We start from the raw sequence: 40859 nt of genomic DNA, 5'->3' as shown, positions 1-40859 counted from the left end.
TCTGCGGAAATCATTTACGTCGCCGTGGATGAAAATCGCGAACCTGTTGTTATCGGTGGTTAGAGGGAAGATTTGGGATTATGAAACTGAGCAAACCTATTTCCTGCGTTTTAATCGTGCTGCTATCTGTTTTTTTGTTTCTGGTACTATTTTTAGTCATTTTGATTTACAGCGACCTGCATGTTACAAAATATGATTTATCAAAAATTCCTGGAATCAACCAAAAAATACTCAAAGGCGCTAAAGAGGAAATAAAAAACAAAACCCGCTATAATCGCGAAATGAACACGGAAGTTTTTCCGCTGCTCTATTCAAACGGAAGAAAAATGAATCATAGCGTTTATCCCAACGGCGATGTGAATCCCAACGAAGGCGTGTGCACAGATCTGGTAATTCGTGCTCTGCGAAATGGAGGATTTGATTTGCAGAAAGAGATTCATGAGGATGTGATCAAGAATAAAAATTATTATGGCATAAATCATCCGGACAAAAGTATTGACCATCGTCGTACCTGGGTTTTGCTCAAATATTTCAAAAAACATTTTCGTCAACTCCCCACGAAAGAGACTACGGACTATTCAAATTGGTTGCCTGGGGACATCGTCATTTGGGACACCGGAGTAGGCAAGCCAAGCCACATCGGTATTTTGTCTGACAAGCGCATAGGGAAATATGGCAGACCACTGGTAATTCACAACATGCCCTTTGTCCTGGGACTCTTTCCTGGCAGGGTCTGCGAGCAGGACGCATTGTTTGGATTAAGAAACATCGGCAGCAAATTACTTAAATTCAGACTTATCAAAAAACTATATTATCGGGTTCCGTTAATAAAAAAACTCATAAAAAAAGGTCACTGGGAAGTGCTTGGCCATTTTCGGTTAAGTGAAAAAAAGTAACTAATTTTAGTTCAAAGCTAAAAAACTATCTGAGAAAACCCGTATCTGACTATGGCAATCTCCAAAACTGATTTAATGGAGCTATACAAATGAAAAAGTCCATTTCTATCATCATGCTTTTGTCACTCTTCTCTTTCTTTTTTCAAATCCAGGCGCAAACAAAATCACATCCGGCTCAACTGCCAACAGCATTCGATTTGCGTAATGTTAATGGCGTCAATTACGTCTCTTCGGTGAAGAGTCAGACCGGCGGCACCTGCTGGACACACGGCACCATGGCTGCGATGGAAGGCAACTTACTCATGACAGGGAACTGGGCAGCAAATGGCGAATCCGGCGAACCCAATCTCGCGGAATATCATCTCGATTGGTGGAATGGTTTTAATCAACACAACAACGACGACATTTTTCCGCCGATGGGCTCGGGACTGGAAGTCCATTACGGCGGCGATTATCTCGTGGCTGCTGCCTATCTCAGTCGCGGCGAAGGTGCCGTTCGCGACATTGACGGCCAATCTTATGATGAACCGCCGGCGCGCTACAGTCCGCTCTACCACATCTATTATGCGCCTGAAATTGAATGGTACAACGCCGGCGAAAATTTGACCTACATCGACACACTGAAATCAAAAATAATGAAGTATGGCGTGATGGCAACCTGCATGTGCTACAAGAGTGAATTTTACTCTTCATTTTACAACGCGCACTATCAACCTGTATCTTCCACGGCAGAACCCAATCATTCCATCGCCATCGTCGGCTGGGATGACAACAGGCAGACGCAAGCGCCCACGCCCGGCGCCTGGCTTTGCAAAAATAGCTGGGGCGAAAACTGGGGCGATTCCGGCTATTTCTGGATTTCCTATTATGACAAATATTGCGGAAAACACGCTGAAATGGGCGCCGTTTCTTTCATCAATGTGGAGCCGCTGCCCTACGATCACATTTACTATCACGACTACCACGGCTGGCGCGACACTATGGTTGGCTGCAGCGAAGCGTTCAACGGTTTCATTGCCACAACAGACGAGTTTCTGCAAGCCGTGAGTTTTTACACCGCCAAGGACGGCGTTAACTACACAGTGAAAATTTTCAATCGCTTTGACGGCAGTCAATTGCTCGATGAATTAGCCGAAATTTCCGGCACTATCGCGCACATTGGATTGCACACAGTGGAACTCCCGGCAGTGGTTAAAATCAACGACGGCAATGATTTTTACATTTACCTCAATCTCTCTGCCGGCGGCATGGCTTATGACAGAACTTCGGAAATTCCTGTTTTACTCGGCGCCTCTTACACCGGCACCGTCGTCGAATCCAGCGCGAATCCCGGCGAAAGTTACTATCGCAGCGGAAGCTTCTGGCTCGATTTGTACAATTATACGGATCCGAACTGGGATGCTTCGCTCAATGCCCAAGGCAGCGCAAATTTTTGTATCAAAGGATTGGCGTTGGACACAACCACTGTTTTCAGTTTGGCGAACGCCACCGAACTGACAGATGATTCCATGGTCGTCGTTCCGCTGCTCGTGAAAAATTTAGTCGATGCCACCTCGATTACTCTGAAAATTGGTTACGATGAAAGCAAAATAAGTTACAGCGGCGCTACAAATGCCCTGCCGGAAATCATTTTTTCCGATGAAAGCAGCGACGGAGTAATCACGCTCAATTGGTCGGGCGCGACGGTGCTGAACATCAACGACGATAAGCTGCTGGATTTGAATTTCGTTTTTCACGCCAGTCCCTGCTCGCTCAGATTTATTGAATCCGAATGTCACGTGCAAAACGTTCTTGGCGCGGCGGTGCGGGCAAAATACGTCGACGGCGTTGTGGATATCGATTTCAGCGAACCCGTTGCCGATCTGCTGCACGAAACAGGAGATCTGAAAATGGCGATCTTCAACGAAGGCTCCGTCGGCGCGCTCAGCGAAAATCCGGACGGCCCGGGAATTTTGTGGAAAGAAAATAATGGCGCCTACTGCGGCGGCGTGATTTTTGGCTCGGCAGACAGAGGCAAAGCAAACGGCCTCTGGGGAAGTTTCCGGGATATTAACGCCAACCTGGTGCACGACATCAAAAACATCGCCAGCAATTTTGCCGATGGCTTTTCCTCCGACGCTAATTTTAACCAAAAGACGCACGCGTTGCTGAGCGATGCCGGTGCGCCGCAGCCGTACAATGTCAACATCATTCAGCAAACTTTTTCCAACGCCGGAGATAATTTTGTTTTCGTTCGCTACGGTTTCATTAACAACAATTCCGAAACATTGCACGACTTCTACGCTGGCATTTTCATCGATTGGGACATTGGTGACTATGCTGACAACAGAGGCGGCTACGCCATCGGGGAAAATTTAGTTTACGAATTTGGCGCCTCTGATCCCAACCATTTCGGCGTCGCAGCGCTCAGCGGATTGTCGGGCATGAAAGTCACTCCCGAACGAGGAATAAATGAGGAGATTCGCGGCTCTTCATTTCAGTGGATTTCCACGCTGGACCAGAATCCATACTCGGGTCAGGGCGATATCCGCAGTTGGACTGGCAGCAAAGTCGGCGACATCGCTCCGGGAGATACGGCATGGGTCACTTTTGCCATTTTGGCCGGCGATAATCTTTCACAAATCAAATCCAACGCTCGGGCAGCGCGAGACAAAGCCTTGTTGGTTGGCTGGACTGACGTCCTCACAGGAGTAGGGAATAAAAATGCAGAAAAACAACAGCCGACGGATTTCGTTGTCTGGCAAAATTACCCCAATCCATTCAATCCCTCAACGACAATCCGATTCTCTGTGCCCGAATTAAGCCGCGTCAGCGTGAAAGTGTACAACATGCTGGGGCAGGAAATTGCCACATTGATGAACAAAAACCAGACGCCCGGAGCGTACAAAATTTCCTGGGACGGAAAAGACGACTCCGGCAAGCAAGTAGCAGGCGGCATCTATTTTTACCGCGTTGAAGCCGGTGAATTTCACAAAACGATGAAGATGTTGGTGCTGCGATAGTTCCATTGCAGGTAGATCATCCAAAAAGTAGGGAATGCAAATTTGCATTCCCTGCATACGGACATTTTTGAAAACAACAATGCACCATAATGTGTAAAATTAAGGGTATTAATAAGCCGATGAATGTTTGGGAAGATATAGTAAAAAATGAAAATTTATAGCTTTGAGCTTGAATTTGAGAAAATAATTGTCTTAGTATATGTCTGAACTAGAAAAAAGCGTATAACAATGTAATGCACTTGAAAAAACACGTACTGGTTCTTTGAAAATTTCTTTATTCGTAGATGAGTGCTGGTATTTTTAATCCTCTATCCGTTTTTTTCAAGTGATTACCAGCCGTTCCGTGCGACACGAAATAGCTAAAACTCACATTATTCCTTTGTGCCTTTTCCCACATGCTTACTAATAAAATTAGTTATTCAAACTTTTAATCTCCCCTTTCCCCGCATTCTTCCACCCCCGAATCAAAAAATAGCTGCTCACTACAAACAATCCCAGCAGCAAAAGATGGTTAGCGTTAAAAGTGATGGGGCCTAACTTTGCCAAAACTTGCGGCGCTTCGTAGAAGCGAAACTGATCCACGATGAAGCGGTCGATGGAGTAGTACCAGAAAACCATCCACAGCGTGAAGCCGTTAAATTTCTTTTTCTTTTCCAGCCAGAGAACGAGAAAAAAACCGAGGAATCCCAGCGCTGAAGCAAAAAGCTGCGTGGGCCAGAGATGCGTATGCGGAAAGTAGGAACCGGCGACTCCTTCCGGCGGAAAGACAATGCCGATGGAACTGTCCGTGGGTTTGCCGTAGCAGCAGCCGTTCAAAAAACAGCCGCCGATGCGAACAATGCCCGCGCCGAGAAGGAAAACCGGCGCCATTGTGTCTCCGACGGAGATAAAATTTAGTTTTTTTGTCCGCGCATAGACAAAAGCTGATATCACCGCCAGTACAACGCCTCCGACCATGGACAGTCCGGCGATGCCGATAGTGCCGTTTTGCACCGGGTTAATTGTATCCCACCAGTGGCCGCGGAATTCATCCAAATGGTAAACGACATACCAAAGCCGGCTGCCGATGATTGCGGCGAGCATGATGACCACCGCCAGATCAAGAATGGCGTCGTTTTTTAGGTCAAACTTTTTTGCGCGTTTCATGGAAATCCAGACGCCAAGGGCGACGCTGAGCGCCATGGCAAGACCGTAACTTCTCAATTCAAAACTTCCAATTCGGAATAGCACCGGAAACATGTCGGAATTCCTTTCTGCTTGTGGATGTCAATGCGAAATTTAGCGCCCTGAAAAGATAGTTATGTTACTATTTTGCAACGAATATTGTTTCCATATTTCTGAGAATCTTTTCCGATTGTGGGATTCAAATGTTGTGTTTTAACTAATGGCCAAGCCATCAATTAAATTGAGGATAGATGTCTTTATCGTCTTCGCAAATCAAATTTTGCTTTAATTGCATTTTGGCCTAAAAATTTTTTTTAATTCGTTCCCATATTCTTTGCAATATTTTGTATTTTTTTGTTGCATTATTTTATTTTTTGATTATATTATCTAAAAATTCAGATCACTCAACTCTGCACTCAAGCAAACCACCCCAAAAAGGAGACTGACTATGAAAAAATATCTTCTACTCGTGTTTGTTATCTTCTTGGCGGTTACTTCTCTTTTTGCTCAACATTCTTATTACTATTCACGCCAAGATACACTGCCACCAATTAATCTCACGGCAAACACTGTAGATTTGCAATATCCGGTCAACATGTACAATGTCAAAGCCGTCGGCATGGGAAATACGCAAATTGCTCTCGGCAAAAATTTCAATGCCATGCTGTACAATCCGGCGTTTCTGGGGCGCAGCAAAAAGTCGTTCGAAATACTTGGCTTGGGCGGCAGTATGCCGCCTGCCACATACGAAGCGGCAAAATATCTCGCTGACAACATGGACGAATTTATCGAAGCGACGTCGCTGACGCAAGTGTACGACGGCATTGATGCATTTTTTGCCGAAGGCGCCACAGTGCAGCAACGGCTTGATGCAATCCATCAAATTCAGGACGGAATGAAATTTACTGTTGATTTAGTGGAAAAAGTAACCGGCCCGCCCGACGACCCACTGGTTCATGGCGTAAGCGTCATTCCGTCCATTCAAGCACAATACGGCAATTTTGGCTTTTCTCTTTACGGTTTCGGGTACTCTGGCTTTGTCGTACAGCTAAGTCCCACATTGGAATTTCTTTCCAACGTGACTATTCCCACCAATCCGAAGAACCCGATCCTCGCCGCTAAATCGTTAGCGCAAATTTTGGGCGCACTGACAACGGTGACGCTCGGACCAGGAGAAGGCTTTGCAAAAGAAGTTCACCCCATGGCGTTTTACATGTCCTACATCGACATCGTTAGCGCGCTGGGATACGGATTCCAGTGGAAAGATAACTGGCTTTTCGGTGCGAATCTCAAAGTCGTCAACCGCCGCTTTTCCACAGACCGCGTGCCAGTGATGAATTACGATCAGATTTTAGACGAAGCGCTGTCTGTTCTGGAAACCGAAATCTACGGCGTGACTGCCGATGTGGGCTGCGCTTATCAAACGCCGTTTGGCACTAATTTCGGACTTTCGTTGCAAAATATTTTTCCGATCAAATCTATCGAACAAACAATCCACACTGATTTTCGTACGCCAAAAATTTATTACGACAGAGACGCACAGGGACAAATCATCACGAATGCCGACGGCGACACGGCGCTGGTCAGCGCTTATCGCTACATCTCTGTTGACAGGCCTTTTAAATTAAAATCGCCATTTATCGCCAGCATCGGCGTCAGCCATCCCATCACAAAAAACTGGGACGTGGCGCTGGATTGGGTCGATTTGTTTGAAAATGACTCTCGCTACGATCATACCACCGAGCGCATCCGACTGGGCAGCGAGTATCGCATTAATTTCTGGAAACACGATTTTCAATTTGCCCTGCGCGGCGGCTATGCGGATGAAAATTTTTGCTTTGGTCTGGGATTGAATTTCGGCAAATATTTTCAAATTGACGGCGCTTACGCTTATGATCGGATAGTGGACACCTATTCTTATTTTGCGCAGGCAAAAATTGGCTGGTAAAGCGCTATTTTTCGCATAAATTTCCGATTAATTTTCAACAACAAAACGCGCCTGACCAATGAAATGTTAATCTGAATCCTACTTTAGATTCTCTTGATAAAATTTTGCAAACGCCGCTTTTATTTCATCCCGGACGCGGCGAAATACTTGTAAAACTTCTTCTTCCGCGCCGGTCGCTTCTGCCGGATCCTCAAATCCGACGTGGAGCCGATTTTTCACTTCTCCTAAAAAGACGGGGCAGGTTTCTTTGGCATGGTCGCAGACAGTAATCACATAATCAAATGAACGATTGAGATAGTGACTGACATTCTTCGGCTCATTTTGCGAAATATCCACGCCTTCTTCCTCCATCACCTTGATTGCAAAAGGATGTACCCGGCTCGCAGGCTCTGTACCGGCGGAAAAAACTTCAAGTTTCGGAGCCATTGCTTTCAAAAATCCTTCTGCCATCTGGCTGCGGCAGGAATTTCCGGTGCAGAGAATAAGTACACTGATCATAAAATCCCTTTCTGCTCTTTTGCGTGTCCTTTGCATAAATCAAACAGATTTGTCTTTTTCAATTTTTCAGCATCCTGATGAATGACATTCAAATTCTCTGTCCCGCGGCTGACCAGAAAGAAGAGCTCTCGACAACTTTCATTCATCTCTTTTTTATCTAAATGATAAATCACCCACTTGCCCTCTTTGACATCCTGAATGAATCCCCAATCCCGTAAAAGCGACAGGTGTTGGGAGACCGTCGATGTTAAAAGGCCAAGAACAAAAGTAATCTCACTGACAGCTAATTGCTTTTGCTCAAGCATTTTTAGTATGCGAATTCTGTTCGGGTCAGAAAGAGCTTTGAATTTTTTTACTACCGAGCGCATTACTTCCCTTCCATTTTGTTATTTAGGAAAATATGAAATTGACTTAAAAAATACAAGTGGAAAATTATGAATCTTTTGATCCAATTGGGAATGGCCTCCGGCTAATCCTGAGAGACATATCGTTCCGCAAATTAAATTGAATTAAATCCAATTTTCCCCTTGATTATTTGATTTTTTTTTATACATTAGAGATGCCAACAAATGAAACAACTCCGAACTTCCAGAGGAATTTCTATGCCAAAAACAACATCTGTTCTACCAAGTTTTTTCGATCTGCGGCAGCGCTTGCTCGCTAAAATTACCGGACTCCGCCTGAACGAACATACATTCATGGTCATTGTGGCGGTTTTCATCGGCATTTTAGGCGGATTTGGCGCGATTTTTTTTCGTTTTGCCATTCGTTTTTTTCAAAGCATCTTTTTTGGCTCATGGCAGTATTCTCTGGATTATGTTTTACAACTCCCCTGGTACATCAAATTAATCGCTCCGGCGCTCGGCGGTTTGATCGTCGGTCCTATTGTTTTCTATTTTGCGCGCGAAGCCAAAGGCCACGGCGTGCCTGAAGTCATGGAATCGATCGTGCTGCGCGGCGGAGCAATTCGGCCGCGGGTCATGATTGCAAAAGTGATCGCTTCAGCAATCTGCATCGGCTCCGGCGGCTCCGCGGGACGCGAGGGACCCATCGTACAAATTGGCTCTTCCATCGGCTCCTCCCTCGGTCAGATTCTCAAAGTCACTGGCTCGCGACTGCGAACATTTGTCGCTTGCGGCACTGCCGCCGGCATCGCCGGTACTTTCAATGCGCCCATCGCCGGCGCGCTGTTCGCCATGGAAATCATCCTCAGCGATTTCGGGATTTCGCAATTCAGCCCCATTGTTGTCTCATCGGTAGCCGCCACCGTTGTTTCGCGTCATTTTTTGGGAGATTTTTCCGCCTTTGATATTCCGCACTATCAATTGGTCAGTGTTTTCGAAATGATCCCCTACGTTATTTTAGGCGGTCTCGCCGCTCTGGTGGCGCTGGCGTTCATCAACATTCTTTACAAAAGCGAAGATGTTTTTGAAAAACTGCGCATTCCGCCGTTCCTCAAGCCGGCCATCGGCGGCCTCATCATCGGCGTCATCGCGCTTCGATTTCCCCATATTTTTGGCGTGGGATACGATACCATCAGTCTCGCGCTGAACGGCAAACTGCTCTGGACGTCGCTGCTATTGTTGGTGATTTTGAAAATTGTCGCCACTTCGATCACCATCGGCTCCGGAGGCTCCGGCGGAATTTTTGCCCCGTCACTTTTTTTGGGCGCCACCCTCGGCGGATTTGTCGGGTCGGTAGTCCATTCTCTGTTTCCGACGATGACCGCCAGTTCCGGCGCCTACTCCCTCGTCGGTATGGGAGCTGTCGCCGCCGGCGCCATGCACGCGCCGATCACTTCCATTCTCATCATTTTCGAGCTGACGAACGACTACCACATCATTCTCCCGCTTATGATCGCCTGCATCATCAGCGTCTTAATCACCACAAGGCTAAAAAAAGATTCCATTTACACGCTGAAATTATCGCGGCGCGGAATCAATCTTTTTCAGGGGCAGGAAATTAACGTGCTCCATTCGTTGCCGGTTTCCAAGGTGACAAAGCCTGATTTTGACACAGTGCTGCCCAATGCGCCTTGCCGTAAATTGATCGATTTGACCGTCAACAGCCCTCATGCTAATTTTTTCGTTGTGGACAATGACTCCCGCCTGTTGGGCGTCATCTCCATCCACGACATTCGCAAAATAATGAACGAGGGCGACGTGCTGGACTCGATTCTGGTGGCTTACGATTTATTGAATCCAATTACTCAATATTTCAGCCCTGACGACAAGCTTGATGTCATCATGAAAGCCTTTGGCGAGCTGAACGCCGACGAGCTGCCGATTGTGAATAATGAAAATGAAAAACGGCTCATCGGAACCGTGCACAAAAAAGATGTGATTGATGCTTACAATAAAGAAATTCTCAAGCGGGACATGGTCACTTCGGTGGCCGGGTATATTTCTTCCGTGCAAAAATTCAAGCAGATCGAACTCGCGGATGGGCACGTCATGCGTGAAATTGAGGTGCCGGGCGATTTTGTTAATAAAACTTTGAAAGAATTGAATCTGCGGACTCGCTTCGGCGTCGAGGTGATACTCATCAAACAAAATTACGACGCAGACCTGCATGAGAACAGAAAAATTATTACCCCCAATCCTGATTATCGCTTTCAATTTGGAGATACTATTTTGATCATGGGGCACAAAAACAAGGTGAGCATGTTTCAGGATATTTCACATATTGAGAAAATTTAGCCATGAAGTTTCGAGTCCGAAGTTCGGAGTTGGCAATTTGTTATCAAATTCCTCATTTAAAACTCGAAAATCCCCCAAAAAATTATAATTGAATCTATTCATTCCCAGCCGAGATACGATTAAAATGCAGCAAACTTGATCGAAATCCTGTTCTTTCAAAACCTGTGACTTCAAAAACGGCCTCAAAAAATTTCACGTTGTTCTTCACAAATTTGTGTTCTTGTTCAATCTTTTGCAAAAATGAATTATTTGTAAAAGACTGTACCACGGAAATGTGACCAATATCGTGAGTCGAGGAAAAAGTCATAATCACATTCCCCTTCGGACCGGGCAGTTTAGTTACCAGCGCATAATCTGTCACATGGCCAGTCTGTGATTCTCTCGGCGCATGGTAAGCAAATGTGGAATCCAGATGATTGTCATAATAATACAGCGTATTGGGGAAGACGCGATAGTGAAAATTTACCTGTTTCATGTAATTTCTCATAATTCGCAACGTCTTAAAACTGCCGACAAAAATGATGTTGTTATTTTGAAAATCTTCCCACTGAAGATGAGATGCCAGCTTCAGTTTGAATTTTTGATTCGTTAAAATGTACAAACGAAGAATTTTCTCCAAACACCAAACCGCATGTTTCCCAAGGAATGTCAGCTCAGCTTCATTGAAACGCTTGTTGTATTCAGGATTTTCAAAGATAAATTTCTGAAAATCCTCACGGGAATTGATACGCGGGTTTCTGATAAAAAAATGTGAAACGCTCACAGTGTCTTTATACAAAAAATAATCCCCGAAGACGAGCAAAGTTTGTTTATCGCTGTTGAAAAAATCGCCCCAAATTAAATCATTTTTTATCAATTCCCCATTGGTAACAGCCGCTTGCTTTTTTTGATGAGACAAATAAATGAGATTTATAATTATCAACAGTCCCACAATGAGAACATTAGCAATGATAAATTGTAATAGCCGACGTTTGCGTTTTGCCGGTTCTCTGGTCGCAAATTCCAGAAGATAATGTCCCTTTGGTATGGTAATTTTTATTTTGTCATCTTTTCCCTCATTAAGATAATACGAATCTAATTTCTTTCGCAAATTGTGCATATAGACGCGGACTTTAGCGTCTCTTTCTGTATTCAAATCTTTGCTTTTGAAAAATTCAGCGGCAATCGTTGACTCCTTGGGAGGCGCGCCAGTAAGAGAATACTCGTACAGGTACTGAAGAAGTTCTTTATAAGTAGGGGAATCTTTGAACTCTTCACTTTGAAGGATCCTGTCGATAGATGCTTTTTTTTTCATTTTGCTTATCATCGACTTTTTCTGGTAGGGGTTATCAAATAAAAGTTACAGATTTGATATAATATAAGTCAAATTGATTTAAAATGCAAGGAGAATGTTAATAACGCGTTGTTAACGGTAATTACCTTGCAATAAAAATTATATGTGTTATATTAAACCAAATGATCAAAGAAATATTTATTTTTCTGTTCTTCCCCAAAAAACATTTACGCCAGAACCATTCACAGATGTAAATTATGAATACCCTGACTTGCAAAATCTTTCTCTTTAGTTCTGATAAAGCAAAAAATTTCTAATTGCCTGTTTTTTTGCAAATACATTCAATTTTTAGAGGAGACTAAAATGCAATCCAAGCTTTTTGTGAAATTGGCTATTCTAATTTTTTTCATCTGGAATGCAGTTTCGCAAGCCGGAATCACCGGAAAAATTTCTGGTCAAGTAGTTGATGCGGAAAGTGGCAATCCATTACCAGGCGTCAATATTATGATTGAAGGGACAACTCTGGGCGCAGCGACAGACATTCAGGGTAATTACTACGTCATCAACGTGCCACCCGGAATATACTCAGTCAAAGCTTCAATGATTGGCTATGAAACAATGACGCAAACGAACGTTCAAGTGAGTTCAGATATTACGACGAGAGTCAGTTTCCGTTTAAAACAAACTATCCTTGAAGGACAGGAAGTCACGATCGTCGCGGAGCGGCCCCCGATTCAGAAAGACCTCACATCCAGCCTGCAAACTTTCGGGGATCACGATATTCAAAGTGCGCCCATTGATAATCTGCCCCAACTATTGGAAATTCAAGCTGGCGTCTCGCCCATCGAGCTCACCGAACGCGCCGGCGTCATTCGCGATGCTCCGGGAGATGGCTTGCACATCCGCGGCGGCAGAGAAAATGAGACCGTCTTTTTAGTAGATGGTGTCAGAGTAGACAATCCGATCTGGGGCGGCGCCGGTTATGCACAAAATTCATCCGGTACAACAATAAATGAAATTTCGACTATTTTAGGTACGTTCAATGCTGAATATGGCGGAAAAATGTCCGGTGTGATTAATCTTGTGACTAAAGAAGGAAAAGAAAATTACAGCGGGAGAGTCAGCGGATACACAGATAATTTTGGCATTAAAGCGTACGATAGAAATACTTTTCAGGGAGAATACTCCTTCAGCGGCCCTATGCCCTTTTACAAAAACCTGACATTTTATAGCAATGCTCAGATTCGCTCCACCGACGGTCGTTTTTACGCTTATATCATTCCAGGCTGGACCGATAGCAAAGGGAAATTGCCGCTTGAAGATGAAAACGGAAACCCCCTGGGCAAAAAAGTGTCCGCTGATTGGAAAGATGAATGGCATACTCTACAAAAATTGACCTGGAAAGTCACGCCCGCTTTAAAAATAATGACTGATTTTGTCATGTCCAGCGTGAGAAAAGTGAAATACTATCATGCTTACAAATATCTTCCCTATGGCATGCCCTGGAGCGACACGAAAGAACTAGACCTAACGCTGAAAATTACTCATCAATTAAACCCCAAAACTTTTTATGATTTAACAGCTTCGTACCAACGAATTGATTATTGGATGGGTGTAGACAAGACGCGCGAACAACGAATAGTGATGGGCTCCAGATTAAGCGAACCGACTTATGGTTTCTATTATTCTGGCGCCAGAAATGATTTCTGGGCAGATACGACGAATACCTATCAGTTGAATTTCAACATCACCAGCCAGGTCACCCCTCTTCATTTGTTAAAAGGCGGAATCAATTTGAGATATATGGATCTGTTTCACCGGTTGGATTTAGCATGGGACACGCCGGTCGATCAAATTGTAAAAGGTGCTAATGAGCAAGGCGAACTGATCAAGGAGACGTTTGAATCCCACAAAGCATATTCGGACAGTCGTCCCATTGAATGGGCTGCTTTTTTACAGGATAAAATGGAATTTGAAAGTCTGGGAATGATTTTGAACCTGGGTTTTCGCTGGGAAAGATGGAGCATCGGCGAACGCTACATGGAAGATCCGGAGCGCCCCATGGAAACACCGCTGCGGCCGACAAATCCGAAAAATAGATTCAGCCCGAGATTGGGCATTTCCTTTCCTATCTCCGAAAAAGCGGCTTTCCATTTTGCCTATGGTCATTTCTACCAATTTCCCAGCTATGTGGATTTGCTCTCCGGGATCAATGAAAAAGGTCAATATCCCGATCGGCCCAATCTTCAGGATGTCGGCCTTGCCATTTTTAATCCCAACATTAGGCCAGAGAAATCAGTAACTTACGAAGCAGGTGTGCAGACACAACTCATGGAAAATGTTTCATTAAACGTAACCGCCTACTATCGCGAATTAGCCGATCTTGTTGGGGTTACCTGGATTCAAACTGCCGGTTATGTCTATTTTGACAATGTTGACTTTGGTAATTCGAAAGGGCTTGAGCTCACTTTAGACAAAAGATTTAGCAATTCTTTCTCTGCGCGAATAAATTACACGTTGTCTCAAACTCTCATAAGTACATCGAGTCCCCTGACGGCAGCTCAAACAGTATCGACGGCTCCCATTGCGTACCGGAGCTTTCTGGCGAATTGGGACAGAACGCACGATCTTTCCGCATTGGTGTTAGTGAGTAAGCCTCGAAATTGGGCAATCAGTTTGAAAAGCGCTATTAAATCTGGCAGACCCTACACAGTTATGGCTGAACAAAAGAATACCGAGCGTATGCCCTGGTACATGAACTTTGATTTGAGAATGAACAAATATTTTAGATTTTTTGATCTCAAAGAGACAATCTTTTTAAAAATTTACAATTTACTTAACCGCCGAAATATCAATTATGTCTATTCAGTGACCGGGAAGTGGAATGATGACGGCGATCCGGGTACGCCATACGCGCATGACGCTAATCCCCGTTACATATCAGATAGAAGGAGAGTTCAAATCGGATTTAGAATTGAATTCTAAAATTAAGACCATAAGAATTTCGTAATTTTTCATTTTTAATTGCTGTAATTCAGAAAATTCAAATTTGAATACAAGCTCTTGAGGAGTTTACCATGTCAAAAAAAATTGTAATCTTCTTTTTAATTCTGATTTTCACTTTTAGCTCGATCCAATTTTTGCAAGGACAGCAAAGATTGGAATGGGAAAGATGGGGCAATTTTGGAGCAGGTAAATTAGTCACCAAAATGTCCAATACCAACAATATTGGTTCAGGGCGATTGAAATATCCGGAATTAGCAAAATTTCCTGCTTTTGAATATCCTTACAATCCGGACCCAAATGGCAGGCATATTTACTACGCTGTCGGAATTTCGTTTCATGTCGGGGGATTTTGTTCGGATCGGGGCCCCGTTTGGGACCATGATCCCAATAGATTATTAAACCCTTTAGTGGAAAGCGGAGACCAGGCAAGTTATCGTTTTTACAAGGGATTCCATTTTGACGGACTTCCGGATTACAGCGCGCCTTCGAGCACAGATCCCATCGCTGTAAGCGACGATAGCACGAGTTGGCCTTCCGACGGTTGGCCCGCTACCTATCCGACTACTGATCCTGTGCTTCAGCGAGTGAATCCCAATTATCCGACTGTTTACAATCAGGGAATCGCCACGCCAATCCCTCTTTTATTAGACACACTAACCGGTTTTCCTGGCGCTGGTCCGAATAAATATTCTGCGCCTGGTCTGTATTACCCAGGGCAGGTTGTCGCAGACCAGGAAGCATTCACAGCCTCGTTTGCCAAAAACAGGGATGATGATCAGGCTACTGGCCATTTGATGGTCTATACAATTCTACGCAGCTTGAGTTGGAAGGGAGATTTAGCTGAAGATTTTCTTTATTGGACTTTCACGGTCACCAATATTGGCACTGAACCCATTGACAGCACGTACCTGGGCATGTTTGCCGATTTCGATTTTCCGTGGGCAAGTTTTCAAGAATATCACACCTACGATAAAGTCGACGCGTTTGCATTTGATACGTACGATATTGATGAAGAAACCGGCGAAGAGCTAAAAATTGGTTATGGTTGGGACGGAGACGGCGATATTACCGGCGCAACATTTGGAAATTGGCCTTATGAAAAAGCCAAATTGACGGACGAAACGCCGGTAGATAAAGTTGCTCTTGCCGGGGTCATCTTTTTGCAGACGCCAAAAGATACGTTGACAGGAAAAGAATTGGGTATAACGAGTTGGGATGCATTTGGAGCGACAATCAAAGGAGAGGTTCAAGGAATCGGGAATAGCCTCGCAAGATTTTATTGGTTGAATGTCGTAAATACCGGACAGTATGGTCAGGGCACAGATCCCGACGACGCGGATGGCGACCATATTGATAATTGGACATGGGAACATCCTTTTCCCGTGGGATCCGAAACTTTATACGACAATGGTCATCGCTGTGCCATGACAATCAATACCGGACCTTTTCGTCTGGAGCCGGGAGAAACGGACACGCTCATCTGCGCCACGGTCATGGGCGAAAGTCGAGCTGATTTATTCAAAAATGCAAAGACAGCAAGAAAAATCTTCAAGAATGGCTGGGTTGTCCCGAAACCACCCTTTCCGCCAAATGTTTTGGTAAAAGTGGAGAGCGGTAAAATTACTTTGCGCTGGGGGACGATCAGCGAGAACGATTCGCTGAACCAGATATTTGGCAGACAAAAATTTGAAGGGTACAAAATTTTCCGCAGCGACGATGGCGGTAAAAGCTGGGGCGCTGTTCCCATTACTGATGAAAATGGCACCACCATTGATTACGTACCATTAGCGCAGTACGATGTTCCCAACGGGATTACCGGCGCTTCTCCGGTGCTGCCAACTTTCAATCGCGGAAATGACAATGGTTTTGATCTGATTCTGGCGGAACAAGACTCTGTGCGCGAAATTTTCGTCAAAGAATTGGGGAAAAATATTACTGACACTCTAAAATATGTTTTTGTGGACGAATCTGTTCTTAACGGTTTTTCTTACACTTATGCCGTTGTCGCCTACGGCGCGGGTGACGACACGCCGGACGGACTTCAGCCGTTGCAAAATGCCCGAACTTCGGGAGTCAACGTCGTAAATGTGACGCCTCACGCTCCCGAAGCTTCAACGAAAAATGATCTCGAGTTAATTAAAGTTGTGCCCAATCCCTATCGCGTGATTAATCCTCAGGAAACCGCGGTCAGAGAGAGAATGCTGAAGTTTACTCATCTGCCGGAAACTTGCACCATTCGAATCTTTAATATGGCAGGAGAACTCATCGTGACACTTTACCATGGCTCAACTTCGCCGATCGCCTCCGAGGAACAATGGAACCTTCGCAGCGACGAAAACCGTGAAGTGGCTCCTGGTTTGTACTTTTTCCACATTGAATCTGAACTTGGCGACAAAACAGGTAAATTCGTTGTCATTAAGTAAATTAAAAACAATATGATCAACTGGTTCAAAAAATTGAGTAATCAAATTTGCAATGGTAGCGTTTCTCGATAAAAATTTGAGCGTTTAAAATAAAAGGGGATAAAGATGAAGCCCAAAATTATAATCACTGTTTTACTAATTACGGTCGCTTCAGTTAATTTGTCAATTGCTCAGACTTCTTCGCTCAATCAAACGGGCACTTCGATGGCGAATTTTTTGAAAATCGGCGTGGGCGGCAGAGCTCTGGGCATGGGAAGCGCCTACGTCGCATTAGCGAATGACGTCACAGCGACCTACTGGAACCCCGGCGGACTGGGATTTTTAACGAACAACCAACTTTATTTTCAGACAACCAATTGGCTTTTGGATACCAAACTATTCTATCTTGCCACTTCATATCGTCTGCCCCAAATTGGCAATTTTGGCTTTCACATTTACACTTTTTCATCCGGGCAAATGGCAGAAACAACAATCTGGGAGCCAGAAGGAACCGGCAGACAATTTGACGCTTCTAATTTTGCCGCGGGACTCACTTTTTCAAGACAACTTACCAATCGTTTTTCTGCTGGTTTGACAATAAAATATATTTCTGAGCGGCTGGATCGGGAAACCGCGCGTACTGTCGCTATCGACATTGGGAGTATTTTTATCACTGATTTTTTCAATAATATGCGGCTTGGATTTGCGCTTTCCAATCTGGGCGGACGGATGCAATTGCACGGAACCGATCTCATCGTTCAACACCTGGAAGATCCCAGCATTAAATATTCCCGTGCTGAACTTTTGACCGACCCCTGGGACATTCCATTGTTATTCCGTTTTGGGGTGGCAACTGACATCGTCAACGCTGATAATTTTCGCCTGACATTTTCTTCCGAATTAATGGACTCCCGCGATTTCATCCATCGCATCGCTACCGGCGGAGAAATTTGCATTAAAAAAATGTTAACGCTTCGCTCCGGCTATCGCTTTAATGACAGTCAGGCCGGTTTGTCGGTGGGCGCTGGTTTTGATTTTCAATTACTACGAAAATTTGCCATGAAATTGGATTATGCTTATAATGATTATCAAATTTTAAATAATGTACAGACCTTTTCGATCATCCTAACATTCTGAGGGAGAGGCCATGAAGTTAAAAATTTTAGCTAATACATTTGTACTCTCGCTTTTAGTGATAATTATCTGGAGTTGCTTCCCGGAAAGAGAACCAACAAAACCGGATTTTGAAGCTCCTGATGTCAGAAGACCTGCGGTGGCATACCATGATCCGCTTTCAAATGCCAAAAATATTCCCCGAGATGCCAAAATTACTATCTGGTTTGACGAACTTATGAACACCGCGTCTGTGGAAAAAAATTTCAGGCTTTGGCCCAAAGTGAGTTTCGATTCGCTTCAAACAATTACTATCGACAAAAATAATCCGCAAATAATCTATGTCTCACGAAAAACTCAGGGAATTTTTAAAAGCGAAGATGGCGGAGAATCATGGACCTGGTTGACGCCACTCAGCATGAAAATGAATCTGAGTCAAATTATCATTTCTCCGGGCAATTCCAATTTACTGTACGCGGTAAGCCATGACAGTGGTTTGTATCGCAGCAACGATAGTGGTTTGAATTGGGAAAAAATAGCGCTGCCCGCTGAAAATCCGCTTGCGTTGGCGATTGATCCGACAAATGGAAATGTGCTATTTGTTGCGACCGAAAAAGACGGCATTTATAAATCTACCGACAGCGGCCAAAATTGGGAAGCGAAAAATGATGGCGTTCGCGTCAGCAGGCCGCCGCAAGATATTGCCATTAATCCGCTGAATCCCCAAATAATCTATCTGGCTACCAAAGGAGATTTTATTCTGAAATCGTATAATGGCGGAGAGAAATGGACGCGCATCCGCAAGGGATTTTTTACCTATTATTTCAATAAAATCGCCGTTCATCCTGCGGATACTTCCCGCGTATTTGCAGTTTCAGACGGCGGAGGAATTTATCGGAGCCATGATTCCGGAGACAATTGGGAATTAATCGTGGAAGGTCTTCCCAACCTTGACATTAATGCTTTTGCTTTTGATCCTCAGGACACCGGGAGAATTATCGTAAACACTGGTCAAGGATTTTACCACAGTAATGATGGCGGTACTTCCTGGACGCAATCCGAACAAATCCCGGCAGGTGTAAATGTGGTGGCATTGGCGATAAATCCACAGAATCCGGAACAACTTTTTGCTGCAACGAACAGCGGCGTCTTCAGAAGTCAGCAATTTGCCGGTGTCTGGGAGGAAAAAAATAATTTACCTTTAGATGCGCTTTATGTGAATGGAACTTTTCAGTTCGACGATTGGCAGGATTCCACTCTTGTCAGCGGCATGTTGGACGCAACGACATTGGACACGACGATTATTTTTCCGTACATTTATGAGCGTGCATTAGCTGCCTGGTACGCAAATGGAAAAAAGGGCGACCCGCCGGTAGATCCGAATCCCAAAGCCACCAAAATGACATTTTCTCCCGAAAAACTATTGCTGCCATCAACAGGATTTCAGGTAAAAATAATTGGCACATTTGAAAAAGACAAAGAAACATTACGGCCTTCTTTCGGCGCGGCGGATATTCATGGGAATTCCTTTGAAACCGATTATAATTTTATCTTTAAAACTGGGAAGCAATAGCAAAATATTAGTGAGGAGGTGATGTTGGCTTTTAAAAAAGAATGATATTCTTTCTCAAGTTACAAGGTTTTCCCATCGCTTGATTCGTAGCGGGGAATCTGCATCCATCGGTACCAAAAATCATTTTTAATCATTAAAATTTAGAAAAGGAGAGAAAGATGAAAAGCAAGCTCTTTGTTACAATTTTTTTTCTCATGATTTTCTCAGTGTCCGCTCTTTTCGGGCAATCAGTAATTCAGGTGCCTGCGGGAGACGACCAGATCGATAACGCGCTTTATACTGCCTCGCCAGGAGATACGCTGGAATTAATTACGGACGGCGGCATGTATCATGAGACTTTTGTCACAATAATCGACATGCCAATCACAATCCGCGCCGCAAAAGGATTAACGAATAAGCCCGTCTGGTACACCGATAACAGCAGCAAAATAATCGACATTCGCGACGATCTTACCCTGGACGGTATCATTTTCGATGGTTCTCTGGGAGATTCACTTACCGCAAAAGGCATTGACACGCCAGACAGTTCGCTGGTGAAATGGGGTTACAAACTGAAAATCAATAATTGCGAATTCGTCAATTTCAATGTTGGCGACGATGGCCATGCAATTTACGGTGATGCAAATACTCAAGCTGACACCGTTATTATTAGCAATTGTTATTTTGCACATATTCTGCAAGAAGCAGTGCGTTTTAAATCTCCGTCGGTAGCGCCGGGTTCGGTGAAGTATTTTCGGATTGAAAATACTACTCTCTGGGACATTGGAGATGAAGCAATTTATGTGCAGGCTCATGACCACGTTTCCGATGGCACGCCGGATCCGGTTTTTATTGCAAATCATATCACAATAGTAAAAGCGGGAAGCAAAAGCATCTATCCCAAAGAGATCGACGGCGCGATGATCAAAAATTCAATCGTGGCTTTCAGCGCCACAGATGAATACGCTTGCCGAATTTACGGTACCAATTCCAAAGTAGAACATTTTCTGTCATTTCAGTGTCCGAAGCATATCAGCAAAAAAGAGGGAGCCAGTTATGACTATGACCTGCTTTTAAGAGATCAAAATCCCTACTTTGCGGATGCCGAAGCCGGCAATTTTGCCGTTGCTGCCAATTCTCCGGCGGCACTTTTTGCTGATGACTCCACAGCGCTGGGCGATGCCAATAATGGCACCTGGGATGCCAGCGAAATTACAAAATGGGAACTGGTGAAAAATAAAGACTGGGAACGACTCATCGAGGATGCTCTCACTGAAAATGACACGCTCGTATTCGTCTCTGATGGCGGCGAATATTACAATCCCAAAGATGTCTCGATGAAAAAATTTCCGCTGGTTTTGATGGCAAAACCGGGGTTGGGAGAAAAACCCACGTTGACCGCAGCGTTTGGCAGCTCTCGAATCATGAAAATCTATGCGCCGATAACCATCAAAGGTCTTCGGTTTAGAGGCGATGGTATCGTTGACGGCGGAACTCCCTACGGACTTCGCTGGGATGCGGGAAGCGAGGAATTTGGCACCTGCATTATTGAAGATTGTGAGTTTGAAGGTTTCCGGCTGCGCGCTTTGCACATGGACAAGAAGAACCACACAGATACGCTGATTGTGAATAATTGCATTTTCCGAAATGTCGGAGAAACCGGCATCTACGGCAAAGACGCCGCCCGAAATATTGAATTTGCCAAAATCGCCAATTGCACATTCTATCGCGTGGGACAAAAAGGAATTTACCTGCGAAATGTGGGTGAATTAGAAGTTTCCCATTGTACTTTCTGCTGGAATGACAGCACAATTTCCGAACGCACAGGAAATGTGGGAGTTTACGCCCGAGACGATACGGTAGTCACGATTCGAGATAATATCTTCTACCAACAGGATGCATTCGGCGTTCGCGTTTTTGGACCCTCTCCCACTGTCGAGTACAATCTTTTCTGGGAATGCGACACGCTGATAAAATCAGAAGATCATCCGGAACTCACCTTTCCGATTTTCAACCTGGAAGATGATCCGTTGTTTAAGAGTATAGAGGATTCGACGCTGAATTTGGCCGTTGAAGTCAATGGACCTGCTGTCGGAATGGCATCTGACGAAAGCAACTTAGGCGATCCGCGCTGGGGAACCTGGGAACAAACCGGTGTGTCGGTGAATCAAACCACACCCAACTCATTCTATCTGTCCCAAAATTATCCCAATCCATTTAATCCGGGGACATCAATCTCTTACGGAATTTCCAAGCCAGCGCTGGTAAATTTAACGATTTACAATATTCTGGGACAGAAAGTCATTGCTCTGGTTAATCAATTTCAGATGCCGAATCGCTATATTGTCCACTGGGATGGAAAGGACAAAAATAACAAACCTGTGCCCGGCGGAATATATTTCTATCGTTTAAAAACTGACAACTTTTTAAGCGTTAAGAAAATGATTTTACTGCAGTAATTTTGTCCTCTTACAGCAGCGTACCAGGGAGAGAAGGAAAAATATTCCTCTCTCCCTGACTTTATAATCAGCGACATTTTTTTCAACGTCTCATTCAACGATTAAATCAGATAATAATATTAGCACAATAAAAAAAAACAAATAAATCTCTACAACGGGTAATTTTGCGGCACAAATTTAACTCATTCAGTGAAGTCCTGATATTTTCGATAATACGAAAAACGGAGCAAGATTTATTAATATTGCTGGTTAGCGCTTTTTTTTTTACAATATCGTTTTTTTCATATTCCAAATCAAAGCGCCCCTGCTTTCACCGGAAATTTATTTTTAATGATATTATTCATTTCTTTCACATTGAAGGGAACATCATGAACAAGCAAAAAAGTTCAAAAGGAATTTTCAAGTTGACTTTTGTTTTATTTCTATTTAGTGTGACCCGTATTTTTGCGCAACCCTGGCAATGCATCATCTACGGAGATACCAGGAGTCATGACAATGATCATCGTCAAGTATTGCAAGCAATAATGAATAATACTCCAAATTACAAATTCATCATCAATGTCGGCGATGTTGTGTCAGACGGGACAGTCAAAAGTCTATGGGACACATGGCAGCGCGCATGTGATGATGTTTTAGGCGGAACCGGACAGGATCAAACGCCGCCAAAATATATGGCTGTACCGGGCAATCACGACAATACTGAGACATCTTCCGGATTGGCAAATTGGAATACTTACCTGCCGGGACAGAAAAATTTGTACGGTAATGACGGTAAATATTTTTATTTTGATTATGAAGATGCACGGTTTATTCTTTTGGACTCTGACAAATCTCCGATTGATGGTCCTCAATTTACCATGATGAAGAATGCGATTGAAAATAACCCACAAAAATGGCTCATCCTTGTCTGGCATCACCCCATTTTTGATTTTGGACCCAAACATTACGAGCAAGAAATCCACCAGACTTGGGGCGTGCCGCTTTATCAGAACGGATGCGATCTTATTTTCAACGGTCACGCTCACTATTATGTGCGAACGAAAAAATTGCTATTAAATGGTCAAAAAAATCCGCCGTTGGATTCGCTGAAAGGAATACCGCAAATCGTCACCGGCAATGGCGGTGCTCCCTTATATTCAGTCAATCCCAACGAAGACGGAAACGGCTATATGGTGGCAAAATACATTGCCCAATATGGCTATACAGAGCTCACTTTTTCCGGCGATACCCTGCGACTCAGACACATATTGAAAGACGGAACCGTTTTCGACCAGACATATTACACGCCCAATCCGAAACCTTCGCAATCAGCGGTACGCTTTCCGGAAGGGACTCAGCCGGCACATTTTCAACTATTTCAAAATTATCCCAATCCGTTCAATGCGTCAACGAGCATCAGGTTTCATCTCCGACAATCTTGTCCCGTGACATTAAATATTTTCAATTTGAATGGCGAAATCGTGCAAACGTTGATTGACGGAAATTATTCACCGGGGAACTACCAGATTATTTTCAACGCTGAAAATGTTCACGGCGCCCCAGTTGCTTCGGGAATTTACTTTTACCAATTAAAAGCCGGAACCGAAATTAGAAATCGAAAAATGAATTTGTTACGATAATCTTTTACTAGCCAAACAGAAAAGGATTGCTCCGATGAGTAGAAAATCGCTGATGTCAATGGTTCTCCTGATAGGTGTAATTTTTTCGTCAGGATTGATGGGTCAGGTTTTTATCACAACTGAAAAATTAATGCCCATTTATCACGACGGCTGGATCGATCACAACAAAAATGACAAGATGGACCCTTACGAAAATCCAGGTCTGGATATCGAATCCCGCATCAATGATTTGCTGGGAAGAATGACGCTTGAAGAAAAAACCTGCCAGATGGCGACTTTGTACGGTTTTTGCCGCGTTGCCAAAGACGAACTCCCCACAAAGCAGTGGCTAAATGAAATCTGGAAAGACGGAATTGCAAATATTGACGAGCATTTGAACGGTCTGGACCGAAAACCGTGCCGCACGCCTTATTCTTTTCCCTATTCAATGCATACGCGCGCATTGAATGAAGTACAGCGATTTTTCATCGAAAAAACCCGTCTGGGCATACCTGTGGATTTCACCAACGAGGGCATTCGCGGTCTCTGTCATGAAAAAGCGACTTCATTTCCGGCGCAAATTGGCGTTGCCAGTAGTTGGGATAAAGAACTTGTTAATCTCATCGGCCACATTACCGGAAAAGAAGCCAGAGCGTTGGGTTACACGAATATTTATTCCCCGATACTTGACCTCGCACGAGATCCGCGCTGGGGACGTACTGTGGAAACTTACGGCGAAAATCCCTATTTGGCGTCACAATTAGGTAAAATCCAGGTTGCGGCATTGCAATCCGAGGGCGTGGTTTCTACTCCCAAGCATTTCGCGGTTTACAGCATTCCCAAGGGCGGAAGAGACGGCGCCGCGAGAACAGACCCCAAAGCCCCCTGGCGCGATGTGGAGACAATTTATCTCGCTCCCTTTCGCGCGGCGATCCAGGATGCCAACGCCCTGGGCGTGATGAGCTCGTACAACGACTACAATGGAATTCCCATCACCGGCAGCAAATTTTTTCTCACCCAAATTTTGCGCCAACGCTGGGGATTTAAAGGCTACATTGTCTCTGACAGCGACGCCGTGTTGTACCTTTTCAGCAAACACCATGTAGCAGAGACGTACAAAGAAGCTGTGCGCCAGGCTGTGGAAGCGGGACTAAATGTGAGAACCACTTTTACGCCGCCGGATGTGTTCATCAATCCTTTGCGCGAATTGGTGCGCGAAGGGAAAATTTCGCTGAAGACAATCGATAGCCGCGTGCGCAATGTACTGAGAGTGAAATTTTGGCTGGGGTTATTTGACAAGCCGTACCTTGAGGACCCGAAAAAAACCGACGAGATCGTACATTGTGCCGAACACGTTAAAGTATCTTTACGGGCAGCGAGAGAATCTATTGTCTTGCTCAAAAATGAAAAAAATCTATTGCCATTATCCAAAAATTTGAAAAAAATTTTAGTCGTAGGACCAAATGCCAAAGCTACGGATGAACTTATGAGCCGCTACGGTCCTGCCAAAGCAAAAGTCATCTCTGTGTTCGATGGAATTAAAGATAAATTAGGAAAAAAATGCGAACTGAAGTATGCTCAAGGCTGTGCATTGATCGATAAGGACTGGCCCGAAAGCGAAATTTTGCCCACTGAACTGAACGAAGAAGAGAAGGCAAAAATTGCTTCCGCTGCTCAACTGGCGGCCGAGTGCGACATCGCGATTGTGGTTTTAGGCGAGACAAGACTCATCGTCGGCGAGTCGCGGTCGCGGACAAGTCTAAATTTGCCGGGCAGACAATTTGATCTGGTAAAAGCAATTCACGCAACAGGGACTCCAACGGTTGTGGTGCTTTTAAACGGCAGACCCCTCACGATAAATTGGATCGACAAAAATATTCCCGCCATCGTTGAGGCCTGGTTCCCTGGCGAGATGACGGGCAAAGCTGTCGCTGACGTGTTATTTGGCGACTACAATCCCGGGGGGAAACTGCCCATTACTTTCCCCAGAACCATCGGACAAATTCCTTTAAATTTTCCTTTTAAACCCGGATCACAAGCCGGCGTGAAAGACGGTCATAAAACAAGCCGCGTTACTGGCGTCCTCTACCCATTTGGGCATGGTTTGAGTTACACACAATTTGAATATTCAAATTTAAAAATAGAGCCCCAAAAACAAAGACCTGCCGGCGAAATTCGGGTTTGCCTCGAAATAAAAAATGCCGGTGAAAGAGAAGGCACTGAGGTCGTTCAATTGTACATCAGAGACGAAGTTAGCAGCGTCACCACATTTGTCAAAGCGCTGCGCGGATTTGAAAGAATTCATCTGCAACCCGGCAAAAAAAAGAAAGTCGAATTCGTTTTAAAACCCGAAGATTTGCAATTACTCGATCGAGATTACAAATGGGTCGTGGAGCCAGGAACCTTCAGGGTTATGATAGGAGCCTCTTCCGAAGACATCAGATTGTCCGGGGAATTCGAGATTGTAAGCGAATAATTTTCTGATTTTTTCTCATAGAAAAAGCTATTCAGAGAATTATGAAAAATTTTGTAAATACAAAACTGTCAGGGCTTCCAAATAAAAGAGAAAATTTGGAAGTCTTTCTCAGGCAAGCGATACATTTTTTATCACAAAACAAAAGAATAAAATGTTTTTTAATCCCAAGAAAAATTTTGAAAGTCAACTCAATCTGATCCTGTTGTTCGTCTCACTCTTTGCTCTGACCCTGGAAATGCCTGACAAAATATTTGCAGAAATGAGCGACCACGAATTTTTTCAATGCATCGATCAGAATTTTCCGGGATTAGAGAAAGTAAAAGAAGCCCTGGGCGCGAGTGACACGGCAACGGCAAAAATCGAGCTGCTGAAATATTATCAGCAGCCCAGAGATGTCCGCTATTTTAAACTGACAGGAAAAGGCAACAAATCCGAAGCCGATGATAATCTGAACCACTATTTCACTTTTCTCGGCATCAGAAAATACGCCGGCGCAGCGGACGGCACCATTGACTGGACAACAAAAGATGAAAAAGATCGGGAATGGCACTTTGATTTGCACCGCATGTACTGGATCGTTAATTTTGGTAAAGTGTATGCCTCCGGTCACGATGAAAAATATGCGCGCGAATGGATTGCCGAGCTGACGGACTGGGTGCGCGATAATTCACCCGGCTATCCGCGCACTCTGGATACGGGGATTCGACTCCGGGAGTGGGTGGAATCATATCAATATTTTGTCGCCCGGTACGCCTCTCCTTCAATTTCCGCAGAAGATCATCTTTTGGTATTGAAATCGCTGATTGAACAGGCGCGATTTTTGAAATTCAACTGGCGGAGCGAAGGGAACTGGGGCGCCAGCGAAACCCGTGGCCTCGGCGCCGTAGTTGTCATGTTTCCTGAGTTCAAATTTTACCCCGATGACAGCTGGGAAAGCTGGCGCGATCTGGTTCTGCAAAGATTGCAGCATCATTTGTCAAATGATTTTTACGATGACGGCGTCCAATTTGAAACCAGTCCGACCTATCATTGCATTGAATATTCGAGCCTGTTTCTCACTTACAAATTAATGAACTTGAATAATATTTCTGCTGACGCCTCCTTAACCGAGCTCTTCGTGAAGCCATTGGAATTCATCATGCACATCCACAAACCCGATGGTTTTCTACCGCAGCTTTCTGACACTGACCGTAAAAGCTATCTGGAAATGCTTCAGGAAGGCGCTGATATTTTTCAGCGGCAAGATATGTTGTACGCTGCCACAAAAGGTACGCAGGGAACGGCTCCGAAAAAAACCTTTGCTCTTTTCCCAAACGGTGGATACGCTGTTTTGCGCAGTGATTGGGGAGAAAATCAGACCAAATATGAAAACACAAAATATCTGGCGTTCGATTTTGGTTCTAACTCCCCTTGGCATGCACATTATGACATTTTAAATATCGTCATTTTTGCAAATAACGTTTCGATGATTCGAGACGCGGGACGTTACACTTACGTTTCCGGCGCATGGCGGGATTATTTTAAAGGCACCGCAGCGCACAATACCGTTGTCATCGATCACGAAAATCAATCATCGCAAGCAGTGGGAACGCTATTAGATGCGGCAACAATGCCGGGCATGGATTTTCTGGCAGCGTCACATGACGGCTACGATAATTTAACTCATGAGCGGCGCATAATTTTTATCAAACCGGATTATTGGCTGATTTCCGATTTTGTGCATGGCAGTGGCGAACATTTTTACGAATTATTCTTTCATCTGGATTCCCCCTATTTAAATTACGTAACTCTTGATCCGGTGTCAAAAGCGGCAATAACGCCCAATTTCGCTGTTGTTCCTGCGGAGACTGATCTCACAGCGGAAATCGATGCTGGTTGGGTGTCCAATGTGTACAACTTGAAGTATCCGGCGCCAGTAATTAAATATCAAAAACAAGGACCTACGCCAATTTCTTTTGAAACAGTGATATCGCCAATCGAGCGAAACAATCACATTGTCCAAGTCAGCAAAAAGCAGGTGACGGACAACGCCGGCATCTCTGTTGCCAACAGTTTTGCGCTAAAAGTTAATTTTTCTGAAAAAACCGACTGGATATTTTATTCGCAAGATAATTCAACTGCGCTTCATGCGGACAATTTTGCGTTCAAAGCCAACATCGCATTTGTCAGACGAGATGCCGACCGCGCTATCTCCAGAATTCAATTTTATCGCGGCAAACAGCTCGTTTGCGGAGACACAATTTTGGTGGACTGCAATCCTTCGCTACAAAGCCTGAACTGGTTTGATAATTGTGTCTGGGCTGAAGGCCAGGAAATAGATTATTTTAAAATCTGGGCGCCCGCCGTTTCTTTCGTGATCGTGAATGGCGACACAGTAAATTTTAGTCAACAAGGCAATTACATTACCTTTTCTTCGACAGCTATCGTTCGTAAAAATAATGCCCGATCTTCTGATCCCGCCAATTTTCAATTGGGACAATCTTACCCCAACCCTTTTAATCAAAAATTAGTCATTCCCCTTTTTTTGTCGACTCCCGAAACTGTTCAACTGGACATTTACAATTTGAATGGTCAAAAAATAAAAACTTTGCTTAATTGCGGATTAGCGTCGGGCGCGCACAAAATAATCTGGGATGGCAGCCGATCATCCGGGAAGTTAGCGAGTTCAGCGATTTATCTGATTCGTTTGAAGATTGGCGACAAAATATTTGTCAAAAGGGCTGTTTTGCTGAAATAAACTGATGAAAAAAATTCAATTTATTTTTCCGGAAAGGACAAAAAATATGAGCTTCAAAGAAAAAATTTCACGTCGCAATTTCCTTGAAAAAGCTTCCCTCATGGCTTCTTTGCCACTTTTTCCGAAATTCTCTCAAATCAATTTTCCCGTTCCGGCAAAAATTAATAATACAAAACAGCGAAATGTTTTACTGCTCATTTCCGATGACCACGGACTGGATCAATTGGGCTATTTGGGCAACAAAAGTGTGCGCACGCCAAATTTGGACAGCATGGCGGAGCAAGGAGTAACTTTCACGAATGCTTTTTGCGTAGCCGCTACTTGCAGCGCCAGCAGAGGATCCATTCTTTCGGGACTGTTCCCTCATCAAAATGGCCAGTATGGACATCAGCACAACTGGCATCATTTCAGTTATTTGCCCTATGTCAAGTCTCTGCCCTATTTGTTGAAACAAAACGGTTATCGCACGGGTCTCATCGGCAAGCTTCATGTCGCGCCGGACAAGCAACTTCCCTTCGATTTTCGCGTTACCGGCAAGCAAATCATGGGCAACAGGGATGTGAAAACCATGGCCGATAAAGCCGGAGAATTTTTTAATGGGAATCGCGAACAGCCGTTTTTCCTCCTCGTCGGCTATTCTGACCCGCATCGCTCTGCCAGCGGCTGGAGCAAAATGAAAAACGTGGAAAATTTTTCCGGGTTTGGAAATGAGAAAAAATATCCTGGAATTGCCACGCAAAAATTTAGCCCGGATCGTGTTCATGTTCCTGATTTTCTCCCGGACATTCCTGAAACCAGAGGAGAGCTTGCGGATCAGTATCAAGCAATCCAACGGCTGGATCTGGGAATAGGAATGATTTTGAATGAACTCAAAAAATCGGGCAGGTTTGAGGACACGCTCGTCATTTATCTCAGCGACAACGGCATTCCCTTTCCCGGCGCCAAAACAACTCTTTACGATTCCGGCGTTCGCCTCCCCATGATTGTCATGTCTCCGACCTTATCCAAAAGAAATTTTATCAACCAAGCTCTTGTCAGCTACGTCGACCTCGTGCCAACCATTCTCGAATGGACACAATCGCCAGTGCCCAAGTACTCCTTGCCCGGCAAGTCATTTTTATCGATTCTAAATGAAAAGCAGCCAAAAGGATGGGATGAAGTCTATTTTTCGCATATTTTCCATGAAATTACCATGTACTACCCGATGCGGGGCGTCAGAACCAGACGCTTCAAATATATCAAAAATCTCTTTCCGGAACTGGAATTTCCCTTTGCCACGGATTTGTTCATTAGCAAGACCTGGCAGGGGATCTTAAAACGAAGTTCAGCAATGATGGGGAAAAGAAAAGTGAGCAACTATCTGCACAGGCCTGCGGAAGAACTTTACGATCTGGAAAATGATCCGGCGGAATCAATAAATCTGGCGCAAAATCCGGCTTATGCCGGAATTTTAGAAAAAATGCGAACCAAAGTGCAAAAAATGCGGGAACAAACCGACGATCACTGGCTAATAAATGACAATTATCGGGCGAATAAATTGCTTTATGAAAAAATTAAAGACCTTGATTAAATGATTTGAGGCTGAAAAGCGCAATGAATTAACCGCTAATACGCAAGGGTTTTTATTCGGGACTCAAGGCAGTTTGTTTTTCCGTCCCAATTTTCGGTCTTCGAATTCCGGAGATTTCGCGGCAAAAATCAATTGAAAATTTTTCCCTATCAGAGAGGCTCTGCCATGAAACAAAAATTGAATTTTCGAATCATCCTTCTGCTGCTGATTTTTCTGCCATTGTCTGCTTTCGCGAAGGACATTAAAATTGATTTTTCCCAGGGCATTTTCACCATTGAAAACAAATTCGCCTGTCGTCAATTCAAATACGAAAGCAAATCCGGTATTTACTATTTTTATCCTCAAGCATGGCGTCTGAAAAATGGGCAGCGAAATTATCTCGCTGCCGCACAAAAAATGTGGTTTACATTCATCGTAAATGATCGGGAAATCAGAAGCCAGGATGGCGGTTGGAAATTTGAAAACTATCATGTGCGCCAGTTGCAAAACGGCGGCAAAGAAGTAACTATCACGCTCCAAGGTCAACAAAAACGTTCCGCGATTCACGGCATGATGAAATTGATTTACCGCTGTCAGGTATTTTCTGATTCACCGATTTTTCGCGAGCAGCTTGAAATTATCAGCCAAAAAAATAAAACTATTTTCTTGTCCAAAAAAGACGGGCGCTGTCGATTTATTTTTCCGGAATATCAGTGGAAAAATTTTGACCGGGATTCATTGCAGGTCAGAGAAATTCAACTGGCTAACTGGGAAGGCGAAGTGCTGGATAGTTTGAACTGGAAACTGCGGCCCAACTATCGACTGCGACTGGGCGGTGGCAGCAGCGGCCGCAATCTGTCGCAAAACCACATGTATCATCCCAGAAGAATTGATTTTGCGCCGAATTCTTTTTCCGAACTCAAAATACTCAAGGGGCCTATTGCTCTGCTTTGGGATGCAAAAAACAATAGACAAATCATTTTTTCCTACGAACACGGCTCGATGGATAATGACCCGGCACAACAATACCTGGGCATTTCTACTGAATTTGGCAAAGACAGCACTGTTTCCATAAAATTAGAAGCACTGAAAGGTGTCTATTATTCTCACCAATCAATCACAAAAAGCTCTCCTTTTAAATCCGTCTGGTGTGAAGTTGGCTTTTTTCAGGGGAATGATTTTCAACGCGGGGAAAAAGAAATCTTTAATTTTATTTACCACGATTTAAGCGAACATCTTGCCTCGCGCAAAGCGACCATTTACTACAACACCTGGGGCATGCAGCGCGATGAACAAAAAGAAAAAAAGATCAAGCCGCAACTTGTCCTCACTGAGAAACGGGTTCTAAAGGAAATTGATTATGCTCACGAATTGGGCGCAGATGTGTTTGTCATTGATGATGGCTGGCAAAATTATTTCGGCGATTGGCAGCCGGTGAAAGACCGTTTTCCCGACGGTTTTCAAAAAATAAAAGCGCGGTTGGACAGTCTGGGCATGCGGCTGGGGCTTTGGTTTGCGATAGCGGGTGTCGATAGCCATAGTCAGGTTTATGCCGAACATCCGGAATGGCTGGGGCGCAATGCGGACGGCTCCGAAGTGATTGGCCGCTGGAGAAAACCTGTGGGGTGTTTTGCCAGCGAATTTAAAAATTATTTAATTGAGATGTTCAAACACTGGATCGATCAGGGAGTGACTTACTTCAAATGGGACGGATTAGATGCCCTCTCCTGCTACAGTCCCGCTCATTGGCACGGAGATGAAAATGTGCCAGATCAGGATCGCGCTGACAATTCAGCTTTTCGACTTATTCTTGAAGTTACGGATATCGCGCGCCAAATCACAGAATACAACCCGCAGGTCATTATTGTTCTCGACGTCACGGAAAAAAATCGCCCGGTAGGACTGGCATTTTTGAGCGAAGCTAAATTTTTCTGGATAAATAACGGCGCAACCTGGTATGATGATTTAAGTTATTATCGTGCTAAATCAATTCGATCGGTGGCAAATATTTTCAATCAAATCATTCCTACAGTGCTGCAAACTTCGGCTAATTATCCGCACCAATCGCCGCTTTACGGCGCCCAAATGTACAATGTGCACACAACTTTCCTGGGCGGCAACGGCTTTTGGGGCGATCTTTCCGAAATGCGTCCCCAACAAAGAAAAGAAGTGGGAGAATTAGTTAACACCTACAAAAAAGTCGCCAACACAACAGTTTCCGTGCAACCACGAGTCACCGGCGAAATCGGCTCCTCGCCGGAAATTTACGAAATCATCGACACAGAAAAAGCTGAAGGCATGGTAATCGGCTTCAGCGGCAGCGCCATGAAAATCACCTATCGAACTCGACCGGTCAATCGAGAAAATTTTTTGGCGGTTCTGCGGCAGGCTTATTCATTAAATGAAAACGGAAGTTTGCAATTGCCGCTTTTATTTCCCCAGGCAGATGCGGTTTGCAGCGCTTTTATTCTTTCTCAAAAACACTCGGGATTTTGCATTGAAAGTTCCACCTGCTGGCTCAAAGATGTGAATATTCCTGGCGACAAAAAATTAATCTACGTCAATGGCGCACCTGGCAGGCAAGAGATTGTCTGGCGAGACAAAAAAATAAATCCTCTTGTAAAAACAGCCAACGGGAAAACGATAGAATTTAAGATCGTCGCGCAAGGCAAGAGCAAAAAGCTGGTTGTTGCCACTCCTGAAGCTGGCACCAAAGTCGTTGTTTACTTTGAGTGAGAATGGGAGCTTCTTTATTGTGCGGCCAATAAGCGTCGACAAGTTCCCATTTTCATTTCATCCGCAGAACCAAAATGCCTCTTTTGTTTCCTTTTTTTTTAAGCGATTCAGGACCGAGATTTTTATGCGTGTCGAAGTAACAACAATTTTTTTGCTGAAAAATTTTCTTTACTGATGGAATATCGGTTTTTTTTTGCCCTTTGAGTCTCGGAGACTTCGAGGCCGAATAATTATACCATCTTAACTTTGTTCTGGCATAATTGTAATAATTAAAGGCAGTATTGGAAACCACAAATGATAAAAAATGTCATATAGAAACCAAAGTGATATTAGCTCAAATTTTTATTGTGCACAAGAACGCCGTAGGCGCTCAAGTTTTGTAGAAAAATATGAAAATCCAACCCCGCAGTGGTTGAACATCATTGTCCTATAAAATATGTTGCTCGATAGCCGTGATAATTTTTTTGTTGAACTCCTTCGGAGTTCGTCATTTGTACTACAATCGTTGTCTGCTACAAATGTTAATCCGCCTGCGGCGGATTTTTTCATTTTATCTTAGCACAATAGCGATAATTAAAAGCGGCTTTGAAAATTACAAGTCATAGAAAAATGTCATTTCAAGGTTTGAAAGATATTACCTCCAGGTTATCTTTGAAAAAAATTCAAAAAATCTCTTGCATTTCAAAAAAAAATTTCTTATATTTAACCAATCAGTTAAACTAAAGGGTTAACCCAGATGATTAAATCAAGCGATGAAACTGAAAATAAAATCAAGGCCGCGGCGCGGGAAATTTTTCTTGAAAAGGGAAAAGACGGCGCGCGCATGCGGGCCATCGCTGAAAGGGCCGGCGTGAACAAAGCGTTGGTGCATTACTATTTCCGTTCCAAAGAGAAACTCTATCTCGCAGTGCTCAAGGATATTCTGAAAGAAGTCATCGCCAGACTGGTGAATATCCCCGAAGATATTCCATTTCGAGAATTTCTGGAGCAATTTATTTCAAGTCATATCGACTTTCTCAACCAGCACAAAAAATTGTTGAATTTCATCCTCTGGGAATTGCGCGAGAAGAAAGACGCAATGCAGGATTTCGTGGAGGATGTGGTCGGAAATTTTGAATCCGTACCGCGCGAAGTCTTTTTAAAGCGAATCCACAATGCAATTCAAAATAAGGAAATCAAGCCGATTAATCCGCTTCATTTTATGCTTAATCTGGTGAGTCTGGATATTTTCCCTTTCGTGGCATCGCCGATCATTACTTCGATTTTTGAACTGTCCGAAGATGAATTGGCTACCATTTTAAATGAACGCAAACAAGAAATTTTTCGATTAGTGTGGAATGATATTAACAACGAATAATGAAAAGGAATTTCAGCAATGAAAAAATCACTGTTTTTGCTCGGGTTGACTTTGCTATTCGGTCATGCCGCTCTTGCGCAGCGCCCTGTCGCTATTTCCGTAGATTCACTGGTGCAAGCGGCGCTGGCAATTGATGAGCAGCAGCAAATTCTGGCGTTTGAAAAAGAAAAAATTTCTCTGGACAAGCGCAAACTCAATTCGACTTATTTGCCGGAACTCAATCTTAACGGCGTTTACAATCACCAGTCCGAAGTCGCCCAGCTCTCGCTACCCTTTCTGCCGGTGCCGGGGGGGAGCATCCAAGCCGGCGTTTACGATCAGTACGATTTTTCCGTGCAGATGAAAGCGCTTTTGTTCGACGGATTTTCGCGTGTCCACCGGCGGCATCTGCTGAACACTTCGCTGGAGGAACAGAACTATCGACGGCAATATCGCAAAAAAGAAATTCAATTTCAAGTCTATTCGCAGGCGTACCAGTACCTCTATCGCGCGCAGACATTGCAGGCGCTGAATAACAGCATGGCGCGACTCGCTTTGCAGCAACAGCGCGTACACGCTCTTTTTGAGCAGGGATTTGCCTCGTCTATCGACACGCTGGACATCTCCAGCCGGATGAATGATATCAGGCTGCAAAAAATTTCACTGCAAAGTTCAATCAGACAAACCCTGCACGATTTGGAGCTTTTGAGCGGCGTTTCCGAAATCGATTCGGTAATTATCAGTCCGCAAGCAACAGAATTCAGTCTGCCCCACGCTAATGATATTTTTTCCAAACTGGGAAACAATTTTGACCTGCAGACACTGAATTTCCAGTCGCAAAAGCTCGATTATCTCAAAAAGCAGCAATACTCAAATTATCTCCCCAAAATGTATCTGGCGTTTGCCTACCATTATGGCAAACCCGGCGTCAATTTCTTCGACGACAAATGGATGGATTACTGGACTGTCGGCGTACAATTTAGCTGGAACATCTGGCGTTGGGGACGAGATCGCGCGTCGGTGCAGCAGCAAGATTATTCGCTGCGACAGGTCTCGCTGCAAAAACAGTTGCTTCATCGCGCTACTGAAACAAAAGCAAAAAAATACTTGCAACAGCTCAGAGAATTTTCCGAACAACAAAAATTATTGGAAACAATGATCCTTGAAAAGCAAGAAAAATACGACTTGATCAAGCAGCGCTGGGAACAGGGACAGCAAACCACGCTGGATGTTCTGCAGGCGGAAAGAGAATTGACAGACACAGAAATGAAAAAAAGCCTGGTGCAAATTCAGGGAAAGATGATTTATTTGTTATTAAATAAAGAAGTTGGGTTTAGTTTTTTTCGAAGTTTGTAGTTTCAGAATTTTTATAAATGTGGCCAATGACAAAATGATACGCGTGCAAATTTTGAAAAGTTTTACAGAGAACTGGAAGGTAAGTTCAAAAATAATTTTTGGATAAAAAACTCAAAACTCGAAACACAAAGCCCGAAACACTAACAACCCGAAACCAAAAACACTGGAGGTCCGGGATGAAACGGATTATTTTTTTGTTGACTTTAGTAGTGATGATAGCGCTGCTCGCCAACTGTAGCGGCGACAAATCAAAATCGGCTTACACCGGCATTGTGGAAGGAAAAATTTACTCACTCAGTTCACCCATCAGCGACGAGATTATCTATCTTCCCTTTAATGAAGGAAATGAAGTAAAAGCCGGCGAACTGGTCGCTTTAATCGATACGACTAGCATCGCGCTGCAGCTCAAACAAGCGGCAGCCATGCTTGCGGAGATAAAATTGCAACAGCAAAACGGCGACTTGCAGCTTGAACAAGCGAGAACTTCCTACAACTACTTTCTCGATAAATACAAAAAAAACATTGAATTATCAAAGTCAAAAGCAATTCCGACGCAGACGCTGGCAGACATCAAATTGCAATTGACGGTGAATAAAAGTAAATTGGAAATGGCGGGATTGAATAAAAAAATTCTCACAGAAAAATTTGATGCGACAAGCTACCAGTTACAATTGTTGCAGGAAAAGCTAAAAAAAGCGCACCTGCGGACGCCGGTTCAGGGAGTCATCGATAAAATTTATTACAATGAGGGCGAGACGCCGCCACCATTTTCCACCATCTCCGACATCATCAATCTGAATGACGTCTGGTGTTACCTTTACGTTTCCGAAGTCGATCTGGCGAACATTCAAATCGGCAAACAAGTCACTGTTCGCGTTGACGGGTTGAAGGAGCCACTCTCAGGGACAATCAATTACATCAATCAACAGGCAGAATTCACGCCCAAAACAATTCTCACGCCGGACAACCGCAAGGCACTGGTTTTTGGTGTCAAAGTGTCCATCGAAAACAAAAATCACGTTTTGAAGCCGGGCATGGCTGTTGAAGTGGAGTTATAAAGGAACATTCAATGTCTGAAAAAATAGTTAATCTGGAAAATATTTCCAAAAAATATGACAATGTCGTGGCTCTCGATCATGTTTCTGTTTCCATTCCGGCGGCTGCAATCATCGGCTTCATTGGAGCGGACGGCGCCGGAAAATCCACGCTGATGAAAATCATTCTCACGCTCGAGACAGCAGATAACGGCAGCGGAACAGTTTTGGGTAGTTCAATTGAAACCGAAAAACGCGCCATTCGACGCCACATTGGTTATATGCCGGAAATTTTTTCCCTGTACACAGATTTAAGCGTCGAAGAAAATTTGAAATTTTTCTTCCAAATTTACAAAATTCCCAAATCCCAGTATAATGAAAAAATGGAAATGCTTTACGGATTTAATCGCCTGGAGAATTTCAAAAGCACACTGGCAGGTCATCTTTCCGGCGGGATGAAACAAAAATTAGCTCTGTCGTGCGCGCTGATGCACGATCCAAAAATTCTCGTTTTGGACGAACCAACCACCGGTGTGGATCCGGTGTCGCGCGCAGAATTCTGGAAAATGTTGAATCAATTGAAATCCGAGGGCAAAACCATTCTCATTTCCACGCCCTATCTGGACGAAGCCATGCAATGCGATTATATTTATCTTTTTCATCAGGGCAAAATTTTAAAGCAGGGACTGCCGGCACAAATCATTTCCGACTATGAAATCCCGTTCTATCAAATTGAGACGCGCGATCCGATTCCGGCGATGAAAAAATTACAGCGTTCTCAAATCACGGCACGATTTTACCTGATTGGCGACACGATTCACTGCGCCATGCGCACAAAAGCGGAACCATCTTTGCAAGGAATCAAAAAAATCGCCGGTGATGAAATTTCGATTAAAAAAATCCCCCCCACGCTGGAAGACATTTTCCTCGATTTATTAGAACGATCCGGAGAAATAAATGATGTCAAATAATGCACTGACGATTCAAAATCTGACAAAAAAATTCGGCAATTTCACGGCTGTAGATAATATTTCCCTGACTGTAAAAAAGGGAGAAGTTTTCGGTTTTTTAGGCGCCAATGGTGCCGGGAAAACAACAACGATCCGCATGGTTTGCGCTCTGCTGGAACCCACATCCGGTGAAATCGAACTTGACGGGCTTTCTGTACTGCGCCAGCCTGAAGAGGTGAAAATGCGCATCGGCTACATGTCACAAAAATTTTCTCTGTATCAGGATTTGACTCCTTTTGAAAACATGGAGTTTTTCAGTGAAATTTACAATGTTGCACCGGAAAAATTAGCCGAAGAAAAAGAGAATTTATCAGCGGAACTGAAATTAAATAATCTGGATAACATTTTGACCAAAGAATTGCCGCTGGGATACAAACAACGGTTGGCGCTGCGCACGACACTGATTCACGATCCGCCCATCTTATTTTTGGATGAAGCCACTTCCGGCGTTGATCCGGTGGGGCGCAGACAATTTTGGGATCAAATATACGAACTGAGCGCCGCCGGGAAAACGGTCTTCGTCACCACCCATTACATGGACGAAGCCGAATATTGCCACCGACTTTCCATTATGGATAAAGGAAAAATTGTCCAGACCGGCACCCCGGCGGAATTGAAAGATAAATTTAACGTTTCCAGTATGCAGGACGTATTTCTTCAGGCAATTCAATATTAGAGGAAAACAATGGCTCTGTTAGGAATTATCACCAAAGAATTTTATCACATCATGCGGGATTTCCGCACGCTGATCATTTTATTTCTCATGCCGCTGCTGCAGATGATCATGTTTGGTTATGCGTTGAATCTTGAAATTCAACAAGTGAGGATCACAATTGACGATCATGACCATTCCGAGTATTCGCGACAGTTGATTCGTGCATTTCAGGGATCGAATTTTTTTAAAATTATCAACGATGATGACCAGGATCTGGAAGTGCAATTTTTCAAACGGGCAATTCGCGGTCATCTGACCATACCCGATGGTTTCGCAAAAAGCATGAACGAAAACCAGCCCACGCAGGTCGATTTCATGATTGACGCGTCCAACAGTAATGATGCAATTTTAATCGAGCAGTACGCCATGCAAACATTGCTTCATTTCAAAGAACTCATTGGCGTGAAACAGTACGTACCCGTGGAAATCAATCAGGTCTTTCGCTTCAATCCGGAGCTCAAAAGTACCTATTTCATGGTGCCGGGTTTGCTGGCGTTGCTGATGATAATGATCACGACAATGTTGACCAGCATCACGCTGGTACGGGAAAAAGAAATGGGAACCATGACACTGCTGAAAATTTCGCCTTTGCACTCTTTTGAAATCATCATCGGCAAAGTTGTCCCTTACCTGCTACTCTCGGTGTTGGTGGGGACCATCATCATTCTGGTTGGCGTGCTTTTATTTCAAGTACCGGTGCGCGGGAGCATTTTGCTGCTCTACTTTTTTCTATTTCTGTACTGCCTCACCGGATTAAGCTTCGGCATGATGATTTCCTCGCTGGCAAAAACGCAGCAGGTTGCCATGCTGTTCGCCTTGATGAGTACGATCTTACCGACGTTGATTCTGGCGGGCTTCATCTTTCCGTTGGCGTCGATGCCAAAACTTTTGCAGTACATCAGCTACATCATCCCGGCGCGATATTTTCTCGTCATCGTGCGGGGGATTATGTTGAAAGACAATACGTTCATCGAACTTTTGAAGCCTTCGCTGGCTCTCATTGGTTTCAGTTCAATTTTCATCATCGTTTCCACCAAGAAATTCAAAACTTATCTGGAGCAATAAATGAAACAATTACTGGCAGTGATGAAAAAAGAAATTCGCCACCTGCGGCGAGATCCATTCATGTTGCGCATGTTGCTCATCTCTCCGATTTTGCAATTGCTCATCTTGGGTTACGCGGTAACTTTTGAGACCAAGCATGTGGCGATTGAAATGTGCGATATGGACAAATCCAGTTATTCCCGGCATTTCATCCAAAAAATAATGACCAATGACCGATTTGACTTTGTCGGTTACACCGACGATGTGAATCAATTGGATCGCGACATTAAACAATGGAAAACAAAAATCGGCCTCTACTTTCCGCCGGATTTCTCCGAAAAATTGATTCGCAACGGACAGGCATCGGTGCTGGCGTACCTCGACGCCATCGACGGCAATCAGGCGATGACCGCTTTCGGCTACTTACAAAAAATCGCGCTGGAACAATCAGTGCAACTCATTCCCAAATCGGTTTTGCTGCAGCACATCAAAAAGGACAGAATCGTCTCGCTGAACACGCATTTTCTGTTCAACCCGGATCTGAAAAATGACGCTTACATGGTCCCCGGCGTCGTGGTGATGCTGCTGACCATTGTCACCTCTTTCATGGGTGCGCTCACTCTGGTGAAAGAAAAAGAAATCGGCACACTGGAACATATCATGGTCACGCCCATCAAAAAATTCCACCTCATCGCCGGGAAACTGCTACCCTATCTCGTTTATGCCTTCATTCAATTGGCGGTCATCATTAAATTGGCGCAGATAATTTTCTCCATCGGTTTCGCCGGATCCTACTGGACACTTTACTTCATCGCTGCCCTGTTTTTGTTCACGACAATCGGCATTGGGCTCATTGTGTCCACCCTCTCCCAGACACAGCAGCAGGCGCTTTTTTTGAGCTGGTTTTTCATGGTTTTCTCTTCCATGCTCAGCGGCTTTTTTATTCCCATTCCCAACATGCCGCAGTGGCTACAAATTGTCACCTATCTCAATCCCATGCGCTACATGATGACCAGTATGCGCGAGCTATTTCTGAAAGGCACGCCGCTGCGCTACCTGCTCGATCAGGTCATTCCGCTCGCTCTGCTCGGCACGTCGTTATTTGTGATGAGTATTTTTAAATTTCAGAAGAAATTGAAATAAGAAAAAATATCCCGGGTATTTAAGTGTTAAATTGCACCCCAATCAAAGCCAATTTTTCATATTTTTTCAAAATATTTCTTTGCTTCAATCCGTAACTTTTTATTGTATTTTGA

At 44.1% G+C, this 40859-nt stretch carries 25 protein-coding genes; 21 read left to right on the top strand and 4 right to left on the bottom strand.

What is annotated here, in order from left to right; translation table 11 throughout:
• Positions 1–80 precede the first annotated feature (80 nt).
• Both GXO74_16560 and GXO74_16555 read left to right on the top strand, forming a co-directional pair.
• Positions 81–896, top strand: coding sequence for a DUF1287 domain-containing protein (locus GXO74_16560; protein ID NOZ63267.1), 816 nt, complete (start codon positions 81–83; stop codon positions 894–896).
• A gap of 89 nt (positions 897–985) precedes the next feature.
• On the top strand, positions 986–3898 hold the full coding sequence (locus tag GXO74_16555) for a T9SS type A sorting domain-containing protein (GenBank protein ID NOZ63266.1): 2913 nt from the start codon (positions 986–988) through the stop codon (positions 3896–3898).
• 411 nt (positions 3899–4309) lie between these two features.
• On the opposite strand, the gene lgt is transcribed toward GXO74_16555, so the two are convergent.
• Entirely contained in the window at positions 4310–5137 is an 828-nt protein-coding gene (lgt, locus tag GXO74_16550; GenBank protein NOZ63265.1) for a prolipoprotein diacylglyceryl transferase, read from the bottom strand.
• 373 nt (positions 5138–5510) lie between these two features.
• Here lgt and GXO74_16545 point away from each other — a divergent pair, with 373 nt between their 5' ends.
• On the top strand, positions 5511–7010 hold the full coding sequence (locus GXO74_16545) for a hypothetical protein (GenBank protein ID NOZ63264.1): 1500 nt from the start codon (positions 5511–5513) through the stop codon (positions 7008–7010).
• Between the two features lie 78 nt (positions 7011–7088).
• Here GXO74_16545 and GXO74_16540 read toward each other — a convergent pair whose 3' ends face one another.
• Both GXO74_16540 and GXO74_16535 read right to left on the bottom strand, forming a co-directional pair.
• Complete coding sequence (locus tag GXO74_16540; GenBank protein ID NOZ63263.1) at positions 7089–7508, bottom strand: arsenate reductase ArsC; 420 nt, start codon at positions 7506–7508, stop codon at positions 7089–7091.
• The gene (locus GXO74_16535; GenBank protein ID NOZ63262.1) at positions 7505–7876 is read right to left on the bottom strand and encodes a winged helix-turn-helix transcriptional regulator; all 372 of its coding nucleotides are present in this window, start codon (positions 7874–7876) and stop codon (positions 7505–7507) included. Before GXO74_16535 ends, GXO74_16540 begins: the two co-directional genes overlap by 4 nt.
• Before the next feature lie 234 nt (positions 7877–8110).
• Between GXO74_16535 and GXO74_16530 the strand changes: the two genes are divergently transcribed.
• Complete coding sequence (locus tag GXO74_16530) at positions 8111–10207, top strand: CBS domain-containing protein (protein ID NOZ63261.1); 2097 nt, start codon at positions 8111–8113, stop codon at positions 10205–10207.
• A gap of 94 nt (positions 10208–10301) precedes the next feature.
• Here the strand turns inward: GXO74_16530 and GXO74_16525 are convergent, their stop codons facing one another.
• The gene (locus tag GXO74_16525; GenBank protein NOZ63260.1) at positions 10302–11501 is read right to left on the bottom strand and encodes a hypothetical protein; all 1200 of its coding nucleotides are present in this window, start codon (positions 11499–11501) and stop codon (positions 10302–10304) included.
• A 342-nt stretch (positions 11502–11843) separates the two neighbouring features.
• On the opposite strand from GXO74_16525, the gene GXO74_16520 reads away from it, so the two are divergent.
• The 17 genes from GXO74_16520 (at position 11844) to GXO74_16440 (ending at position 40746) form a co-directional block, all read left to right on the top strand.
• A complete protein-coding gene (locus GXO74_16520; protein ID NOZ63259.1) occupies positions 11844–14465 on the top strand; it encodes a TonB-dependent receptor in 2622 nt (873 codons plus the stop codon).
• 92 nt (positions 14466–14557) lie between these two features.
• Positions 14558–16909 (top strand): T9SS type A sorting domain-containing protein, encoded by a 2352-nt coding sequence (locus GXO74_16515; protein NOZ63258.1) that lies wholly within the window; start codon positions 14558–14560, stop codon positions 16907–16909.
• Positions 16910–17014: 105 nt separating this feature from the next.
• Positions 17015–18025, top strand: a complete 1011-nt coding sequence (locus tag GXO74_16510; protein ID NOZ63257.1) for a PorV/PorQ family protein — start codon at positions 17015–17017, stop codon at positions 18023–18025.
• A 10-nt stretch (positions 18026–18035) separates the two neighbouring features.
• Positions 18036–19574 carry a hypothetical protein gene (locus GXO74_16505; protein ID NOZ63256.1) on the top strand — a complete coding sequence of 513 codons (1539 nt, stop codon included), beginning with the start codon at positions 18036–18038 and terminating at the stop codon, positions 19572–19574.
• 158 nt (positions 19575–19732) lie between these two features.
• Entirely contained in the window at positions 19733–22012 is a 2280-nt protein-coding gene (locus GXO74_16500; protein NOZ63255.1) for a DUF4957 domain-containing protein, read from the top strand.
• A gap of 368 nt (positions 22013–22380) precedes the next feature.
• Positions 22381–23631 (top strand): T9SS type A sorting domain-containing protein, encoded by a 1251-nt coding sequence (locus tag GXO74_16495; protein ID NOZ63254.1) that lies wholly within the window; start codon positions 22381–22383, stop codon positions 23629–23631.
• Positions 23632–23665: 34 nt separating this feature from the next.
• Positions 23666–26086, top strand: coding sequence for a beta-glucosidase (locus GXO74_16490; protein NOZ63253.1), 2421 nt, complete (start codon positions 23666–23668; stop codon positions 26084–26086).
• A 151-nt stretch (positions 26087–26237) separates the two neighbouring features.
• Entirely contained in the window at positions 26238–28823 is a 2586-nt protein-coding gene (locus GXO74_16485) for a T9SS type A sorting domain-containing protein (GenBank protein NOZ63252.1), read from the top strand.
• A 46-nt stretch (positions 28824–28869) separates the two neighbouring features.
• A complete protein-coding gene (locus GXO74_16480) occupies positions 28870–30393 on the top strand; it encodes a sulfatase (GenBank protein ID NOZ63251.1) in 1524 nt (507 codons plus the stop codon).
• A 165-nt stretch (positions 30394–30558) separates the two neighbouring features.
• Positions 30559–33108 (top strand): hypothetical protein, encoded by a 2550-nt coding sequence (locus GXO74_16475; protein ID NOZ63250.1) that lies wholly within the window; start codon positions 30559–30561, stop codon positions 33106–33108.
• Between the two features lie 736 nt (positions 33109–33844).
• Positions 33845–34465 (top strand): TetR/AcrR family transcriptional regulator, encoded by a 621-nt coding sequence (locus GXO74_16470; protein ID NOZ63249.1) that lies wholly within the window; start codon positions 33845–33847, stop codon positions 34463–34465.
• 18 nt (positions 34466–34483) lie between these two features.
• The gene (locus tag GXO74_16465) at positions 34484–35800 is read left to right on the top strand and encodes a TolC family protein (GenBank protein NOZ63248.1); all 1317 of its coding nucleotides are present in this window, start codon (positions 34484–34486) and stop codon (positions 35798–35800) included.
• A 176-nt stretch (positions 35801–35976) separates the two neighbouring features.
• Positions 35977–36858, top strand: coding sequence for an HlyD family efflux transporter periplasmic adaptor subunit (locus tag GXO74_16460; protein NOZ63247.1), 882 nt, complete (start codon positions 35977–35979; stop codon positions 36856–36858).
• Positions 36859–36869: 11 nt separating this feature from the next.
• Positions 36870–37805 carry an ABC transporter ATP-binding protein gene (locus GXO74_16455; protein NOZ63246.1) on the top strand — a complete coding sequence of 312 codons (936 nt, stop codon included), beginning with the start codon at positions 36870–36872 and terminating at the stop codon, positions 37803–37805.
• Positions 37795–38520, top strand: coding sequence for an ABC transporter ATP-binding protein (locus GXO74_16450; protein ID NOZ63245.1), 726 nt, complete (start codon positions 37795–37797; stop codon positions 38518–38520). Before GXO74_16455 ends, GXO74_16450 begins: the two co-directional genes overlap by 11 nt.
• A gap of 9 nt (positions 38521–38529) precedes the next feature.
• Positions 38530–39624: an ABC transporter permease gene (locus GXO74_16445; protein ID NOZ63244.1), complete on the top strand. Its 1095-nt coding sequence runs from the start codon at positions 38530–38532 to the stop codon at positions 39622–39624.
• Complete coding sequence (locus GXO74_16440; GenBank protein ID NOZ63243.1) at positions 39625–40746, top strand: ABC transporter permease; 1122 nt, start codon at positions 39625–39627, stop codon at positions 40744–40746. It abuts the gene before it with no gap.
• Positions 40747–40859 lie beyond the last annotated feature (113 nt).

The organism is Calditrichota bacterium, from assembly GCA_013152715.1.
Taxonomy (GTDB): Bacteria; Zhuqueibacterota; Zhuqueibacteria; order Thermofontimicrobiales; family Thermofontimicrobiaceae; genus 4484-87.
The sequence above is the reverse complement of the archived record's forward strand: the minus strand, read 5'-3'. Positions and strand labels throughout refer to the sequence as shown.

Bases quoted from the DNA above. Each gene is read 5' to 3' on its own strand.
- GXO74_16560 (NOZ63267.1), top strand. From the start codon at position 81: ATGAAACTGAGCAAACCTATTTCCTGCGTTTTAATCGTGCTGCTATCT.
- GXO74_16555 (NOZ63266.1), top strand. From the start codon at position 986: ATGAAAAAGTCCATTTCTATCATCATGCTTTTGTCACTCTTCTCTTTC.
- lgt (NOZ63265.1), bottom strand. From the start codon at position 5,137: ATGTTTCCGGTGCTATTCCGAATTGGAAGTTTTGAATTGAGAAGTTAC.
- GXO74_16545 (NOZ63264.1), top strand. From the start codon at position 5,511: ATGAAAAAATATCTTCTACTCGTGTTTGTTATCTTCTTGGCGGTTACT.
- GXO74_16540 (NOZ63263.1), bottom strand. From the start codon at position 7,508: ATGATCAGTGTACTTATTCTCTGCACCGGAAATTCCTGCCGCAGCCAG.
- GXO74_16535 (NOZ63262.1), bottom strand. From the start codon at position 7,876: ATGCGCTCGGTAGTAAAAAAATTCAAAGCTCTTTCTGACCCGAACAGA.
- GXO74_16530 (NOZ63261.1), top strand. From the start codon at position 8,111: ATGCCAAAAACAACATCTGTTCTACCAAGTTTTTTCGATCTGCGGCAG.
- GXO74_16525 (NOZ63260.1), bottom strand. From the start codon at position 11,501: ATGAAAAAAAAAGCATCTATCGACAGGATCCTTCAAAGTGAAGAGTTC.
- GXO74_16520 (NOZ63259.1), top strand. From the start codon at position 11,844: ATGCAATCCAAGCTTTTTGTGAAATTGGCTATTCTAATTTTTTTCATC.
- GXO74_16515 (NOZ63258.1), top strand. From the start codon at position 14,558: ATGTCAAAAAAAATTGTAATCTTCTTTTTAATTCTGATTTTCACTTTT.
- GXO74_16510 (NOZ63257.1), top strand. From the start codon at position 17,015: ATGAAGCCCAAAATTATAATCACTGTTTTACTAATTACGGTCGCTTCA.
- GXO74_16505 (NOZ63256.1), top strand. From the start codon at position 18,036: ATGAAGTTAAAAATTTTAGCTAATACATTTGTACTCTCGCTTTTAGTG.
- GXO74_16500 (NOZ63255.1), top strand. From the start codon at position 19,733: ATGAAAAGCAAGCTCTTTGTTACAATTTTTTTTCTCATGATTTTCTCA.
- GXO74_16495 (NOZ63254.1), top strand. From the start codon at position 22,381: ATGAACAAGCAAAAAAGTTCAAAAGGAATTTTCAAGTTGACTTTTGTT.
- GXO74_16490 (NOZ63253.1), top strand. From the start codon at position 23,666: ATGAGTAGAAAATCGCTGATGTCAATGGTTCTCCTGATAGGTGTAATT.
- GXO74_16485 (NOZ63252.1), top strand. From the start codon at position 26,238: ATGTTTTTTAATCCCAAGAAAAATTTTGAAAGTCAACTCAATCTGATC.
- GXO74_16480 (NOZ63251.1), top strand. From the start codon at position 28,870: ATGAGCTTCAAAGAAAAAATTTCACGTCGCAATTTCCTTGAAAAAGCT.
- GXO74_16475 (NOZ63250.1), top strand. From the start codon at position 30,559: ATGAAACAAAAATTGAATTTTCGAATCATCCTTCTGCTGCTGATTTTT.
- GXO74_16470 (NOZ63249.1), top strand. From the start codon at position 33,845: ATGATTAAATCAAGCGATGAAACTGAAAATAAAATCAAGGCCGCGGCG.
- GXO74_16465 (NOZ63248.1), top strand. From the start codon at position 34,484: ATGAAAAAATCACTGTTTTTGCTCGGGTTGACTTTGCTATTCGGTCAT.
- GXO74_16460 (NOZ63247.1), top strand. From the start codon at position 35,977: ATGAAACGGATTATTTTTTTGTTGACTTTAGTAGTGATGATAGCGCTG.
- GXO74_16455 (NOZ63246.1), top strand. From the start codon at position 36,870: ATGTCTGAAAAAATAGTTAATCTGGAAAATATTTCCAAAAAATATGAC.
- GXO74_16450 (NOZ63245.1), top strand. From the start codon at position 37,795: ATGTCAAATAATGCACTGACGATTCAAAATCTGACAAAAAAATTCGGC.
- GXO74_16445 (NOZ63244.1), top strand. From the start codon at position 38,530: ATGGCTCTGTTAGGAATTATCACCAAAGAATTTTATCACATCATGCGG.
- GXO74_16440 (NOZ63243.1), top strand. From the start codon at position 39,625: ATGAAACAATTACTGGCAGTGATGAAAAAAGAAATTCGCCACCTGCGG.